Consider the following 55045-nt stretch of genomic DNA (forward strand, 5'->3'; position numbering starts at 1 on the left):
GGACCGCTCCCCGCCCCACGCCTGCGACGCCTCGCGAGCGCGCCCCCCGTCGGGCCGGGATGAGCACCGGTCTAGCCCAGGTGATACACTGTGTTAAGAACAAAGTGAGAACATAACATCTCGCCTGATCACCCCCTCCACGTCATCACCTCCTCCACGTCATCACCGGCCTCGTGCCGGTGATCCCGATAAAGAGAAGCGCCGCGCCTCACAGCATCGGGATGGCCGGGTCAAGCCCGGCCATGACGGGGGCGGGTGTGACAAGGCGGGTGTAGGACGAAGGACAGTATGACCAAGGATCGCGTCATGCCCGTGTGCACACCCAGCGCAGGGGGACGGGAATCCACCCGCACAGCACCGGGGATCCCCGTCCCGGCCTGCCGCCGGGGATGCCGCCCGCTTCCGCTCTCGCGTATGGGAGAATGGAAAGAGCCGTATCCACGCGGCCCGCAAGGAATAAGGCCCCGGGGTACCCGGGACCTTTGGAAGGCTTCGTGTAAAAACCGGCCGCAGCCGGCCTGTCAGACTTTGCCGAGACGCTTCGTGGTCTGCGGGTCGAAGAGGTGCACGTTGGCCGGATCGACCGCGAGGGTCAGCTTGCGGGTGTCCGCCGGGATCTGGCCGGTGGAGGCCTGCACGACGAATTCGGCACCTGAGACCTTGCCATGGAAAAGCTGTGTCGCGCCGAGCTCCTCGACGAAGTCCACATCCATGGAGAGCGAGCTGGACCCGGCGCCGCCCGCCTGCACGTCCTCGGGACGCAAGCCCACCTCGATGGCCGAGCCGGGAGTGAGGCCGTCGCGCATATCGGCGACGCCGATCACCTGACCGCCAACCGATACGCGGCCGGGGCCTTCGACCTTGCCGGGCAGGATGTTCATGGGCGGCGAGCCGATGAAGGTGGCGACGAACCGGGTCTCCGGACGGCGGTAGACGTCGGATGGGGTGCCGACCTGCTCAATCTGGCCGCCGGACATCACCACCAGCTTGTCGGAGAGCGTCATCGCTTCGACCTGATCGTGGGTCACGTAGATCGACGTCACGCCGAGGGCCCGCTGCAGGCGCTTGATCTCGACGCGCATCTGCACGCGCAGCTTGGCGTCCAGGTTGGAGAGCGGCTCGTCGAAGAGGAAGACCTGCGGCTTGCGCACGATGGCGCGGCCCATGGCGACGCGCTGGCGCTGACCGCCGGAGAGCTGGCGCGGCTTGCGCGTGAGGAAGGACTCGATGGCGAGGATGCGGGCCGCCTCCTTCACGCGCTTCTCGATCTCGTCCTTCGGCGTACCGCGGTTCTTCAACCCATAGGCCATGTTGTCGTAGACGCTCATGTGCGGATAGAGCGCGTAGTTCTGAAACACCATCGCGATGTCGCGGTCGGCCGGCTCGACCTGGTTCACGACCCGGTCCCCGATCTTCACCTCGCCGTCGGAAATCGTCTCGAGTCCTGCGATCATGCGAAGAAGCGTGGACTTGCCGCAGCCGGACGGTCCGACCAGCACGCAGAAGGAGCCGTCCTCGATGCCGAGAGAGACGCCCTTCACGGCTTCCACATTGCCCGTATAGATTTTCCTGACCGTATCGAGGGTGACCCCTGCCATCGTTTTATTCCTTTTGACCGCTGCCCGCGCCGCCATGGGTACCGGGCGAAAATTTCAATGATGTGAGAGCGAGCCCTCCCGTGCCTGAAGGGAGGGCCCTGCGCGATTCCTCGCGTCACTTCTCCGTTTCGACGAGACCCTTCACGAAGAGCCTCTGCATGAAGATCACCACGAGCACCGGCGGCAGCATGGCCAGCACGGCCGTGGTCATCGCGATCTGCCACTCGGTCAGTGCATCGGTCGTCGTGATCATCTTCTTGATGCCGATGACGATGGTCTGCATCGAGCTCTTGGTCGTGATCAGCAGCGGCCAGAGGTACTGGTTCCAGCCATAGATGAACTGGATCACGAACAGCGCCGCGATCGTCGTCATGGAGAGCGGCAGGAGCGTGTCCTTGAAGAAGCGGAAGGCGCCCGCGCCATCGATCTTGGAGGCCTCCAGCAGCTCGTCCGGGATCGTCATGAAGAACTGGCGGAACAGCAGCGTGCCGGTGGCCGATGCGATCAGCGGCATGATCAAGCCCGTATAGGTATCCAGAAGACCGAGATCGGCGACGATCTTGTAGGTCGGATAGATACGCACTTCGACCGGCAGCATCAGCGTGATGAAGATGATCCAGAAGGCCGTCTTGCGGAACGGAAACTTGAAGTACACCACCGCATAGGCCGACAGGATCGAGATCAGGATTTTACCGATGGCGATGCCCAGCGCCATGATCATGGAATTGAGCATCATGCCGCCGACGGGTTCGCGCGCATGCACGCCGCCGTAGAACAGGGCGCGCGAATAGTTCTCGCCGGCCTGATCGCCGGGCGTCAAGGGCATGTTGCCGTTGATGATCGTGGCGGCGTCGAAGGTCGACGCCATGATCGCGAGATAGACGGGGAAGACCACGATGACGATGCCGAGGGCGAGCGTCAGATAGGCCATGAATTGGGTGAACGGACGATTCTCGACCATCAGTACTGCACCTTGCGCTCGACATAACGGAACTGGATGGCGGTGAGCGCGATCACGATGATCATCAGGATCACCGACTGCGCGGCCGAGCCGCCGAGATCGCCGCCGAGGCGGCCGTCCGCGTAAACCTTGTAGACGAGGGTCGTGGTCGTTCCGGCAGGACCGCCGCCCGTCACCGCATCGATGATGCCGAAGGTGTCGAAGAACACGTAGACGATGTTGACCACCAGAAGGAAGAAGGTGGTCGGCGACAGAAGCGGGAAGATCACGGTCCAGAAACGCCGCAGCGGGCCGGCCCCGTCGATGGCGGCAGCCTCGATGACGCTCTTCGGAATGGCCTGGAGCCCGGCGAGGAAGAACAGGAAGTTGTAGCTGATCTGCTTCCAGGTGGCGGAGAGCACGAGCAGCGTCATGGCGTGATTGCCGTTGAGCATCGGGTTCCAGTCGAGGCCGACCGCCTTGATCGGCCTCGAGAGGGTGCCGAGCGTCGGATGGAACATGAAGATCCACAGCACGCCCGCGATGGCAGGAGCCACCGCATAGGGCCAGATCAGCAGGGTCTTGAAGGCATGCCCCCCGCGCAGGTTCTTGTCGGCCTGGGTGGCGAGCAGCAGGGCGCAAGCCAGCGAGAAGAAGGCGACGAGAGACGAGAAGATCGCCGTCGTGACCATCGCCCGGTAATATTCGGGCTGCTCGAACAACGAGACGTAGTTTTCGAAACCGACGAATTCCGAGGAGAGGCCGAAGGCGTCTTCGCGCAGGAAGGATTGCCAGATGGCCTGGGAGGCCGGCCAGTAGAAGAAAATGACGGTGATTGCCATCTGCGGAACGATCAGCAGAAGCGGCAGCGTCCAACCTGAAAAATGAGCTCGTTTTTCCATCGCGTTTACGGCTGTCCGAGGATGGGGCAGATGACGGCGGCAACCGGTCTGCGAAGGTGGCTTATAAGATCATCCCGGGCAGCGTCTTGAGCTCCCCGGGATGAAAAGTGCAGATATCAGAACAGTTTAGCGAACAGTGCGCTCGAACTGACGGAGGATCTGGTTGCTGCGGGTCACAGCCGTGTCGAGAGCGTCCTTGGCGGGCTTCTGGCCAGCCAGGGCAGCTTCTATCTCTTCCGAGATCACGTCACGGATCTGGACCATGTTGCCGAAGCGCAGACCGCGGGAATTCTCGGTCGGCTCCTTGTTGGTCAGCTCCATCAGCGGAGTCTGGAGGACCGGGTTCTTCTCATAGAAGCCCGAAGCCTTGGTCTTCTCGTAAGCCGCCTTGGTGATCGGAAGGTAGCCCGATTCCTGGTGCAGCTTGGCCTGACGGTCCGTGTCGGACAGGAAGGTGAAGAACTTGGCCACACCCTTGTACTCGTCCGCCTTCTTGCCACCCATGACCCACAGGGAAGCGCCGCCGATGATCGAGTTCTGCGGGGCGCCCTGAGCGTCCGGATAGTAGGGCATCGGCACCGAGGTGAAGTCGAACTTCGCATTGGCCTTCACGTTGCCGTAGAAGCCCGACGAGGTCAGGAAGATCGCGCATTCGCCGGAGGTGAAGCGGCCTTCGCTCTTCGAGTCGCGGCCGGAATAGTCGTAGGTCTTGTCCTTCTGCAGATCGATGAGGTTCTGCAGGTGCTTCACGTGCAGCGGAGAGTTGAACTTCATCTCCGTGTCGAAGCCGTCGAGACCGTTGGCCTTGGTGGCCATCGGCACGTTGTGCCAGGCCGAGAACTGCTCGATGTTGGCCCAGCTTGCCCAGGCGTTCGAGAAGCCGCAGGTGTCGTGGCCGGCTGCCTTGAGCTTCTTGCCGGCTTCGAACACCTCGGGCCAGGTCTTCGGAATTTCGTTGACGCCGGCCTTCTTCAGCTCGTCCTTGTTGATCCACATGACCATCGAGGAGGAGTTGAACGGGAAGGAGAGCATCTCGCCCTTGGCCGTGGAGTAGTAGCCGGTGATCGCCGGCAGGTAAGCCTTGGGATCGAACTTCTCGCCGGCCTCGGCCATCAGCTGGTAGACGGGCTTGATCGCGCCGCGGGCGCCCATCATGGTCGCCGTGCCGACTTCGAACACCTGCAGGATGTGGGGAGCGTTGCCCGCGCGGAAGGCCGCGATGCCGGCATTGAGCGTATCGGCGTACTGGCCCTTGTAGCTGACGACGACCTTGTAGTCCTTCTGCGAATTGTTGAACTCTTCGGCAAGCTTGTTGACGACCTCGTTGTTGGCACCGGTCATGGCGTGCCACCACTGGATCTCGGTCTGCGCGAAGGCGGAGGTGCTCGTCGCCAGGCCGAGGGCCAGAGCGCCGAGGAGGGACTTCTTCATCATAGTAATCTCTCCCATGTCATCCCGTCGGGGACGTTCTTGTCGTTCATCACCCCTGCATTAAGGCCGGATGACGTTTCTATGACGAAAACATGACAATCATAGCCGGCTCCAAAATGGAAGCCCTTTCATCCAAAAGGCTTAATGGCACCCCCTGGGAACAGCTCCGAACTCCTCTTCGTTGAGGGAGTATCCCAACGGAAGAGACCCATGTCCCAGATGATCACTGCCCTGTTCAGGGATCCCGCCCAGGCCCGTCAGGCTCTTCAATCCCTGCTCGAGATGGGCATCGCCCAGAACCGAATCGTCGCTGTCGGCAACGCCGATGCCCGGGAGATCTCGTCGATCTCGGGCTTCCGCAGCCTCTCGGTCCGGGATGACGCGCTTGACGCCCTGCGCGACCTGAACCTGCCGGAATCCGACAAGCGGATCTTCGAGCAGGGACTTCACAGGCATCTCACCCTGATCGCCGCCCAGGTCGATCGGGACAATGCCGAGGAAGCCGCGCGCGTACTGGAGATGTTCGAGCCGGTCGATCTCGACGGCAGCAGCCGGGAATGGCTGAACGAAAGCGGCTCCGTCCGGACCGGAGCTGATGCGGGTGCGCCCCTCGGGGCCGGGATCACCGGCGGCTCGGGCGGCGGAACGACCACCACGAGCGCCCTGCCCGGCATGGGCCTGATGGCCGAAGGGGCGGACGATCTCGGCACCACGGACCTGAGGACGGACGAGTTCTCCCAGTCGAATCAGGGCTCGGACACGACCGTCGGCACCGGCTCTCGCCGCAGCGACGAGCGGGCCGACCGGGAAGGGGTCAACGAGCTTGCCGTCGACACCCGGCCCGATCCGGACCAGCCCGGCTTGATGCAGCGCCACATGAACCGGGGCGGCCGGGTCTGGGCTTATCGAACCTCCGAGGAGATGGGCCTTTAGATCACGTTCCGCTCGAGCAGCGGACGGTTGGCGAGAACGCGCTCGTAGCCCAGCTCTGACAGATCGAGCGTCCGGTAGCCGCCGTGGACGATCAGCTCGGCCAGGCCCCGCCCCACCGCCGGGGCCTGCTGCAGGCCGTGGCCCGAGAAGCCGTTGCAGAGGTAGAAGTTCCTGAACCCGCCGGCCAAGCCGATGATGGCATTGTGATCGAGCAGGCTCATGTCGTAGGGCCCGGACCAGGCACGGCCCGGCCTGATCGCCTCGAAGGCCGGCACGCGATGGGCGAGCGACGGCCAGATGAACTCCTCGAAGAACGAGTGATCGATCTCCTGGCTGGCGGGATCCTCGTCGAACCAGTCGGGATCGAGATCCGCTTCCGGCGAAGCGCCGCAGATGAAATGCCCGTCCCCTTCAGGCCGCACATAGGCGCCCGACGTGTCGATGAGCAGCGGGCAGTTCTCGACTGGTCCCTTGCACGAGAAGGTGAAGACGTAACGGCGCTTGGCCTGGACCGGAATGTCGAGCCCGGCCATGGTCGCGATCGCCCGTCCGCCGGAGCCGGCGCAGTTGGCGAGCGTGCCGCAGGCGATCCGCGTGCCGTCCTTGAGGCGCACGGCCACGATGGTGCCGCCGTCCCGCTCGATCTCGGCCACCTCGCCCTTCACATACTCGGCCCCGAGGGAGCGAGCCTTCTTGCGGAAGGCCTGAAGCAGGCCCCAGCCGTCGAACCAGCCTTCGCCCGAGCGCCCCCAGGTGCCGGCCGCGAGATCCTCCACGTTGAGCCAGGGGAAGCGCTCCTTCAGCGCCGCCGGATCCATATAAAGTATGTCGGCGCCCTCGGCCGCCTGAAGCGCGTGGTTCTCCGCCAGGATCGGCGCGCCGGCCTCCGAGGCGCAATAGAGATAGCCGCCTTCCTTCAGTCCGATCTCCGGCCGCTCGCCTTCCACGCCAAGACGGTCGCCGATGCTGCGCAGGAAATCGATGCCGTAGAGCGAGATGCGGATGTTCACCGCGCTCGAATATTGCTGGCGGATCGAGGCCGCCGAGAGGGCGGACGCCGAGAGCTGGTAGGTCGGATCCTTCTCGATGACGATGACGCGTCCCTTGAAGCCGGAATCGGCGAGGAGGTGATAGGCCGCGGAGGAGCCCATGACGGCACCGCCGACGATCACGACGTCGGCTGAAGGAGAGGCTGAAGAGGTCATCGTTCGAATTTCGTTGAGAGAATGATGGAGGATTGCGTGCGCTCCACCCCTTCGAGAGCGCCGATCTTGTCGATGGCGGCATCGAGGGAGGGAACGTCTTCAGCCTCTACCACCGCCAGCAGATCGAAGACACCCGCGACGGAATGAAGCGCGCGCAATTCTGGCATGCGCTGGAGCGCCGAGACGACACCGCCCGAAGCCTTCGGCGCCACGACGATGGTCACATGCGCCCGCACCATGCGGCCCGCGACCTCCTCGGCGAGGCGCAGGGTATAGCCGGCGATCACGCCGCGGCGCTCCAGGCTCTCGACCCGCGCCTGCACCGTCGTGCGGGAGAGTTTCAAGCGCCGCGCGGCCTCCGCATGGCCGATCCGGGCATTCTCCCGCAGAAGCGCAATCAAGGCACGATCCGTGGCATCGAGCATCAACCTGACCAGTCATAATGGCGATATGCCGAAATCTACTCGGCTTTCCGTCAGCTTGTCTATGGCGCTTTGCACGGCTTTGCCTTTTTCTCAGAGGATCACAGGGAGAACTCCATGCACTCGATCCTCGTCATCGGCGCCGGCAAGATCGGTTCCACCATTGTCGACATGCTTCATGAGACCGGCGACTACGACGTCACCGTTGCGGACGCATCCGCCGCCGCCCTCGAAGCGGTCGCCAAGGATGGCGTCAAGACGGTCGAGCTCGATTTCAGTGACGCGGTCGCCTTGCAGAATGCTCTCAAGGGACATTACGCTGTGCTCAGCGCCGCTCCCTATCACCTGACCAGTCACGTGGCGAAGGCCGCGCGCCTTGCGGACGTCAACTATTTCGACCTGACCGAGGACGTGGCCACGACCCGGATGGTGAAGGAACTGGCGGACGGCGCCGCCACGGCCTTCGTTCCGCAATGCGGGCTGGCTCCCGGCTTCATCTCCATCGTGGCCCACGACATCGCGAGCCGCTTCGACAAGCTCGACACCGTGCGCCTGCGCGTCGGCGCCCTGCCGCAATATCCCTCGAACGCCCTGTCCTATAACCTCACCTGGAGCACGGACGGCGTCATCAACGAATATATCGAGCGCTGCGAAGCGGTGGTCGACGGCAAGCTCCGCGAGGTTCCGGCCATGGAAGAGCTCGAGGAGTTCTCCCTCGACGGAACGCGCTACGAGGCCTTCAACACCTCCGGCGGCCTCGGCACCCTATGCGAGACGCTCGAAGGCAAGGTGCGCAACCTGAACTACAAGACCATCCGCTATCCCGGCCATTGCGCCCTCATGCGCGTCCTGCTCAACGACCTTCAGCTGCGCAACCGCCGCGAGGTCCTGAAGGACATCCTGGAGAACGCGGTACCCGCCACCATGCAGGACATGGTCATCGTCTTCGTCACCGTCACCGGTGAACGCGGCGGTCGCTATGTGCAGGAAACCTATGCCCGCAGTGTCTACGGCCAGAAGGTCGCCGGCATCCAGCGCACGGCGATCCAAGTGACCACGGCGGCGGGCATCTGCGCCATGCTCGACCTGCTGGTCGCGGGCAAGCTGCCGAAACAGGGTTTCGTGCGCCAGGAAGAGATCGATCTCGACGCCTTCCTCGCCAACCGCTTCGGCCGCGTCTATGCGGGCGAGCGCCTGGACGAGGGCCATGAGCCGGCGGTGAAGAGCATCCGTCTCGACGCAGTGGCATGAGGAAATGGGTGGAGAACCCGTTTTGATCGGGTCAGGGTGGGATGACACTGTCCTTGGCACACCCTCCCACGTCATGGCCGAGCTCGTCCCGGCCATCCCGATTGGAAAAGCAAGGCGTTTCACCTGATCGGGATCACCGGCACAGGGCCGGTGATGACGAGGTGGGATCCAAGCCAGGTTTTCGGGTTCTTTACAAAATGGCATGACCCTATTCGGGAAAAGCAGTTCCCAGGCTTCCCGGTCATGCATTAAGACGGTGGCATGAAAACCGCCGTCGTTTCGTTTCAACGACAAGCGAGGGCGGTGAGGCCAAATCGGCCTCAAGCCCGCATTCAGGGAGACCCAACATGACCGCGAGCCTGAAACCCGTATCCTCCGCGCCCGCCTCCGTCGCGGACGAGGCTCGCGCCATTCTCGCGCGGCTCGGCGTGCCGGAGAGCGCCTTCGCTTCCACCGGCCGCCCGGCGGTGTCCCCGATCACCGGCGAGGTGATCGCCCATGTGCGCGAGACCACGCCGGACGAGGCCAGAGCCGCGATCGGCCGGGCCGATGCCGCCTTCAAGACCTGGCGCAGGATCCCGGCGCCCAAGCGCGGCGAGTTCATCCGCCTTCTCGGCGAGGAACTGCGCGCCACCAAGGACGACCTCGGCCGTCTCGTGACCCTGGAAGCCGGCAAGATCGTCTCCGAGGGCCTCGGCGAGGTGCAGGAGATGATCGACATCTGCGATTTCGCGGTCGGCCTCTCCCGTCAGCTCTACGGGCTGACCATCGCGACCGAGCGGGCCGATCATCGCATGATGGAAACCTGGCATCCGCTGGGCGTCTGCGGCGTGATCTCCGCCTTCAACTTCCCCGTTGCGGTCTGGTCCTGGAACGCGGCTCTCGCTCTCGTCTGCGGCGACAGCGTGGTGTGGAAGCCCTCTGAAAAGACCCTCCTGACGGCGCTTGCCACGCACGCCATCGTCGAGCGTGCCGCCAAGCGCTTCGGCGGTGTGCCGGAGGGCCTCTGCGAGGTTCTCCTCGGCGGTCGCGACGTGGGTGAGATCCTTGTGAACGATCACCGCGTGCCGATTCTCTCCGCCACCGGCTCCACGGCCATGGGCCGTCAGGTCGGGCCGAAGCTCGCCGCGCGCTTTGCCCGCGCGATCCTGGAGCTCGGCGGCAACAACGCGGCCATCGTGGCGCCGTCCGCCGACCTCAATCTCGCGCTCCGCGGCATCGCCTTCGCGGCCATGGGCACGGCCGGCCAGCGCTGCACGACGCTGCGCCGTCTCTTCGTGCACGAGAGCGTCTACGATCAGCTCGTGCCGCGCCTCGCGAAGGTCTATGGCAGCGTGAAGATCGGCGACCCGCGCACTGAGGGCACGCTCGTCGGTCCGCTGATCGACAAGGCGGCTTTCGACGGCATGGAGCGCGCGCTCGACGAGGCTCGCGCAGCCGGCGGCAAGGTGCATGGCGGCGGGCGCACCACGGATGTGGCAAATGACGGTATCTACGCGCGTCCGGCGCTCGTTGAGATGCCGAGCCAGACCGGCCCGGTGCTGCGCGAGACCTTCGCGCCGATCCTCTACGTGATGCGCTATTCGGATTTCGACGAGGTGATCGCGCTGCACAACGCGGTCGGCGCTGGCCTCTCCTCTTCGATCTTCACGCTCAACCTGCGCGAGGCCGAAGCCTTCGTCTCGGCAGCGGGCTCCGATTGCGGCATCGCCAACGTCAATATCGGCCCCTCGGGCGCCGAGATCGGCGGAGCCTTCGGCGGCGAGAAGGAAACCGGCGGCGGCCGTGAATCGGGCTCGGATGCCTGGAAGGCCTATATGCGCCGTGCCACCAACACGATCAATTACGGCTCGACGCTTCCGCTCGCCCAGGGCGTGAAGTTCGACGTCGACGCCTGATCGTTCTGAACTACACCGACGGAGGGCGTTAGAGCATCGTGCGCAAAAGTGGATCCGGTTTTGCGCGCACAACGATGCTCTCATTAAAAAGAAGGCATCGGGTTGGATCCCAAAAGTGGCGTCCACTTTTGGGTCCGATGCTTTAGCTCTCCGTTTTCATATCCAGCCTCTTAACGATGCGAGCCTTCCATGACAGCGCCCTCCCGCACCGGCGGCCAGATTCTTGTCGATCAGCTGACTCTGCACGGAGTCGATCACATCTTCTGCGTTCCGGGCGAGAGTTACCTGGCGGCACTGGATGCGCTGCATGATGCGAGCATCAACGTCACCGTCTGCCGCCAGGAAGGCGGCGCGGCCATGATGGCCGAGGCCTATGGCAAGCTCACCGGCCGTCCCGGCATCTGCTTCGTCACCCGCGGCCCCGGCGCGACCAACGCTTCGCCCGGCATTCACATCGCCAAGCAGGATTCCACGCCGATGATCCTGTTCGTCGGCCAGATCGAGCGCGGCATGCGCGAGCGCGAGGCGTTTCAGGAGCTCGATTATCGCGCCGCCTTCGGTCCGCTCGCCAAATGGGCCACGGAAGTCGACGATCCGGCGCGGTTTCCCGAGATCGTTTCCCGCGCGTTCCATGTGGCGACCTCGGGCCGTCCCGGCCCGGTCGTGATCGCGCTGCCGGAAGACGTGCTGACCGAGATGGCAGCAGTGGTCGACGCGCCGCGTTATCAGATCATCGAAACACATCCGGGCCTGACGCAGATGGCGGAGCTGCAGAAGCTCCTGCATGGCGCGAAGAACCCGATCGCGCTGCTCGGCGGCAGCCGCTGGTCGGAAACAGCCGTGCAGCGCTTCGTGCGCTTTGCCGAGCGCTTCGAGCTGCCGGTCGCCTGCACCTTCCGCCGCCAGATGCTGTTTCCGGCCGATCATGCTTCCCACATCGGCGATCTCGGGCTTGGCGTGAATCCGAAGCTTCTGGCACGCATCAAGGACGCGGATCTCGTCCTGCTCATCGGCGGCCGCCTTTCCGAAGTGCCGAGCCAGGCCTACACGCTCCTCGACATTCCGGCACCCCAGCAGACACTGGTGCATGTGCATCCCGATCCGAGCGAGCTCGCCCGGGTCTATTCTCCGCATCTCGCCATCAACGCTTCGCCGATCGCCTTCACGGCGGCGCTCGAGGGCGTGCATCCGCCGGCTTCACTGCCCTGGAGCGAAGGCACGAAGACGGCGCATGCGGATTATCTGGCCTGGAGCGACCCGAGCGCCATCCGCCACGCCGGCGGCCTGCAGATGGGCGAGGTGATGGCGCATCTTCGCAAGGTGATGCCGTCCGACACGATCTTCTGCAACGGTGCCGGCAACTTCGCCACCTGGATCCATCGCTTCTGGCCCTTCCGCGAATACGGCACGCAGCTCGCCCCAACCTCCGGCTCCATGGGATACGGCGTGCCCGCGGCCGTCGGCGCCAAGCGCATCCGGCCCGACAGCCCCGTGGTGGTGTTCGCCGGTGACGGCGACTTTCTCATGAACGGCCAGGAATTCGCCACCGCCGTGCAGTATGACCTGCCGATCCTGGTGATCCTGCTCGACAACGGCATGTACGGCACGATCCGCATGCACCAGGAGCGCGAATATCCCGGCCGCGTCTCGGCAACTATGCTGAATAACCCCGACTTCGCGGCCTATGCCAAGGCGTTCGGCGGCTATGGCGAGCGGGTGACGTCGACGGAAGAGTTCGGCCCTGCCCTGCAGCGGGCGCTCACCTCCAGCAAGCCGGCGATCCTCCACTGCATCATCGATCCGGAAGTCATCACCCCGACCATGTCGCTCACGGCGATCCGCGAGAAGGCGCTGGCGGGAAAGAAGTAATGAGGCTCTGACAATGCGTCGTCCCGGACAGAGCGTAAGCGAAGATCCGGGATCGTGTGCAGAATGAGGCGCTTGCTTTCCGTCATCACCGGCCTCGTGCCGGTGATCTCGACTACGCAAGGCGCGGCGTTTCACATTATCGAGATGGCCGGGACACGCCCGGCCATGACGTGAAAGTCCTGGTCAGCGCTTTTCGCGTCTTGCAATCCCGGATCGGCTTATGCTGTCCGGGATGACGTTTCTTTCGATCTCAGGCCGCCTTCGCCTCGTCCAGCCGCTGCGCCACGAGCGTGCGCAGGGAGCGAAGATCCTTCACGAAGGAACGGATGCCCTCGGAAAGCTTTTCCGTCGCCATCGCGTCCTCGTTCAATGCGAAGCGGAAGCTCTTCTCGTCGAGGCGCGGCAGGGGCTGGATCGTCTCGACATTGTCGGGCGACAGCTTGCGCGGCAGCTCGCCTTGCGCATTCGCCAACTCGTCGAGGAGCGCGGGCGAGATGGTGAGGCGGTCGCAGCCGGCGAGCGCTTCGATCTCGCCGACGTTGCGGAAGGAGGCGCCCATCACCACGGTCTTGATGCCCCGCGCTTTATAGGAAGCATAGATCTTGCGCACGGAGAGCACGCCCGGATCGGTCTCGCCCGTGTAGGGGCCGCCGCCGGCCTTCACGTGCCAGTCGAGGATGCGCCCGACGAAGGGCGAGATCAGGAACACGCCCGCCTCCGCACAGGCCTGGGCCTGCACCTGGCTGAACAGGAGCGTGAGATTGCAGTCGATGCCTTCCTTCTCGAGGATCTCGGCGGCGCGGATGCCCTCCCAGGTGGAGGCGATCTTGATCAGGATCTTCTCGCGTCCGATCCCGCGCTCCTCGTAAGCCTTGATGATGGCGCGCGCCTTGGCAACACTCGCCTCGGTGTCGAAGGAGAGATCCGCGTCCACCTCCGTCGAGACGCGGCCGGGCACGATGTTCGCAAGCTCGGTGCCGAAGGCCACCGCCAGCCGGTCGCAGACCGCCGCCACCACGCCTTCGGGGCTCCCGCCCTGGGTCCGGCCCCAGGCCAGGGCCTCCTCGATGATGTGGCCGTAGGCCGGGGTCTCGACCGCCTTCAGCAGCAGGGTCGGGTTGGTGGTGCAGTCCTGGGGCTTCAGGCGGCGCACCGCATCGAGGTCGCCGGTATCGGCAACGACGACCGTCATGGCGCGCAATTGGTCGAGCTTGGAGGGCATCGGGATCTCCGTGGGTTGTCCTTTGACGTCTGACTTAGTCCCATAAGGTACTCGCGTGAAGGGCAAGCGTCAGACAAAAAGCCCCCGGTTGGCCCGCACCCGGCTCAGGATGAAGGAATAGACCTCCTCCACCCGGCGCAAGGACCGCACATCGGCATGGGTGACGAGCCAGTAGGTGCGAAGATACGACACCTCGGGCAGCACGACCTGGAGCTCCGGGAACTGCCGCACCGCGTAATCGTGCAGGATGCCGATGCCGACACCGGCCCGCACCGCCTCGGCCTGAGCCATCACGCTGGCGCACTCGAATCGGCGGGCGGTGTGTTTCTCGAGCGCCGAAAAGTAATCGAGCACGGGGCTGTAGAGCAGGTCGGCCACATAGGTGACCAGGGTCTTGTCCGTCAGGTCGGACAGCTCCGTCACCGGCCCGTGCCGCTTGAGATATTCCTGGGACGCGTAGAGCCTGAGGCGGTAATCGGTGAGCTTGCGCGAGACGAGGCGACCTTCCGTCGGCTGTTCCAGGGTCACGGCGATGTCGGCCTCGCGCTTGGAGAGCGAAAAGGTGCGCGGCAGCGCCACGAGCTGCAGGGTGAGGCCCGGATGCCGTTCGGCGAGCGCGCCGAGTTCAGGCGCGAGGAAATAGGTGCCGATCCCGTCCGGCGCGCCGATGCGCACGGTGCCCGAGAGAGCAAGGTCCGCTCCACCGAGCTCACTTGCGACCGCGAGTGCCTGGGTCTCCATGCTCTCCGCATGCTTGAGCAGTCGCTCACCCTGTTCGGTCAGGGTGTAGCCCTGAGGGCTGCGCTCGAACAGCTTGGCCTTGAGCGCCGCCTCCAGGGCCGAGATGCGACGGGACACGGTGGTGTGGTCCGCCTCGAGCTGGCGAGCGGCGGCGGTAAGTCGCCCGGCGCGGGCGACGGCGAGGAAAAAGCGGAGATCGTCCCAATCGAATGCGCTCATGCCCGTGTTCCTGCCGTATTGGCATTTTCGCACAACGGTGCTTTGGTTTCACCCATAGTCGTGCGATTTCAACAATGATAGAAGGAGACCACGAAAAACACCCTTGAGGAGGAGAGACGCCATGCGCGAGGTCGGACATTTCATCGGCGGCAAGCAGGTTCCCGGCAAGTCGGGACGCAGCACCGAATTCTTCCAGCCCATGACCGGCGAGGTCCTCGGCCGGGTCGCGCTCGCCTCCAAGGACGAGCTGCATCAGGCGGTCGAGAACGCCAAGGCCGCGCAGCCGGCCTGGGCCGCCACCAATCCGCAGCGCCGCGCCCGCGTGATGATGAAATTCCTCGAACTCATCGCCAAGGAAACCGATACGCTCGCCGAGATGCTCGCCCGCGAGCACGGCAAGACCATTCCCGACGCGAAGGGCGACATCCAGCGCGGCGTCGAGGTGGCCGAATTCTGCACCGGGATTCCGCACCTCCTGAAGGGCGAGTTCACCGAGGGCGCCGGCCCCGGCATCGACATGTATTCGATCCGCCAGCCGCTCGGCGTCGTTGCCGGCATCACGCCGTTCAACTTCCCGGCCATGATCCCGCTATGGAAGCTCTCGCCCGCCATTGCCTGTGGCAATGCCTTCATCCTCAAGCCCTCCGAGCGTGACCCGGGCGTGCCGATGCGCCTCGCCGAGATCATGATCGAGGCGGGTCTCCCGGCGGGCATCCTCAACGTGGTCAACGGCGACAAGGAAGTGGTGGACGCGATCCTCGACGATCCGGACATCAAGGCGGTGGGCTTCGTCGGCTCCTCGCCGATCGCCCAGTACGTCTATTCCCGCGCCACGGCGAACGGAAAGCGCGCGCAGTGCTTCGGCGGCGCCAAGAACCACATGATCATCATGCCCGACGCCGACCTCGACCAGGCGGCCGACGCGCTGATCGGTGCCGGCTACGGCTCGGCGGGCGAGCGCTGCATGGCGGTCTCGGTCGCGGTGCCGGTCGGCAAGGCCACGGCGGACGCGCTCATGGACAAGCTGATCCCGCGCGTCGAGAGCCTGAAGGTCGGCCCCTCCACCGATCCGTCCGCCGATTTCGGCCCGATGATCACCAAGGCCCACATGGAGAAGGTGCGCTCCTACGTCGATCTCGGCGTCCAGGAAGGCGCCAAGCTCGTGGTCGACGGCCGCGACTTCAAGATGCAGGGCTACGAGAACGGCTTCTACATGGGCGGCTGCCTCTTCGACGATGTGCGCCCCGACATGCGGATCTACAAGGAAGAGATCTTCGGGCCCGTCCTCTCGGTCGTGCGCGCCAAGAACTACGACGAGGCCCTGCGCCTGCCCTCCGACCACGAATACGGCAACGGCGTCGCGATCTACACCCGCGACGGCGACGCCGCCCGCGACTTCGCCTCCAAGGTGAACGTGGGCATGGTGGGCATCAACGTGCCGATCCCAGTGCCGCTGGCCTATTACACCTTCGGCGGCTGGAAGGCCTCGGGCTTCGGCGACCTCAACCAGCATGGGCCGGACGCGGTGCGCTTCTACACCAAGACCAAGACCGTCACCTCCCGCTGGCCCTCCGGCATCAAGGAAGGCGCGGAATTCTCCATTCCGACGATGAAGTAAGCACAAGCGCGATGGCCGGGACATGGATCCCGGCCATTTGCTTTTCGGGGCCGCATCTTTTTGCAGGTGACCTGAGACCACTTCGCCGAAAGGTGCTCTAGATCGAAAGTCATGGTTGCCCAAAACCCCTCTGGCATGACGATTGAGGCTATGACCCAGTTCTCCCTCACCGACGATCAAATCGCCGTTCGCGACATGGCGCTGGCCTTCGCGGCGGACAATCTCGCCCCCCACGCCCTCGAATGGGACGAGAAGAAGCATTTTCCCGTGGATGTGATGCGCGAGGCCGCAAGCCTCGGTATGGCAGCGATCTACACCCGCGACGATGTGGGTGGGTCGGGGATGACGCGGCTCGACGCGGCGCTGATCTTCGAGGCCCTCGCCACCGGCTGCCCGGCCATCTCGGCATACCTGTCGATCCACAACATGGCGACGTGGATGATCGACCGCTACGGCTCGGAGGAACAGCGCCAGCGCTACATCCCGCGCCTCTGCACCATGGAACTGATCGCGAGCTATTGCCTGACCGAGCCGGGCTCGGGCTCGGACGCGGCCGCGCTCAAGACCAGGGCCGTGCGCGACGGTGACCATTACATCGTCAACGGCGTCAAGCAGTTCATCTCGGGCGCCGGCACCTCGGACATCTACGTGACCATGGTGCGCACGGGCGAGGACGGCCCCTCGGGCATCTCGACCCTCGTGATTGAAAAGGACATGCCCGGCGTATCCTTCGGCGCGCAGGAGAAGAAGATGGGCTGGAACGCGCAGCCCACCGCCGCCGTGATCTTCGAGGATGTGCGCGTGCCCGTCGCCAACGGGCTCTCGGACGAAGGCATGGGCTTCAAGATCGCCATGTCGGGCCTCGATGGGGGACGGATCAACATTGGCGCCTGCTCACTGGGCGGCGCTCAGGCGGCGCTGGACAAGGCGCTCGCCTATACGGGCGACCGCAAGGCCTTCGGCAAGCGCATCGCGGATTTCCAGGCGCTGCAGTTCAAGCTCGCCGACATGGCGACCGAACTCGAAGCGGCACGCACCTTCCTGTGGCGCGCGGCCTCTGCCCTCGACGCCAAGGCGCTCGATGCCACGAAGCTCTGCGCCATGGCCAAGCGCATGGCGACCGATGTGGGCTTCCAGGTGGCGAACGATGCCCTGCAGCTCCATGGCGGCTACGGCTATCTCGCCGATTACGGCGTCGAGAAGATCGTGCGGGACCTGCGCGTGCATCAGATCCTTGAGGGCACTAACGAGATCATGCGCCTGATCGTGGCGCGCGATCTGGTGGGACGCGGCAACAGATGACGGTGAAACCGCTCGGCCTTGGCTTCGTCATCGCCGCAGCGATCTTCGCGCTGTTCTGGCTTGCAGGTCCGTGGTTCTTCCAGGAGGGACGCCGACCGTTCCAGCTCAACTTCACAGCGGGAGCCGCGCTCGGTCTGGGATTAGGGCTGTCGATCGATCGCATCCTGCGCGTGCCACGAAAAGCTGCCAGCCATGTCATGGGTCTGGCGGCTGTTCCGGGCATGCTGATCATGGCCGCCGTGGGTTCGCATTTCGCAGTCTTTTTCCCGCGGCTCGATCCTGGCCTCGACAAGGTCTTCGGATCCCTGATGCTGTGGTTCTACGGCTTCGCGCTCAGCGGAGCCCTGTGGGCGGCGCGACGCGCATGACGGCCGGGAGCGAACCATCGGGATTGCCTTTGCACGAGCCGAGCACGTGGCTCGTATTCGCCCTGTCGGGCGTGTTCGTGGTCCTGGGGCTGCTGTTCATCCTCGCGCCGCGCGCCGGGGCGGCGCTCTTCGGAATCGCCGCGCCTGAAGGGCCGGGCCTGTCCTATGTCTCGGCCATCGGCCTGCGCGATCTCGCCTTCGGGGCGTATCTTGCCGCCCTGTCGCGCCTCACTATGCACCGCGCGGTGGGCACGGTGCTTGGGCTCACGGTGCTCATTCCTATCGGCGACGTCATCCTCGTTTTTCTGGAGCGGGGCTTCGAGAGTCCCAAACATCTCTTGCTGCATGCCGGCAGCGGCATCGTCATGGCAGGCAGCGCGCTTTGGCTGCTCGCTCAAGCATCAAACGACAACAAGGGAGTGATCTCATGACCACCATCGCCTTCATCGGCCTCGGCAACATGGGCGGGCCCATGGCCGCCAACCTCGTCAAGGCCGGGCACAGCGTCACCGGCTTCGACCTTTCGCCCGCCTCCTGCGATCAGGCGCGCAGCGACGGCGCGAACATTGCCGCCTCCACGGTCGATGCCGTGAGGGATGCGGAGATCGTCGTCACCATGCTGCCGGCCGGCAAGCACGTGCTTTCGGTCTGGACCGACATCCTGCCTTCGGTGAAGGAGGGTACGCTGCTCATCGACTGCTCCACTGTCGATGTGGAGAGCGCGCGCAAGGCGCATGCCCTGGCAGGCGAGCAGGGCCGCGACCTGCTGAGCCTCGATGCGCCGGTGTCCGGAGGCGTCGGCGGCGCGAAGGGTGCCACGCTCACCTTCATGGCGGGCGGCGCCAAGCCCGCGTTCGATCGGGCCGAGCCAATCCTCTCGAAGATGGGCAAGAAGGTCGTCCACTGCGGCGAGGCCGGCGCGGGCCAGGCGGCGAAGATCTGCAACAACATGATCCTCGGCATCTCGATGATCGGCGTGGCCGAGGCCTTCGTGCTCGGCGAAAAGCTCGGGCTGTCGCATCAGGCGCTGTTCGATGTCGCCTCGACATCCTCGGGCCAGTGCTGGTCGCTCACCACCTATTGCCCGGTGCCCGGCCCCGCGCCGGCCTCGCCCGCCAACAACGGCTACAAGCCCGGCTTCGCGGCGGCGCTGATGCTCAAGGACCTGAAGCTGGCGCAGGAGGCGGCCCTCGCCTCGGGAGCCTCGACACCGTTGGGCGCGGAAGCGGCCCAGCTCTATGCCCTGTTCAACAATGCCGGACACGAGGGCGACGATTTTTCCGGCATCATCAACTTCATCCGGGGACAGAAGGGGTAAGAACCTTCCCCACGTCATCACCGGCCCTGTGTCGGTGATGACGAAGGAGGGCATGCTCTCCCGAAAGCCACAAGGGCTGCGATGTGTTGCATCGCACCTACAGCTTTTGGCGCTCTCGTCCGTTACGCTTTCCGCTCCTGATCACTCAACCGCCGATTGCCCGCCTCCATGATCCGCTCCGTTTCCCAGACGGCCAATCCCTCAGCCGATGCCGCCGCCATGCTGCGGCGTCTCGGCTTTGCGATCCTGTTCTTTGCCGTGCCCCTGGCTGCCCTTTTCACGCGGCGCGCACTGGTGGTGATGGCGCCTCTCGCGGTCATTCTCCTCGTCCTCGCCTCGGTGCTCGACGGAAGCGCGAGGCATGCCTGGGATAAGCTCACCGCGCTTGCCGCCTCTGCGGGCGGAGTGGCCGGGCTGGTCCTGCTGTTCTGGGCCGGGCTGTCCCTGGTCTGGACCCCCTTTCTGCCCCAGGCCTCCGAGAGGCTTCTCAACATCATCGGCATGGCCCTCATGGGACTGGGCGGGTATCTCGCCATTCCCGAGCGCATGCGCTCGGCCAACCTGTATCTTCTTCCCGTCGGCGTCGGTCTTGCGGCCCTGATCGCCATTTCCCTGACGATCACCGGCGGCAGCCGCATCGACCCGGAAGGCCTGAGCCTGGAGCGCGGCATGCTCATGCTCGTTCTGCTGCTCTGGCCTGCCATCGCCTGGCTCCATTCCCGCGGGCGCAACCTGGAAGCCATCGGGCTGGCCCTCGCCGTCGGGGTCTGCTCCCTCCTCACGCGTGACGGCCTGCCTCTCTACGGCCTGGCCGCAGGCGCCGTCGTCTTCGTCATCACGGCGTGGAATCCGGTCTTCGGCTCCCGCCTGACCGGATTCGTCATGGCGGGCCTTCTGCTGTTCGCTCCGGTCCTTCCCTTCATCCTGAAGCCCGTGGCGGCCGGCCTGCTCGGTGCGAACTCCCCGACGGCCCTCGGTCTGGAGGTATGGCGCCGGGTCATACTCGAAGAGCCGCTGCGGCTTCTGACGGGACACGGCCTGGAGACCGCCCTGCGCGGCCGCTTCTTCGGACTGGTTCCAGCGAGCGCGCCATCCACCCTGCTGTTCGAGATCTGGTACGAACTCGGACTTGTGGGCGCGGCAGCCGGCAGCGTTCTTTTGTATCAGGCGGTCATCGGTGCGAAGAGCCACCGCGCCAGCGTGGCACCCGGCATCATGGCCGCGTTCGCGTGCGCCTACACCCTGGGCTGCCTCGGCATCGGCACCGCGCAGGTCTGGTGGTTCACGGCGCTCGTGGTTCTGGTGCTGATCTTCGTCGCCATCGAGCGCGGCCAATTCCGCACGAAGCGTCCCAAGGCGGTCCTGCGCCGCACGGTCTGACGGTTTCGCTCTTCCTCGCGGAGAAGGATTGACGGGAAGGCCCTGCCTCTGCTTGGCTGACGGCTTCCGGATTCTCAAGCCCGAGGAATATCCATGCCGATCATCAACCGCGTCGCCGATCTTGCCGATGAAATCACTGCCTGGCGCCGCGATTTCCATGAAAATCCGGAGCTCCTGTTCGACGTGCATCGCACGGCCGGCATCGTGGCGGAGAAGTTGAAGAGCTTCGGCTGCGACGAGGTCGTGACCGGCCTCGGACGGACCGGCGTCGTCGGCGTGATCAGGGGCCGCTCGAACAATTCAGGCAAGGTGATCGGTCTTCGCGCCGACATGGACGCGCTGCCCATCGAGGAGGCGACGGACGTTGCGCACAAGTCCAAGGTGCCCGGCAAGATGCATGCCTGCGGCCATGACGGCCACACGGCGATGCTGCTCGGGGCTGCGAAGTATCTGGCAGAGACGCGCAATTTCGACGGCACGGCCGTGGTGATCTTCCAGCCGGCCGAGGAAGGCGGCGGCGGCGGCAACGAAATGCTGAAGGACGGCCTGATGGAGCGTTTCGGCGTGCACGAGGTCTATGGCATGCACAACATGCCGGGCATTCCTGTCGGCCAGTTCGCCATCCGCCCCGGCCCGATGATGGCCGCGGCGGACCGTTTCACGATTCACATCGAAGGCAAGGGAGGCCACGCGGCACGTCCGCATGACTGCATCGATCCGGTGGTCGTGTCGGCTCACGTGATCACGGCACTGCAGACCATCGCCTCGCGCAGCGCCGATCCGCTCGATTCGGTGGTGGTCTCCGTCTGCACCGTTAGGGCAGGCGACGCCTTCAACGTTATTCCGCAGACCGCGATGCTTCTCGGCACCGTGCGCACCCTGTCTCCGGAAGTGCGCGACCTCGCCGAGACCCGCATCCGCGCCATCGTCGAGAATGTCTGCGCCGCCTTCGGGGCCAAGGCCGAGGTCGATTACGACCGCGGCTACCCGGTCACCATGAACGATCCGGACAAGACCGAGTTCATGGCCAATGTCGCCCGCGCTGTCGCCGGCGAGAACGCCATCGACACCACCATCCCGCCGCTCATGGGCGCAGAGGATTTCTCCTACATGCTGGAGCAGCGTCCGGGCGCCTACATCTTCCTCGGCAACGGCGACACGGCCGGCGTCCATCATCCGGCCTACGACTTCAATGACGAGGCGAGCCCCTACGGGGTCTCGCTCTGGGCGAAGATCGTCGAAACCGGCATGCCGGCCCGGTAATAAAATGGCTGGCCACGCGTGAGGCCAGCCTTCAAGCATCATAGGACTGCTGTGAGATAGCCGAAGGATCAGTCCTCGCCATGCGGGAGGGTGAAGGAGAGGGTCGCGAAATAGCTCGTTTGATCGATCTCGGCGTTGTTGGGCATGCTCTTTGCATAAGAGACGCCGATCACGTTGAGTCCGTCGTTGCGAACGAAGAGCGTCACCTTTCCGTCCGCATCAGTCTTGGTGCTCTGGGCATGGCCGTCGTTCACGTAGTCGACGTAGAGCGGGAGGCCCGCGAGCGGCTTTCCGCCCGAAAAGACCTGGACGGGAAGATCGTCGCCCATCTTCAGGCTCAGAGGGTCCACGAGAGGCACGATCTCAAGGCCTAAGCCTCTCGGCTTGAGAGGAGCCCCTGTCTTCAGGATCGTCGTGTTGATCTTAATGGAGTGGCTCGCCGACTGCGCGTCCGTCACTTGGCTTTTCGGCTTGTTGACCGACTTTCCGTCAGCTCCTTTCGTCCAGACGCCGTTGTCGAAGGCCACGGTCAGAGCCACCGCATCCGGCGCAGGGTCGATCAATGCATTTTTCGCCTGATGCAGGATCCTGCTGTCCCTTGTCTCTCCAGACGCCAAGTGTGAGACGGCGCTCTTCACCTTCCCCGGCTCGTAGGCGTCGTCCCCGGCGCCGTGGCCGTAGACGACCGCGAGGTCTCCGTGCCGTTGTGCCGTCCAGATCCCGTGGGCATGGGCGGCGTTCGTCAGAGCCCCGGCAGCAGCAATGGCAAGTGATATTCGGCGCAGCATTGGTCGATGTCTCCTCACATTCAAGAGCTACGTATAGTATACTATACGGAAGCAATCCGGGCCGCAAGGATAGGGGATGTCTAGGAAATTACCTCATTAACATCAGGCAGTTATCGCGACATCGCCCTATGTGATGCCCGCGTGAATCCACAGAAGTCTTTCGACCCTGCTGGTGATCAGACGCCATGTCGGATAGGGGAGTCCTCAGTCCTTGTTCGAGCAGGCGAGCATGCCCTCGAGGTCGATGTAATGACCGGCACGGTCGCGCTTGGCGGCCAGGTAGCTGACATTCTCCGCCGTCGGCCGCCCCAGCACGCGGTGATCGGAAATCACCTCGAGGCCGGCCTTCGCCAGCGCCGCGATCTTCTCGGGGTTGTTGGTCATCAGGCGGACCTTGCCGACACCGAGCTCCTGCAGCATCGCGGCGGCGAAATCGAAGCGGCGCTGATCGGCCTCGAAGCCCAGAACCTCGTCGGCATCGTAGGTGTCGTAGCCCTGCGACTGCAGCTTGTAGGCGCGGATCTTGTTGGCAATGCCGTTCCCGCGTCCCTCCTGGTCGAGATAGAGCAGGATGCCGCCTTCGCTCGAGGCCATGAAGCGCACGGTCTCGCGCAGCTGGTCGCCACAATCGCATTTGAGGCTGCCGAAGAGATCGCCCGTGAGGCAGGCCGAGTGCAGCCGCACGGTCACCGGCTTCGAGAGATCCGGTTTGCCGACGACGATCGCCACCTGATCGCGCAGGCCCTCGCCGCCACGGAACACCACGAACTCGCTGGTGGGAGCGCCCTCCAGCGGCACCGGCGCCCGGCTGACGATCTTCAGGTCCGCCGCCTTGGCGCGGCGGTAGCCGCGAACGGCTTCGCCCGCCACGCGCACGAGCGACGGGGCGATCTCGATGCCTTTCGCCAGCGGCACTACGATCACGGCCGGCAGGACGAGCGACAGGCGGGCCAGTTCCAGCGCTTCGCCGTCCAGTTCGTCGGTGGGGCGGACCGGAGCGTCGATGCGACCATCGACCTTGAGCGCCAGAGCTTCCACCCGTTTCCGGTCCACCACCGGCAGGGCCATTCGCCCGGGGACCTCGCGCTCGAGGCCGACGCGGCGCAGCCTTGCCGCCGGCAGGACGAGATGGGCGTGTCCGCCCGCAACGGCTTCGATCTCGAGGGCCATGGCCTCGTCCAGGTTCTCGACGCCGACCACGAGCGCGCTGCCCTCGGCCCCGTCGATCACCACGGGACGGGCGCTGCGAAACTCCATGATGGCCCGCTCGACCGAGGTCGTGGCGGGATTGTCGGACAGGCTCAAGGTCAGGCGCATCATCGAAAACTCAAGAAAAACGGCCTCAAATCCGGCAGATCAGGGGTCTTTGGGGCCAGCCGGCCCCTGAAGCCACGCTTCAGGACGGCCTTCACCCTATCACAGGGCACCCCCGATCCCTAACCCCATAGATGCGATGGCAGCCATGCCCCATCAACAGGCTCGGCTGCAAAGGTCTCTTGGCTCGACGGCATAGTCGGAGCGCGCTATCTCTGGCGCTTCCCTCCGTTTCATCTTCCGTAAAGATACTCGACGATGCCCATGCTCCTGCCCCGGCTCATCGCCCTCGGCTTCCTCGGCTTTGCCTCCACGGCAGGCGCCGCCACTCTCGACGGGCTGGCCGTGGACGTGACGAATACCAGCGAACCGGTGCTCTGCGCGGAAAAGGACAATGTGGCGATCAACTTCGCCTCGTCCGAGGTGAAGCATTTCCAGATCGAGGCGGTGCATCCGGCCTATATGGGCTCCCTGCGACAGGACCGCTGGGAGCCGGACTGGACCGCCTGCGAGGACATCTCCGAGGAGACGTCGGCCAAGCCGCATCCCACCATGAGCACCCTCTACGAGGACGGCAATATCCGAATCATGGGGCTGTCGTTCACCGAGTTCTGGCGCCCGAGCGACGTCACGGTGACCATCGGCGACAAGGTCACGCACAGGATCCATCTCCTTCAATTGCTCAAGAAGCGCGGCGACAAGGCGGTGGAAGTGCTCGTCATCTATCCGGGCGACGGCTATTGGCGCATCAAGCCGCTCCCGCCCGAGCATCTGGACTGGACCTCCTACGGCTCCTCTTTCCTCGTGGGTCCGGTCGAATTCGATCAGCGGCCGGTGGTGAATCTCAAGGACGTAACCTTCGACCCGAAGACCATGACGTTCACGCTGACCCTGGCGAAGGGCGGAAAGGCACAGGTTGCCGTCAAGGCCCTCAACGAGGAGCGCATGACCTTGGACGTCGCCTTCAATCAGGGCGTCACCGGCCTGCCCTTCGCGGGCCTTCGCTCCATGTACGTGACCGAGTTCAACGCCGACGTGGCGCGCATCGCCGTACGGGAGGCAGGGGCCCGCTCCTGGCGCGAAGAGCCGATCATGAATTTTCCGGGCGCCAAGGTGACCGATGCCTGGATGGGACGGCTCGTTCCCTCGCGGCACAACACCAGCGCGCCGGACATGATGTTCAACCGTTTCCGCGCGGCGCCGGCTCCTTGATGCTGAGCCGCGCTTTCAGGCCCGACAGGAGACGGCCATCGATCAGGACGAGTCCTGCGCCGATCAGGGCCATGCCGGCCATGTGCCGCACCGCCAAGGTCTCGCCGAGGACGAGCACGCCGAGCAGGATGGCGCTGACCGGGATCAGGAAGGTCACGAGGCCTACATTGGTGGCGCCCGCCCGCGCGAGCAGGCGGAAGAAGATCAGATAGGCGAAGGCCGTCGAGACCAGGCCGAGGGCCGCCAGGGACACGATCGCCCCGGTGCTCGGCATCGACAGCGTCCAGGGCCGATCGACGATCAGTGCGGCGGGCAAGAGGATCGCGCTCGAGACCGTGACCTGTCCGGCCGCAGTCGCAAGGGGCGGGATGCCCATAGTCTTGAAGCGCCGCCCGAACACGCCGGAAAAGGCATAGGACAGGGCCGCTCCCAGGACCGCCAGCTGCGCCAGGATGCTCGCATCCAGCGAAGCGAAAGCCGCGACCCCGATCATCACCGCAACGCCGGCGAAACCCACGATCACGCCGGCGAATCGCTGCCCCGTCAGCCGCTCGTCGTCGGTCAGGTAATGCGCCACGATGACCGTGAAGAGCGGCGTCGTCGCATTGAGAATGGACGCGAGGCCGCTGGCGATATGGCTCTGCCCCCAGACGATCAGGGTGAAGGGGATGACGTTGTTGAGGATCGACATGCCGAGAAAGGCCGCCCAGACCTGACGGGTGCGCGGCAGATCCACGCCCATGAGCCTTAAGGTGAGAAGCAGCGCCGAGGCCGCCGTCACCACCCGCAGGGCCACGATGGTCAGGGGCGGCAATTCGCGAACGGCCACGCCCACGAAGAGGAAGGACCCGCCCCAGACGATCGAGAGAAGGGCCAACAGCGCCCAGTCGGACGCGGTCATGGTCTTTTGGATGGCAGCTTGTGTCATAAGGTCGTTTCCGGATCTCGCGGACCGGAATGACACAAAGACGATCGTCGCACGACCCGTTTTCTGCGGTCAGGAGAGGTCGTACCATTCCCCGTTGCTGCGGCATGCGAGCATCTCGCCCGTCCGCGTGGCCCGGCCGCCTCGCAATTCCCGCCGGACGAGGCGGCAATCGAGCGCGCCGAACGCTTTCCTGTTCGTCGGTTTCAAGCTCACCTTGCCGGAAGCCCCGGTGGACGGATTTTGCCACGCGGCGCTGGCAGCGCCTGCACCGTCCAGGATGGAGAGAATGGCCCGGGCCTCCGCGGGGCGATCCGCATCGGGAACGAGTTGCTGTGCAGCCCGCTGAGCCTCCGCCTGTGCGATGGCGGCGCTGGCCTGACCTCTCGCGGCGGCCAACTGGCTTGTCGTCATGCCGGCTGCTGCAGCCTGCATGGCGAGAGAAGGAGCCGCCGCCACCAGGCCGACGCCGCCGGTCATGGCTCCGCCGATGGCCGCCGATGCCACCGTACTGGCCATGCCGGCTGCGTGCCTGGCCATCACCAGGCTCGACTGGCGGTCGAGTTCACCGAGATAGTTCGGCCGCGCCGTGTTGCCGGCAGCGACATCGGAGAGACGTGAGGCGAATCGGCTGAAATCCACGCTCTGCGGATCCGGATCCCGCTCAGGCTGAGCGCTCTGGACCAGACCGACGGCCGTTCCGGACAGTCCGGTCGGATCCAGTCCCGTGGCGGCTCCAAGGGCAACCGATCCGGCGCCGTTCTGATTGCAGGCGGCCAGGAGGAGCACCATCGCAAGAGCGCCCGCCCCGGTTGCGATCCTGATCATGATTCGCCCCTCCTGTTAACGTTACGACATAATATAACTACAAAACCACGAAAAATGGAACACCTGCCCGGGATGGTCCGGACCATCCACAGGGAAGATCGAGGGGCGATCAAGGTTTGGTTTACGACGATGGAAAGTGCCTCTGCGCCTTTACCACTCGTTCACGGCTTTGAGGCGAACCTCTCATCCGTAATCTTGTCCCATGTAGCGCCCGCCATGACCCCGCCGCTCTCCCGCGAACCGTCCTACAGCGTCCGTCATCAGACGGTGCGGTCGAGCTTCTGCGTTCTCCCCCACGATCCCCGGCCGGCGCGGAATACCAGCTTCATCTTCGGTCGTTCGGATTCGCGCTACCGCCCGCTGCTCAATCAGGAGGAGCGGGACAGGCTGCACATCTGGGCCATGATCGTCGCGCTCTCGTCTTCCGTGGCAGGCACCACCCTGCTCCTCATGGCGATCTTCCGCTGATCCGCCTTACTGCAGCGGCCAGACCAGCATGATGAGCGGGACGCCGATCACCACCACCAGGATCGAAAGCGGCAGCCCGAGCCGCCAGTAGTCACCGAATCGGTAACCGCCCGGCCCCATCACCAGGGTGTTGCACTGATGCCCGATGGGGGTGAGAAAATCGCAGGCGGCCCCGATGGCCACCGCCATCAGAAAGGCGTCCGGTCTGAAGCCGAGCTGGGTGGCAAAGCTCGCCGCGATGGGGGCCATCACCAGCACGGTCGCGGCATTGTTGAGGAACGGCGTCACCGCCATGGCGGCCACCATGATGAGCACGAGAGCCCCGGTGGGCGGCAGCATGTTGGCGGCCGCCGAGAGCCATCCCGCGATCAGGTCCGTGCCGCCGGTCGTCCGGATCGACTCGCTGACCGGGATCAGGGCGCCGAGCATGACGATGATCGGCCACTCGATGGTCTCGTAGGCCTCGCGCAGGGTCAGGGAGCCGAACAGGACGAGAAGGACGCCCGCCCCGAAGAACGCGATGGCCACCGGCAGAATGTTGAAGGCCACGAGCACCATGGTGCCCACGAGGACGGCCGCCGGCACGAGGCTGCGCCGCGCGCTGCCAAGCCGGATCTCGCGCTCCGCCAGAGGAAGACAGCCGAGATCGCGCAGAGTATCCGGCAGGCGTCTCAGATTGCCCTGGAGGACGATGACGTCGCCCGGACGCAGGGTAATGGTGCGCAGCCGCTCCTTGAAGCGCTCGCCGCTGCGGCTGACCGCGATGAGATTGACCCCGAAGCGCTCATAGAGACCGATCTTCTCCGCGGAAACGCCGGTCAGGGTGGAACTGGGTCCGACGATGGCCTCGATGACGCCGATCTCGTCCAGCGCCTCGTCCATCTCGGGCTGGCGATGCTCCCGACTGAGCTTCAGCCCGGCCCGGGCGACGGCGCTTTCGAGGGCATCCGATTCGCCTTCCAGCATGAGCACGTCGTTCTCGCGGAGCGTCGCATCCGGCAGGGGGCTGGAGCTGCGGGTCTCGTTGCGGATGATGGCCGCCACCTTCACCTCGCCGTTGGCGAGCTTGTGCAGATCCGCCACCGTCTGGCCGATCACATCGGATTCAGGCGTGACGCGGGCCTCGGTCACGTAATCCTTGATGTTGAGCGCCGCATCGAGGGAGGCGGCGCCCTTGCGGCCCTGCGGCAGCAGACGGTAGCCGAAGGCGAGGAAGACGACGCCCGCCAGCGCGATGCCGATCCCGACCGGCGTGAAGTCGAACATGCCGAACGGTTCGCCCAGAAGCTCTTCCCTGACCCGGGACACGATGATGTTCGGCGAGGTGCCGACCAGGGTGACGATGCCGCCGAGAAGGGAGCCGAAGGCCATCGGCATGAGAAAGCTCGAAGGCGGCGTGTTCGTCCGCCGGGCGATCTGAAACGCCACGGGGATCATCATGGCCAATGCGCCGATGTTCTTCACGAAGGCGGAGAGCACCGTCACCACGCTCACCAGCACGACGACCTGGATCTGCGTTGTGCGCAGATAGGGCCCGACCCGGTTCAATCCTGCCTCGAGGATACCGGACTTCGCCATGGCGGCGCTGACCAGAAGCGCGCTCGCCACGATGATGACGATGTCGTCGCTGAAGCCTTCGAAGGCCTTGTCGGCGGGAACGATGCCGACGAGCACGGCGACGAGAAGCGACAGGACCGCCACGAGATCGTAGCGAAGGCGTCCCCAGACGAAAAGCACCATCATCCCGGCGACGATGGCGAAAGAGAGCATTTGTTGATGGGTCATGCGAAGCGCAAAGGAGAGGAACTGAGATCCTAACGCTTCGCGCTCGCGTTAGTGCCTTCATCACTGACCGAGGACGAGCGCCCAATACCGCCCGTAGCGATTGTTCGCATCCGCACGGGCGAGCCCGATCTTCCGGGCCTGCGGCATCAGGAGGTTGCTGTTGTGGCCCGGAGAGGCCTTCCAGCGCCCGATGGCCCCATCGACCGAATCCGAACCGGCCGAGAGATTCTCGGCCGAGTAGCCGATGATGCCGTATTCATTCATGCGGCTGGCGAAGCTGCCATGGCTGAGCCGGCCTGCCGCCGCGACCGCCCGCGCCTGATGCTCCGCGGCCTTGTTGAGGGACGAATCCACCGTCACCGGGCCCAAGCCCTTCGAGACGCGGTAAGCCGAGATCAGCCGCGCGGCCTCGGCGGCATCGTTCGTGGAGCTCGCCAGGACGGCGTCCTTGGGGGTGAGAGCCCAATCGCCCGCGCAGCCGGCCAGCCCCAGGGCGACGAGGCCTGAGATGAAAAGAGCACGCATCGGAAATCCCCTTCGGGCGGCGTTCAAGCGCCGCTCCCCTTGCAAAAAGTGCCTGTGGCGTTCATGTGCAGAAGCCATGAACCCGATGACGCTCCATGCCATGTTGAAGCGCGAGGGTCCAGATTCCACGTCCTCCCGCGTCAGCTGACCGCATGTCCTCAAGCTCCTCCCCTCCCGAAGTCGCCATCGTCGGCGGCGGCCCCGCCGGCCTGATCGCCGCGGAGATGCTTGGGCGCGCAGGGCTCGCCGTCACCGTCTACGACCGGATGCCGTCCGTAGGCCGAAAGCTCCTCATGGCAGGCCGGGGCGGCCTGAACCTGACCCATTCGGAAGAGTTCGAGCGCTTCGCCACCCGTTACGCCGAGGCCCAGGCGCCATTGCGGCCCCTGATCGAGGCCTTCCGCCCGGAGGATCTGCGCGCCTGGAGCGAGGGCTTGGGACAGGAGACCTTCGTGGGCTCCAGCGGCCGCGTCTTTCCGAAGGCCTTCAAGGCCTCTCCCCTCCTGCGCGCCTGGCTGTCGCGGCTCGAGAGCCTCGGCGTCCGCTTCGCGCCGCGCCACCGTTGGCAGGGTTTCGACGAGGACGGCGCTCTGATCTTCACCGACGCGGCCGGAGAGCCGCTGCGGGTCAGGCCTGCTGCCACCATCCTGGCGCTCGGCGGCGCGAGCTGGCCCCGGCTCGGCTCCGATGGAACCTGGGTGGAGCTGCTGTCCCGGCGCGGCATCGCGATCTCTCCCCTGCGTCCCGCCAATGTGGGTTTCATCCTCCCCTGGTCCCACGTCATGCGCAGCCGCTTCGAAGGCGAGCCCCTGAAGCGAGTGGCCCTGACCTTCGAGGGCAGAACCGTGAGGGGAGAGGCCATCGTGACGGCGGACGGGATCGAAGGCGGGGCGGTCTATGCCCTCTCGGCCAGGCTCCGCGACGCCATCGAGCGGACGGGCGGCGCCACGCTGCACCTGGATCTGCGGCCCGATCTGTCCGAGGAGGTCCTGGTGACGCGCCTGGGCGCTCCGCGAAAGGGCCAGTCGGCCTCCACCTTCCTGCGCAAGGCCGGCGGCCTCAGCCCCGTCGCGATCGCATTGCTGCGGGAGGCTTCGCCATCCCTTCCGCTCGAGCCTGGGGCGCTGGCCCGCCTGATCAAGGCCGTGCCCCTGACGCTGGCGGGCACGAAGTCCCTCGACCGGGCCATCTCCACCGCCGGCGGCGTGCCGTTCGGCGAGGTGGACGAGCACCTGATGCTGCGCCGGATGCCGGGGGTCTTCGTGGCCGGCGAGATGCTGGACTGGGAGGCGCCCACCGGCGGCTACCTCCTCCAGGCGACCTTCGCCACCGGCCTTGCCGCAGCCCGCGGGGTGCTGGCGCGCTTGCAGATTCCCGATGCCGCATTGACGGGAAGCCTCTCCTCGGCCACACGGCAGACGTGATCGATCCCGCCAAGATTCTCCACGACGTTTTCGGCTTCCCCTCCTTCCGCGAAGGACAGGAGGAGATCGTGCGCGCCGTGCTGGCCGGCGAGGACGTTCTGGCCGTCATGCCCACGGGTGCGGGCAAGTCCCTGTGCTTTCAGCTGCCGACCCTCGCCCGCCAGGGGCTGACGCTCGTGGTCTCGCCTCTCATCGCCCTCATGCGTGATCAGGTGGCGGCCCTGCGCCATTTCGGCATCGAAGCGGGCAGCCTCAACTCCGCCAACGATCCGGAGGAGAATCGCCGCGTGGTCGACGCGGTGCGCGACCGCCGCATGCGCATTCTCTACGCCTCGCCCGAGCGCCTCGCCAACACTGGCACGACCGAGTGGCTGGGCCGGGCCGGTGTGAACCTGCTCGCCATCGACGAGGCCCATTGCGTCTCGCAATGGGGGCACGATTTCAGGCCCGAATACGCCATGCTCGGCGAGGTGCGCCAGCGGCTCGGCAATGTGCAGACCATCGCGCTGACCGCGACCGCCGATGTGGCGACGCGCAGCGACATCATGCACCGGCTGTTCGAGCAGGAGCCGCGCCTCTTCATCCATGGATTCGACCGGCCGAACCTGCGCCTTGCCATGCAGTCGAAGGAGAATTCCAAGCGCCAGCTCTTCTCCTTCCTCGACAAGCACCGCCACGAGAGCGGCATCGTCTATTGCTCGTCCCGCAACGCCACCGAACGGCTGGCGGATTCGTTGAGCCAGGCCGGTTACCGCGCCCTGCCCTACCATGCCGGCATGGCGCAACAGGATCGCGCCAAGAACCAGGACATCTTCCTCCAGGAGGACGGTGTCGTGATGGTGGCGACCGTCGCCTTCGGCATGGGCATCGACAAGCCGGACGTGCGCTTTGTCGCCCATGCGGCCCTGCCGAAATCCATCGAGGCCTATTACCAGGAGATCGGCCGCGCCGGCCGCGACGGCGCGCCGGCCGACACGCTCACCCTCTACGGCCTCGACGACATGCGCCTGCGTCGCCTGCAGATCGAGGAGAGCGATGCGGCGGACGAGCAGAAGCGCGTCGAACGCCAGAGGCTCAATGCGCTCGTCGCCCTGTGCGAAGCCCCACGCTGCCGGCGCCAGACCCTTCTCGCCTATTTCGGCGAGAGCACCGACCCTTGCGGGAATTGCGATCTGTGCATCGACGGCGTCATGTCCTTCGACGGCACCATCGAGGCGCAGAAGATTCTCTCGGCCATCGTGCGCACGGGCGAGCGCTTCGGCACGGAGCATCTCATCAGCATCCTCGTGGGCGAGGAGACGGATTCCATCCGCCGCTTCGGCCACGACAAGCTGAAGACGTTCGGGGTCGGCAACGACCGGGCGAAGACCGAATGGCGCTCGCTCCTGCGGCAGATCTATGCGGCGGGCCTGATCGGACTGGAACTGGCGGAATACGGACGCTGGACGCTGACGGACAAAGGCGTGGCCGTTCTCAAGGGCCAGGAACGGATCGAGCTGCGCTCCGACGTGCTCATGAAACCCGCCGAGCGCCGCCGCAGGCGTGGACGCATGGAAGCGGAATCCGTGGTGCCGTCCGACGATCCGCTGCTCCTCGACCTGAAAGGCCTGCGCACGCGGCTTGCCAAGGAAGAAGGCGTGCCGGCCTACGTGATCTTCTCCGACCGCAGCCTGATCGACATGGCGGCCAAGCGGCCGACGACAGTGCGTGCCTTCGGCGAGGTCCATGGTGTAGGACAGGCCAAGCTCGACCGCTACGCGGATGCGTTCCTCGAGGTTCTGAAGGCGCACGCGGCCTGACGACAGCTGAGCTGCACATCGCATCTCCACCTACACAAACCTCATCCTGAGGAGCAGACGGAGTCTGCGTCTCGAAGGAGGTTCCAGTGCACTCTTGATCCTCCTTCGAGACGGCGCTGCGCGCCTCCTCAGGATGAGGTGAGAGGTAGGTTGGGAGCGGAACTTTAACGTTCGAGATATGATTCCAGATCCCGCAGGTGGTGATGCCAGCCCGCTGCATGCTGCTCGATCAGCCGCTGCCTCCTGTCGGCCGGAAGAACCGACCAGCCTCGGTGCTCCAGGCGCAGGAGCGTCTTCGCTTCGGCAACCGGATCGAGAACCATGGACACCTGGGTGGGTTGCGGCCAGTCCTCGCCGGCCCATGACAGTTCGAGGAATTCCGGCGGCTCGAATCGGCTCACGGTTCCAGTGGTGACAACCGTTCGACCGGTTTCGTCCGTCGATTCCTCCCGGAAGGCGCCGCCGGCTTTCGCATCGAGGCGCACATGGTCGCCCCACCAGGATGCGATGGCGTCCGGGGCGGTCAAGGCTGCCCAGATCTGGTGCGGGGCCTTCCCGATATCGTATTCGATGACGATCCGATCCGCCGTTGTCCCGACTTTCATGGTCGAACTCCTCAAGCGGCCTGTCTGTCCCCACCCGTTGCGATGTCGACCCAAACGCCGGAATGCGCGCTTCTCGCAATCGCATCCACGGCCCGCTCGATGCGGATGCCGTCGTCGAACGTGATCAGATGGGCGGCCTCCCCATCGATGCGGCGGATCAGCTCCCGGCATTCGACGATCTTCAGATCGTTGAAACCGAGCCCGTGTCCCGGCGCGGGGATGAATTTATCATAAGGCGAGTGATGCGGGGAGGTCAGGATCGTGCGGAACCCTTGCGTCTCTCCTGCTCCGTCGGTCGTGTAGAGCTGGACCTCGTTCATGCGTTCCTGGTCAAAGACGATGGTGCCTTTGGAGCCGAAGAGCTGGACGAAGATTCGGCCCTTGCGGCCCCAGGCCGAGCGGTTGAGCGCGATCGCACCGGAGGCGCCATTGTCGAGCTCGATCAGCGTGGTGGCGATGTCATAGGTCTCGACCGAGCGGCGGCCGCCATCCTTCACGGGGCGATCCGCGTAAGGTTTCGCCATATGCCCGCAGACACGGCGCACGCCGCCGAACAGGATCCAGATCAGGCTCAACGCATGGACGCCGAAATCGTCGAGGGCGCCATGGCCGGAACTCGCCTCGCTCTTCCAGTAGAAGAGCTCCTCGGGGTTCGCCATGAAATCCTCATCCATCTCGACGCGTACATGATTAACCTCGCCGATCCGGCCCTCGTCGAGGAGGCGGCGGATCAGACGGACGATGGGGTTCTGGATGTAGTTGTAACCGAGCGCCGCCACCTTGCCGGACGCACGAGCCGCGGCGAGCATCCGCTCCGCATCGGGCAGGCGCGTTGCCATGGGCTTCTCGCACCAGACATGCTTGCCCGCCTCCAGCGCCGCGATCGCCATCTCGGGATGGAAGGCGTTGGGCGTGGTGATCGACACCACATCGACCGCAGGATCGGTGACGAGGGAACGCCAGTCGCCGGTGGCGCGCGCGAAGCCGAGCTCGCGCGCTTTCCTCTCGGCCAGATCCTGCGAGGCTTCCGCCAAAACCGCAAGGCGTGGCCGTTCCACATCGCCGAAGACGGCAGCTACGGCGTTCCAGGCCAGGGCATGGCACTTGCCCATATAACCCGTGCCGATGAGGCCGATGCCGAGACCTGTCATGTGTCATGCTCCTGACTTGATATGAATGCCTTCATCCTGAGAGGCTGGCTCGGTATTCGGCCTCCCTCGCCGTCATGGCCGGGCGTGTCCCGGCCATCCCGGTAGGAAGAGCGCTACGCGACTCATTCCATCGGGATCACCGACACAAGGCCGGTGATGACGGGAAGAGATCGCGGGCCCTTTATCAGTCAGCCTCTGCGGAAGTCGCGCAGCAGGCTCCTCGGGATGGGGGTTGGGCTAGATGTGATCTCTCAAACCATCCCACCGAGTTCCGCCGACACCGCCTGCAGTTCCTTGCCGCCGGCCATGAGGTTCTGCAGCTCGTCGATCTGGATCTGCGACTTCTCGTAGGTGCCCAGCGTCTTGCCCCGGTTGAGCACCGTGAAGCGGTCGCCCACCGCGTAAGCGTGACGGACGTTGTGCGTGATGAAGATGACGCCGAGGCCCTTGCTCCGCACCTGGTGGATGTATTTGAGCACCATGGAGGTCTGCGCCACGCCCAGCGCCGAAGTGGGCTCGTCGAGGATCAGCACCTTCGCGCCGAAATAAACCGCCCGCGCAATGGCCACGCATTGGCGCTCGCCGCCGGACAACGTGCCGACGGCCTGATGGGGATCGCGCACGTCGATGCCGATCTTGTGCATCTCCTCGCGCGTGACCTCGTCGCAATGATCGAAATCCACATTGCGGAACGGCCAGATGCCCTTGACCGGCTCGCGGCCCATGAAGAAGTTGCGCGTGACCGACATGAGCGGGATCATCGCAAGATCCTGATAGACCGTCGCAATGCCCGCATCGAGCGCATCGCGCGGGCTGGCGAAGGCCACCGGCCGCCCTTCGACCAGGAACTCGCCCGAGGTCGGCCTGTGCACGCCGGCAAGCGTCTTGATGAGCGTGGACTTGCCGGCGCCGTTGTCGCCGAGCAGGCACATGACCTCGCCGCGATGGACGGTGAGCGACACGCCCGACAGCGCGATCACCGAGCCGAAGTGCTTGACGAGGTTGCGGATGTCGATGAGGGGAGCTTCTGTGTCCATCAGCGTTCTCCCGTCACTTTGCGCCGGATGAAGTTGTTGAACAGCACCGCGAGCAGCAGCATGGCGCCGAGGAAGACCTGGAACCAGTCGGAATCGAACCTCGTATAGGTGAGGCCGATGGACACCATGCCGAAGATGATGGCGCCGAAGAATGCCCCGATGGCCGAGCCGTAGCCGCCGGTCAGGAGGCAGCCGCCGATCACCGCCGCGATGATGGCCTCGAACTCCTTCTGGAAGCCGCGCCGCGCATCGGTCGAGCCCGCATCGAGCACGGTGAGAATGGCCACGAGAGCGGCCGCACAGGCGGTGAGCATGAAGAGCGCGGTCTTGACCCGGTCCACCGGCACGCCCGAATTGCGCGCCGCATTGGCATCCCCGCCTGCCGCGAAGATCCAGTTGCCGGCGCGGGTGCGCAGAAGCAGCCAAGTCGCCACAAGCGCGAAGCCGATGAACCAGACGATGGAGACCGGCATCCCCGTCACGGTGGGCGTGCCGTTCGGGAACTTGGCGATGACGTCGTGCGCCGCGAGCCAGGAGAACACCCCCTCGAAGGCATTCCCCGAGAAGAGTTCGCGGATGATGCCCTCGCCTGCCTGATCGCCGATGCCGCGCATCTGCGTCGAGCCGCCGGTCGCCCATTTCAGGCCGACGAGCGAAAGGCCGCGCAGGATGAACAGAAAGGCGAGCGTGACGATGAAGGAAGGCAGCCTGGTGCGGATCACCATCTGGCCGTTCAGGCCGCCGAGCACGGCGGCCACGACGAGGGTGGCGGCAATCGCAAGGGGCAAGGACCAGCCGCTGAGCGTGATGAAGGCCCCGAAGATCAGGCCCGTGAAGGCCACCATCGAGCCGATGGAGAGATCGAACTCGCCGCCGATCATCAGAAGGGCGGCCGCGATGGCGAGGATGCCGAGCTGCGAGGCCGGCGACAGGATATTCATGATGCCCGCGAGCGTGAACATGGACGCATCGGCGGTGGAGAGAAAGAAGATCGCGACGAGGACGAGACCGGCAAGAGCGCCGAGTTCGGGACGCCGCATGATCTTGGTGAGGAGGGAGACCTCCCTCAGGCGCTCATCCTGGATCTTCTTTACGGCGGGAGCCGGAGACAGATCTGCGGTCGGCTGAGTGGTGTTCACCATGGGCGCCTCCCCGAATGGATGCGTGTAAACGAGAAGCCCGCGGTCATGGCGACCGCGGGCTCTGAGCAATCGTTAGCGGATGCCCTTGGCGGACAGCTCGACCACCTGATTGGCCTTTTCCTTCGTGATCAGGTTCGGGCCCGAGGCGACGTCACCGCCCGGCATCAGGCCATACTTGGCGTAGTTCGCCAGGAACACCACCGGCAGATAGCCCTGCAGGTACTGCTGCTGGTCGATGGCGAAGACCGCCTCGCCGCTCGCAACCGACTTGAGGAACCCGGCCGACATGTCGAAGGTGGCGACCCGGATGGCGCCCGTCTTGCCGGCTTCCTTCACGGCCGCGACCGAGGGCTCGCCCGCCGTGCCGGCGCCGAGCGCCAGGATCGTGTCGACCGAGGCGTCAGAGGCGACCGCCGCCTTCACCTTGGCGCGGATATCGGCCGGATCGTTGGTGACCGGCAGGACCGTCACCTTGCCGCCGAACCCTTCCATGAAGCCCTTGCAGCGCAGATCGAGCGACACGTTGCCGACCTCCTGGTTCACGCACAAGCCGACCTTGCCGCCCATCTCCTTGAGCTTGGCACCGGCGATGCGCCCGGCCTCGACTTCGTCCTGACCCACATGGAGCAGGGCGCCGAGCTTCTTCGACACGTCGGAGCCGGAATTCATGGAGATCACCGGGATGCCGGCGGCCACCGCCTTCTGGATCGACGGGCCAAGCGCCGAGGCATCGGGGATCGAGACGATCAGGCCGGCCGGCTTCTGGTTCACGGCCGCGTCGATGAGCTGGCCCATGGCGACCATGTCGAAGGTTTCGGGCGCACGGTAATCGACCTGGACCTTCATGTCCTGGCCGGCTGCCGCCACGCCGTTCTTGACCACGGACCAGAACGGATCGTTGGCCTGACCGTGGCTGACCACGATGATGCGGGAATTCTGCTGCGCCGCGACCGGGGCGGCGGTGGCGAGGGTCAGGGCTGCTGCGGCAGCCAGACCGGTAACGAACGATTTCATGTGCTTCCTCCCGATTGGTATCTTCTGTCAGCAACCTGCCAAAGTTTTGACCGTATCGACCGCTGCGGCCGACAGGCTGCTGACGCCAGTTGCCAAAGAGCTACCAATGAATCGAAGAGCGAATCATCCGTTTCAAGGCGTTCTCTCCGGCTGTTCGGTCGTCCGATAGAACGGAACGCCAGAACCTTTTTTGTTTATATATTGGAATTTTTATTCCATTTTTGTAGGATCGGTGTCAAGGCCGATCTGGAGCCCTGGGCTTGGGCATGGAGAGTGACAGGAGCATGGGCGAGGCAGCAGCGGCCACATCGGAGGCGCCTGACAATTTCGATGGCTTGCGGTCACTTCTGCTCAGCCGTCATGATGCGATGCCCAAACGGCTGAAGCAGCTTGCCGCCTTCGCCCTGCAGCATCCGGAGGACGTGGCGTTCGGAACGGTGGCGGGCATTGCCGAGCATGCCGGCGTGCAGCCCTCCACCCTCGTGCGCTTCGCCAAAAGCCTCGGCTATGACGGCTTCTCCCACCTGCAGCAGATTTTCCGCGATCGCCTGCGGGAGCGCTTTCCTGATTACCGCGAGCGCCTGAGGGGCCTGCGCGATGCCGAGGGACATCACGTTCATGCGGTGTCCCTGCTCGAAGGCTTCACCAATGCCGCAGCCGTCTCCCTGGAGCGGATGCAGGCTTCAGTGCGCCCTGAGGAACTGTCCCGCGCCATAGAGACCCTGGCCAAGGCCGATACCGTCTACCTGCTTGGCGCCCGCCGGGTGTTTCCGGTCATCGCCTATTGCGCCTATGCCTTCGGCAAGCTCGGCATGCGTGCCATCCTCATCGATCATGTGGGCCAGCTCGGGCCCGAGCAGCTCGCCATCGCCACCAAGCGCGACGCGGTGCTCGCCATCAGCTTCACGCCCTATGCGCCCGTCACGGCCGATCTCGCCGCGGCGGCCGCGCAGCGCAATGTGCCGGTGGTGGCGATCACGGATTCGGCCTTCAGCCCGCTGGTGACCAATGCCGACGTCTGGCTCGAAGTGGCGGAGGCCGATTTCGGCGCCTTCCGATCGCTCTCCGCTTCGTTCGCCCTGGCCATGGCGCTGGCGGTGGGCACGGCGGAGAAGCGGGCGGAGGGGTAACGCTCCTCATCCAGACGGAGATGGCTTCCACTCATCTTCGTCATGGCCGAGTTTATCCCGGCCATGACGATCCTGTGAAGCGCTGTGCCAGCGTCACCGGCACAAGTCCAGTGGCGACGGAGGGAGGTTAAAGCCGTACCGGCTTCCCGCTCCGTGCCGATTCCGTTGCGGCATCTGCAAGCCGCTGGGCCATGAGACCGTCGCGACCGGTGGGGTTGCACGGCTTGCCGTCGCGGACGGCGTTCAGGAACGAGGTGAGCTCGTCGCGATAGGCGTCCGCATAGCGCTCCAGAAAGAAGTCCTGCACCGGGTCGGCGGTGATGCCCGTCGCATTCGCCACTTCCACCGTCGTGCGGTGGATGTTGCCGGCGCGGATCATGCCCTTGGAGCCATGGACTTCGACGCGCTGGTCATACCCGTAAGTGGCGCGGCGGGAGTTGGAGATCTGCACGATCCGGCCTTTGGCCGTCTTCAGCATCACGGCGGCCGTGTCCACGTCGCCGGCCTGGCCGATGGCCGGATCCACGAGGGAGGACCCGACTGCGTGCACTTCCACCGGCTCATCGTCCAGCAGCAGGAAGCGGGCCATGTCGAGATCGTGGATCATCATGTCCCGGAAGAGACCGCCGGAGGTCGCGATGTAGCTCACCGGGGGCGGGCCGGGATCGCGGGAGAGGATCGTGACGAGCTCCACCTCGCCCACTTCGCCGTCGGCGAGGCGGCGGCGCAAGGACGCGAAATTCGGATCGAAGCGGCGGTTGAACCCGATCATCAGCGGCGTGCCTGCCTTCTCGACCGTGGCGAGGCAGGTCTCGATGCGCTCGCTCGAGAGATCGACCGGCTTCTCGCAGAACACGGCCTTGCCGGCGCGCGCGCCACGCTCGATCAGATCGGCATGTGTCGTGGTCGGCGTGCAGATGAGGATGGCGTCCACGTCCGGGCGCTCGACGATCGCGTCGAGCGCCGCGACCTCCGCACCCGTCGCGGCCGCCAGCTCCTGCGCGGAAGGCGCGTGCGGATCGGCCACCGCCACGAGGCGGGCATCCGGATGATTGGCGGCGTTGCGCCCGTGAATGCGGCCGATGCGGCCGGCGCCCAGTACGGCGATCCTGATCATGTTTCCCCCTGATCCTTTGCCGGCTCACGGCAAATTTGGAATTGATATTCCAGCATAAGCTGGTAATAGAATAAACGTTCTATAACGGCAAGAGCCAAGCGCGGCTCTCACACGGTTTATAAGACCGGGAGCGGGAGGACTAGCATGAAGCCAGCCCTGGATGTGATCACCATTGGCCGCGCCTCGGTCGATCTCTACGGTCAGCAGGTGGGCGGGCGGCTGGAGGATATGGCCTCCTTCTCCAAGGCGGTCGGCGGATGCCCCGCGAACATCGCCATCGGCACGGCGCGGCTCGGCCTGAAATCAGGGCTCGTGACGCGTGTGGGCGATGAGGCCATGGGCCGCTTCATCCGCGAGCAGATGGAGCGCGAAGGCGTCGCGACGGACGGCATCGTCACCGATGAGCAGCGCCTCACAGCGCTCGTGATTCTCGGCGTCCGCGATGAGGATTCCTTCCCGCTGATCTTCTATCGCGACAACTGCGCCGATATGGCGCTCCATGAGAACGACATCGACGAGAGCTTCATCGCGTCCGCCGCGGCCGTCGTCGTCACGGGCACGCACTTTTCACGGGAAACGACCGCCGCCGCACAGAAGAAGGCGATCCGCATTGCCAAGGCCAACGGCCGCAAGGTGGTGTTCGACGTGGACTACCGTCCCAACCTCTGGGGCCTTCTCGGCCACGGCGCGGGCGAATCACGCTATGTACGCTCGAATGCGGTGACGGAACACTTGAAGCCGATCCTCGCCGATTGCGATCTCGTCGTCGGCACGGAGGAGGAGTTGCACATCGCCGGCGGGTCCGAGGATACGCTCGCGGCGATGCGGGCCATCCGTGCCATCTCGAAGGCCACCATCGTGTGCAAGCGCGGCCCCATGGGCTGCGTGGTGTTTCCGGGCGAGATCCCTGAATCGCTGGACGACGGCGTGAGGGGACCGGGCTTCCCCGTCGAAGTCTATAACGTGCTCGGTGCCGGGGATGCCTTCCTCTCCGGCTTCCTCCGCGGATGGCTCCGGGACGAGAAGCTCGAGACCTGCTGTGCCTATGCCAATGCCAGCGGCGCCTTCGCGGTCTCGCGCCTGCTCTGCTCGCCCGAGATCCCGACCTTCCCCGAACTGCAGCACTTCCTGAAACAGGGCAGCCGCCACAAGGCGCTGCGCTTCGACGAGGACATCAACCACATCCACTGGGCCACGACGAGAAGACCGCAACCCGATACACTCATGGCGCTTGCCATCGATCACCGCATGCAGCTGGAAGCGATGGCGAAGGAGATCGGCGCGCCCGTGGAGCGGATTCCTGACTTCAAGGTTCTCGCCGTGCAGGCTGCGGCACGGGTGGCTGGTGGCCGCCCCGGCTTCGGCATGCTGATCGACGGCACCTATGGTCGCGAGGCCCTGTTCCGTGCCGCCGATCATCCGTTCTGGATCGGCCGCCCGGTGGAGCTGCCGGGCTCGCGCCCGCTCGATTTCGAAGGCGGTGGCTCGCTCGGCGCCAAGCTCGTGGAATGGCCGGTTGGGCACACGATCAAATGCCTCTGCTTCTACCATCCGGACGATCCGCCGGAACTGATGGAGCGCCAGGAACGCGACCTGCTTCGCCTGCACGACGCCGCGCGGCGCATTGGTCGCGAACTGCTGGTGGAGATCATCGCAGGCAAGCATGGGACCCTCAAGACCGACACGGTGGCCGGCATCCTGCAGCGCCTCTACGATCTCGGCATCAAGCCCGATTGGTGGAAGCTTGAGCCGCAGCGGGACGAAGCCGCCTGGCATGCCATCGGCCACGTGATCACCCGGAACGACGCTTACTGCCGCGGCATCGTGCTGCTCGGTCTCGAAGCGCCTGAGGACGAGTTGGAAGCCGCCTTCGCCGCGGCCGCCAAGGAGCCGCAGGTGAAGGGCTTTGCCGTGGGCCGCACGATCTTCAACGAGGCCGCGCGGCGCTGGCTCAAGGGCGAGATGTCGGACGAAGCCGCCGTCAACGATATGGCCTCACGCTTTCAACGCCTGGTCGATTCATGGCAAAAGGTATCGGCCCGCGCGAAGGCTGCCTAATACCAAGGGCGGAGCCTCTGCCTGGCTCTGCCCTCTTTTCGTGAACGAGAAAACCTGAGAACGCTGCCGCCTCTGTTGCCAGCACCATTCGAGAGGAAACCGTATGAGCACGATCCGCCTGACCATGGCGCAAGCCGTTGCCCGCTTCCTGACGGCACAGAAGACGGAAATCGACGGAACAATCCTGCCGCTCTTCGGCGGCGTCTGGGCCATCTTCGGCCACGGCAACGTGGCGGGCATGGGCGAAGCGCTGCACGGCGTGCGCGATCAGCTTCCCACCTACCGCGCCCATAACGAGCAGGGCATGGCGCATGCGGCCATTGCATTTGCCAAGGCCTCGCGCCGCCGTCGCATGATGGCCTGCACCACCTCCATCGGGCCCGGCGCCACCAATATGGTGACGGCTGCCGCCGTGGCGCATGTGAACCGCCTGCCCGTGCTGCTTCTTCCCGGCGACGTCTTCGCCAACCGCAGGCCCGACCCGGTGCTGCAGCAGATCGAAAGCCTTTCCGACGGCACGATCTCGGCGAACGATTGCTTCCGGCCAGTTTCCCGCTATTTCGACCGCATCGCGCGGCCCGAGCAGATCATCCCGGCGCTCCAGCGCGCCATGACCGTGCTCACGGACCCGGCCGAGTGCGGTCCGGTGACGCTGGCGCTCTGTCAGGACACGCAGGCCGAGGCCTACGATTATCCGGAGAGCTTCTTTGCGGAAAAGATCTGGACGCCGCGCCGCATCCGTCCGGACGAAGCGGAGCTCGCGCAGGCCGCCGAGTTCATCCGCACGGCGAAGAAGCCCTTCATCGTCGCAGGCGGCGGCGTGCTCTACTCGGACGCTGAGAAGGCGCTGGCGAATTTCGCCGAGAAGCACGGCCTCTTCGTCGGCGAGACGCAGGCCGGAAAATCGAGCCTGCCTCACGATCACGCGGCCTGCCTCGGCGCCGTCGGCGTCACCGGCACGGGTGCCGCCAATGCGCTCGCCGAAGAGGCCGACGTGGTGATCGCGGTGGGGACGCGCCTGCAGGATTTCACCACCGGCTCCTGGGCCCTGTTCAAGAACCCGAACCGGCGCATCATCGGGCTGAACGCGCAGCCCTTCGATGCCTCCAAGCACAATGCGGCGCCGCTCATAGCGGACGCCCGGGTGGGGCTTGCAGAACTGAGCCGCGCCCTCGGCCCCTGGAAAGCTCCGGAGGCTTGGACCACGAAGGCGCGGGATGAGAAATCGCGCTGGTTCGACACCGCCGCGCGCTACACGGATCCGACCAATGCGGAACTGCCCTCCGATGCGCAGGTGATCGGCGCGGTGCAGCGCACCTCCTCGCCCACCGACGTGGTGGTCTGCGCGGCCGGCGGCCTGCCGGGCGAGCTGCACAAGCATTGGAAGGCGAGCACGGCGCTGGGCTACCACATGGAATACGGCTATTCCTGTATGGGCTACGAGATCGCGGGCGGCCTCGGCGTGAAGATGGCGGATCCCTCCCGCGAAGTCATCGTGATGGTGGGCGACGGCTCCTATCTCATGATGAATTCCGAACTCGCCACCTCCGTGATGCTAGGCCAGAAGCTCACCGTCGTTCTGCTCGACAATCGCGGCTACGGCTGCATCAACCGCCTGCAACGTGCCACCGGCGGCGAGAGCTTCAACAATCTGCTGCAGCATACGAACCATGTGACCCTGCCCGACATCGACTTCGCCGCCCACGCCGCGAGCCTCGGCGCGCAATCCATGAAGGTGAAGAGCATCGCGGAACTCGAGGATGCCCTGAGGAAGGCTCGGCAAGCCGAGCGCAGCACCGTCATCGTCATCGATACCGATCCCCTCGCCTCGACCGATGCGGGCGGTCATTGGTGGGATGTAGCGGTGCCGGAGGTTTCCGTGCGCGATCAGGTGAAGGCTGCTCGCAAGGATTATGAAACCTCCCTCGTTGCGCAGCGGGTGGGCGATTAAGAATGCAGCCACGAACACTGCCCCCATCCTGAGGGGTAGACGCTGCTTTCAGCGACTCCTCAGGATGAGGCTCTGAGATTATGTTTTCGGAAGGAACAAGAACATGACGATCCGCATCGGGGCCAATCCTATCGGCTGGTCCAATGACGACATGCCGGAACTCGGCGGCGAGACGCCGCTGGAGGTGTGCCTGGCCGAGGCCAAGGAAGCGGGCTTCGAGGGCATGGAGCTCGGCAACAAGTTTCCGCGCCAGCCGGAAGCTCTGAAGAAGGCGCTTGCGCCCTTCAACATGGCCTGCGTATCGGGCTGGTATTCCGCCGAGCTCCTGAAGCGCGATTCAGAGGCTGAGATGGCGGCCCTGCGCCCGCATCTCGACCTTCTTAAAAGCATGGGCTCGAACGTGCTCGTCTTCGCCGAGACCTCGAACGCGATCCATGGCGACCGCTCGAAGCCCCTGTCGCAGCGTCCTGTCATGCAAGCCGGCGACTGGGCCGAGTTCGGCCGCCGCATCACTGAAGTGGCCGAGCGCACCCTGCAGGAAGGCGTGCGTGTGGTCTATCACCACCACATGGGCACCATCGTGGAATCGGAGGCCGATATCGATGCCTTCATGCGCTCGACGGGGGAAGCCGTGCATCTTCTCCTCGATACGGGACACGCCACCTGGGGCGGCGCGGATCCGGCGGCACTCGCACGCCGCTATCGCAGCCGCATCAGCCACGTGCACACGAAGGATGTCCGCAAGGACGTGATGGAGACGGCGCGGGCGCAAGGGTGGAGCTTTCTCGATTCCGTCATCGCAGGCGTCTATACGGTGCCCGGTGACGGCATGGTGGATTTCGTGTCCGTGTTCAAGGAACTGCCGGGCTATAGCGGCTGGGTGGTGATCGAGGCGGAGCAGGACCCGAAGAAGGCCGACCCGCTGACCTATGCCAAGATGGGCTATGCCAATCTCACCCGGTACCTCAAGGAAGCCGGCCTGAGATAAGGGAGAAATGCGATGTCGAAGCTTCTCGTCAAACCGTCGAGGCCCGATGCCCAAGGGCGCATCCACGCCATCACACCCGAATCAGCCGGATGGACCTATGTCGGGTTCGAGGTCTACCGGCTCAAAAGCGGTCAGAGCTTGCGGCAGGCGACGGGAGACCGGGAAGCCTGCGTCGTCCTCCTTTCAGGCAAGGCGCGCGTGGCGGCCTCGGGACAGGATTTCGGCGTGATCGGCGGGCGCAACTCGCCGTTCGAGGCGGATCCATGGTCGCTCTATGCACCCGCCCGCTCCGAATGGTCGCTCGAGGCGCAGACCGATTGCGAGATCGCCGTCTGCACGGCGCCTGCGGAAGGCAAGCTCCCAGCCCGCGTGATCGGCCCTGACCGGGTCGGTCAGGAAACCCGCGGCCAGGGCACCAACACGCGCCATGTTCGCAACATCCTGCCGGAGACGGAGCCGGCAGAGAGCCTGCTCGTCGTCGAGGTGATCACGCCGTCCGGCCATTGGTCGAGCTATCCGCCGCACAAGCACGACCGCGACATGCTTCCGAACGAGTCGCTGCTCGAAGAAACCTATTACCACCGCCTCAATCCACCATCAGGCTTTGCGCTCCAGCGGGTCTACACGGATGACCGCTCCCTGGACGAGACGCTGGCCGCGAGCAACGGCGACGTGGTGCTGGTGCCCAAGGGCTATCATCCTGTCGGCGCGCCGCACGGCTATGAGCTCTATTATCTGAACGTGATGGCGGGCCCGAAGCGGATCTGGAAGTTCCACAATGATCCGGATCACGAGTGGATGCTCGCGAAAGCTTGATCCTGCAGAGCCTTTCAGGCATGAGGCGAACGGAGTTTCCCTGAGAGGATTCATGGTCTGGCCAGATTTCGCCTCACGCGCTTTCAAGACCCTGCTCGCATTGGTGAGCGCCGTCGTGATGGATTACGCGTTCCTGAACGGGCGCATGACGCGCCAAGCCGTGACAGGGATTGAGCGCATGGCCGCGGATGCGCCTGTTCTCGTCGACCGGCTCGTCACGAGCGCTCTCAATATCAAGTGGGATCGCTGACGCTGCAGCGCGAACCGGCGACATCCGGTGCCATCTCGGCCAAGATGGATTTTGTGCGCTCGGGCAAGTTTCGCAGGCGCTGGAGCATAGCAACAGCCAAACTCAACAGCGCGGATCGGAACGCCTGATGAGAGCGACCCTGTCGCCGCCCTCCCGTCCTCTCAAGTAGCTAGCTTGATGCCAGGGCAGACGATCATCGGAGTTGGCGGGTCACGATTGCATGTCGATGACCGGCTCCTGGAACGGAACGGTCACGGTGCCGTTCCTTCCATGGTCTCACCTCTCAGCGCGATCCTATGGCAAACCTTCTGCGTATCCTGCTCGCAATCCTGCTTCCTCCCGTGGGCGTGTTCTTCACTGTCGGCCTGGGTGGACAATTCTGGCTCAACATTCTGCTGACGCTCCTGGGCTACATCCCAGGCATCGTTCACGCGGTCTGGATCATCGCGCGTCGAACACGTTGAGAGAGGTGCATGGCGAGCAAGTCGGATTTCCGCGCTGCCCAGAAAATGCGTTGCTACCACTCTTCAAGGGTGTGACGACGCTGTTTCGCCTGAGTTTTCCGGACAAGGAGGCGCGATCTACCGGCGCCCCTGTTCGATAGCCCGATCGACCCGGCCAGGCCTTGGCCGCTCCACAGGCCAGCCATATCCGCGGCGTGGGTAGTAGGAGTTTCCATAGTAGCGGTTTGGAGCATAACGATACGAGCGATAGGTCGGACGATAGCGATAGCGCTCGCGTACATACGGTCTGCGCCGCACGGTCCGGGCATTCTCATAATAGGCACCTCTCGGCCCGTACCAACCGGGGCCGTAAGGGCCGTCTACCATGCCATTGCGCCAGGTTCCGGTACTCTCGCCCGCCTGGGCCGGGACCGATGCAAGTGTGACGGCTCCGGAAAGGGTCAAAGCTAAAAGACCAATCTTCAAGATGCGCGAAGAAAACATTGCACTCTCCGGTGATTTATGACTTTGAACAACGCCACCATGTCTGGCCTCGTTCCCGGCGAAGCCATCACGAGAGTGATATGAAACGGATGAAACATGGATGAATACTTCCATTCAGGATCATTCATCGCCCACATCGGTGCTGCAGCGCACATGACCGCCAAGGGCCTCGTGAACGGAGCGGGGATTGGGCGGTTTCCTCTCGTGTAGAGGCCTTACTGTGCGCAGGACAGAAAGACGACGTCCGATGACCATTCTTGACCCCATCTCTGGCAAGCAGGTGACGATCGACCTGTCCGGAAAGCCCCGCAACCCACTCGGGGATGTTTGCTCTGCCGAGGAATCGTCACGTCGCCGCTGGGACGGATCCGTTGACTGCGAGTCGGGGCCGCATGCCGGAAGAGGCATTCGGTCCCACGAGAGACTTGGCGGCTGATCTTTGGAGTGGAATGGCGCACCCGACACGATTCGAACGTGTGACCTTTGCCTTCGGAGGGCAACGCTCTATCCAGCTGAGCTACGGGTGCTTGAGGCGATGGGCCTGTTCTTTCCCTACCCGATTACGGCCGTGAGGGCAACCTCCGCTGGCGATGGAGGCTGCAGCCGGTCACTTTCAATCATACCCAGAGGACAGGGCTCTGAGATCCAGGACGAACGGGTCGGAAAGGTTCTACGCCTCGTCGGTCGCAGTCCTCCGCGAGAGGTAGCCGACGGCGAGTACCAGGGCGGCTCCGAAGAGGGCGGTTGGAATTTCCGCCTTGTGGCCCAGTTTCTCGCCAAGCTGCCCGATCAGCCACGGATCGGAGATCAGCATCTCCCCGGCAACCCAGCCCAGAAGAGCCGCTCCGGCCCAGACGAGAACGGGCAAGCGGTCCAGAAGCGCCATGATGAGGGCAGCACCGGCCACGATGAGCGGGATGGAGATGGCGAGGCCGATGGCGAGCAGGGCGGTGGAATCCTGTGCCACCGCGGCAATCGCCAGAACATTGTCCAGGCTCATGACCGCATCGGCGACCACGACGGTCCAGACCGCATGCCAGAGGCGGTCTGTTTCCTTGACGCCTCCCTCTTCATCGCCGCCCTTCAGGAGCTTCACGGCAATCCAGAGCAGGAGGAGACCGCCGGCGATTTTCAGGAACGGCGTTGCAAGGAGCGCCGCCACGACGATCGTAAAGACGATCCGCAGCCCGACCGCCACGCCGGCGCCGAGGATCATGCCGATACGGCGCTTGTCTTCCGGCAGGCCGCGGCAGGCAAGGGCTATGGCCACGGCATTGTCTCCCGACAGAATGACGTTGATCCAGATGATGCCGAGGAGTTTGAGAATCTGGGGGAACAGTGCTTCCATGATGGGGAACTTGATTGGCATTCGAGACGAGCAGCGACCATGACTTGCCTGCTAACCGGCAGCGGCCGGATGCAATGGCGAGCGCCGCGGTTCAAAGCCGTTCTCGAGAAACAGGAGAGGCGCCGCTTCCGGCGCGCGACACAATCGACCGGAAGCATCGAAACCTTGCCTCCAGCCCAATCAGACTGAGTTAGAGGCGAGGAGGCCCCGTCGCGCGCAGAGATCCAAGGACGTTGAAACGGACCGGCGGCCGGGGGCTGAAGCGGTTTCCCTGCCCCGGCGTGCGCCCTGTCGCAGGAGAGACGCCCGCAGGAACGAGAGCATCAGAACTGCCCTTCCCGTCGCTCCGCTCGTCCGGAAAGGCCTCCCGGTCCGCTTCCCCAGTATCGGACAGGTCCGAGAGCAGAAGGGTTTCTTCGAGCTGGATGAGAAAGGAAGTCCCGGCATTCGCATGATCAATGGCCGGGAGCCAAGCCAGGAAGATCAGCCCGAGCAATGTCTGCACGATGGAGAAAGAAATGCGGGATCGGGCCGATGCTCTGTCCATCCGGGCCAAAGGTGCTCCAAGGCGGCGAACCTCACCCTCCCTAACCCGACCGGAGGCTTCCGAGCAACCGGAGCAGGCGCATACGAGGCCCGCACCGGGCTTTAGCCTAGATCTTAATAGACATTGTTCAAGCGGCAGGTCGTGTCCCACCATTCCGTCCGGGCGACTCGCTCAAGCTTGCTTTCCATAGGAGAGCTCAATGGCAGCCCATGACGATCATGTTACCATTCTCCGCGAAGCCTATGCCCAATGGGTTCATACCAAGGGCAGCGATTGCGAATGCTGGATGAACATCATTGCGGACGATGTCAGTCTCGGCTCCCTGGCGGACGGTTCGCCGGAAGTACCCTTTACGGCACGCCGGAGCAGCAAGTCCGGCGTTCGCGCCTATCTCGAAGACCTGATGCGAGATTGGGAGATGGTCTCCCACACCATGGACGAGTTCATCGCCCAGGACGACCGTGTGGCTGTCGTCGGACGGGCCGTCTGGCGCCATAAGGGGACGGGTAAGGTGGCAGATACCAGGAAGGTTGATATCTGGCGCTTCCGGGACGGCAAGGCCGTCGATTTCGACGAGTATTACGACACCGCCGGGCTCATCGCTGCCGCAACGCCGTAAGACTCGCGAACAGACCCTGGCCGCACCAGCCGATTCCTGCCCGTGTGCTCAGGCACCCTGAGCGGGCGGCAGGAGAAGGGCGAGATCGGCCTCACTGAGCAGGCGATATTGTCCCGGCTCCAGATCTTCCGGCAGCCCTAGGCCGCCGATCCGGTCGCGATGAAGGGCCGTGACGTGATTGCCGACCGCCGCGAACATGCGCCGGACCTGATGGTAGCGGCCTTCCGTCAGGGTCAGGTAGGCGCTGGTGCCGGAGATCGCCTCCAGTTGCGCTGGCAGGAGGGGCCTGTCCTCGCTCTCGAGCATCAGCGTCCCGGCTGCAAAAATCTCTGCCTCGTCGCCGCGCAAGGGGCGATCGAGACTCACATGGTAGCGCTTGGAGATGTTCGCCCGGGGAGAGATGATCCGGTGCAGCAGGTTGCCGTCGTCGGTCATGAGCAGCAGCCCGGACGTATCCTTGTCGAGCCGACCGATCGTCGAGAGGGCCGGATCGCGCCGGCGCCAGCGGTCCGGGAGCAGGCCATAGACCAGAGGACCGGCTTCCTTGTGCGAGCAGGTGACGCCCAAGGGCTTGTGCAGCATCAGGGCCAGGCCGGGCGGCGGATCGAGCGGCTTGCCCTGGATGCGCATGCGCTCCGGGAGGTCGCGGGTCACGGCGATGCGCGCGTCCGCCTCTTCGATCTCGGTTCCGTCCAACGTGACAAGGCCGGCATGGACCAGTTGCTGCACCTCCCGGCGCGAGCCATAGCCCATATTGGCGAGCAGCCGATCAAGGCGGAGCGTCGGGACCTTGCTCATTTGACGGCCTCGTAGATCTTGTAGCCATTCGCTTCGATCTTCGGCGTCACACGCTTGAACAGGCTCTTCAGCACCGCCTCATAGGGCAGATGGCGGTTCGCGACGAGCCAGAGGACGCCGCCCGGCCGGAGAGCTTCCGCGGCGCGACGGATGAAGGTCTGGCCCAGGCTCTGATCCTCGGCGCCGCCATCGTGGAACGGCGGGTTCATCACCACGAAATCGAGCCCCTTCAGTTCAGTGCCGGTGCGAATATCCGCCCAGCGGAGTTCCACACGCGGATCGTCGACATTGCGCGCCGCCATCTCGACGGCGCGACGGTCGATATCGAGCATGGCCAGATGCTCGACCTTGGGAGAGGCCAGGATCGCACGGGCGAGGATCCCGATGCCGCAGCCGAAATCGGCGCCTCGGCCGCCGAGCGGCGGCAAGTTCTGCTCCAGCAGGGCGCTGCCGGGATCGTGGCGGTTCCAGCTGAACACGCCGGGCCATGTCCAGAGGCCCAAGGTTTCGTCCCTGCGGGGATTGCCTTCGGTAAGCGCCTCCTCAAGCCCCACCGGAAGCGCGGGCCGCCCGCCAGTGCAGATGCGATGATGACGGCGTGAGGTTTCAGTGGAATTGCAGCCGAAGCTCTTGAGTTCCTTGGCGATCCGGGAGCCCCCCTTGTCCTTGGGTGCGAGGACCGTCAGGGATCCGCCGGGCGCGAGCGCTCTCAAGGCCAGGGCGATGGTGTAGCGCCGTTCCACCGTTCCGGGCGGGGCTAGCACGACCAGTTCGCTGAGGGTCCCCTCCTCCTGCTGCTCCAACGGGCCAGAGCCTGGGATCAGGGGTGAGAATTGGATGGCCCCTGCCGGGACCTCGGCCAGTTCGGCCGGTGGCGTCCCATAGACGCCGCTTGGTTTCATGTCTTGCAAAGTGACTGAGTCCACGCTGAACGCAGGCGTTCTTAATATGCTACGGTCGGGAAGGTAAGTCTCAATGCCCCTGGGCGCTCGGCTTCGTAGCGACAGCACGGATTTCCGATTCCCCGACCGCGCGCTGGGCGCCGCTCGCGGTATCGCGGATCCTATAGCCCAGCTCGCCGCTGCTGCTCTCCGGCATCAGGCGGATGACCTCGTAGATACCGCTCGTGCGATCGGCAAAATGGGCGGCGGCGGCATGGACCAGTTGGCCCATGGAATACTTGTGGTTCAAAAGAACCTCCCTTGGCAAAAAGCAAAAAGCCGCCCTGGAGGGGCGGCTTTGCGAGGCGGCATGCAATGCCAGGCCGTCTGCTTCAACGAAAATTACGCCGCCTGGATGTTGTTGACGGCGACTTTTCCGGAGCGGCGGTCTTCGGCGGTGTCGAAGGAGACCTTCTGGCCTTCGCGCAGGCCGCGGATGCCGGCGCGCTCGAGCGCGGTGGCGTGGACGAACACGTCCTTGCTGCCATCGTCCGGCTGGATGAAGCCGAAGCCCTTTTGGTCGTTGTAGAATTTCACGGTGCCCGTAATCATGGGAAGATCCTTGGTTAGGCTAGAAGTGCACGTGAGCCGAGAGCGTGCAGCCGCACGACCTCGCACTCGGGTTCGTCGATGTTTGGAAGAGTGTCTGAACGTGCGCCTGGAAGGCCAAGGCGTAACGGCCCGATTGTCCGGCCAAATGTCGATAGAGGGTTATCTAGCGCCCACTTGCGGCGAATACAAGGCATTGTCGCGGAAAAGCAAATGCCTCCTTCAGAGCCTCGCACGGGAACGGAGCAGATGATGTGCGAGCAGGGTCGCCTCAATATTTCAATCGCAGCGCCTGAACGCTCTGGCCGCCATCTGCACACACGATCCGAGCCCTGGGACAATAGGATGCATAGGCCGGCGTCGGGCAATAGGTCTGGATGAAGCTCTCATCGATCGCGCAGGTCACGTGCACACGATAGAGGCCCTGCCGACCGCTCGGCGCATCGTGCAGCACGGAATAGCCGAGCCCTTGGTCGGCGAGCCGGGCGATGGCGCGGCCGGGTTGGAGCCGGCCGGTTTCGAACCGAGCGACAGTCGTCATATCCGCCGCCTGGGCGGCCGACCCCATCAGGCCGGTTGCCAGCGCGATCCCCATCAGTAGCCGCCTCATGCTGCGCCTCACTTAAGATATGCGAAAGGTAGGCCGCTCCGAACCCGATCTGCCGGGAAAGCAGCGACCTTTCGAGGATTAATGCAAAGCTGCCTTCCGGGATCCATCGCGAGCAACTGCACGAAGGATTAACCACACTCCCGTCCGGCATCCGCCGGCCTCCCGGACTTTAAGCAACCGGTAGGATCTTCTGCCCGATAAACACGGCCTGTTGTAGGCGTGAACGGACCAGGATTCCATGCACCACATCCATCTCGCTGAGGGTATGCGGCTTCGTTTCCCGGCGCGGAGCGCCGATTTCGACCAGGGGGTCGAGATTGGCATCGTTGCAGCGCTGATGAGCCAGGATCTGACGGAATTCACCCGCAGGATTTCGAACGACAACCTGGGCCAGGTGCGCGCCCTCGTGGAGCAGTTCGGCTATCGCCTCGTCGAAGGCCAGGCGGACGGGGAGTTCGTGGAGATCAACTTCTACAGCCGCACGGCACGTCCGCGCCTGCGTGTCGTCCATTCGGGAACCTGAACGGGCGCGTCAGCGCATCGTGCGGACCCGCGTTTCGCATCGAATAATCCCGAAAGTGGTGTCCACCTTTCGATCCGATGCTTAGGCCGAAAACCGCTTCTGCATGGCCCGGATGCGCTCACGATAGGCCGTATAGAAGCCGCTCACGGCGATGAGGCAGGCCCCCGCGATCGTCCAGGAATCCGGCAGAGACCCGAAGACCAGGTATCCGAGCGTGCCGGCCCAGAGCAGCTGGACATAGGAAAACGGTGCGATCAGTGACGCATTGCCGTGGCGATAGGCCAGAACCACAAACCAATGGCCGATCGCGAACAGGATCCCCATGCACAGGCCGAGGACGATTTCGGTTCCGTTCGGCGTCACCCAGTTGAAAGGCATGAGCGTGCTCAGCACGATGCTGCCGACCGAGGCGGAATAAACGAGCGTCGTGAGCGCATGATCGCCGGTGATTTTGCGGGTCACCACGGCGCCGACGGCCCAGCTCGACGCGCTGAGGATCGGCAGGAAGGCCGCAGGCTCAAAGGCGCCTGTGCCGGGACGCACAATGATCATCACTCCGGCCAGCCCGACCGCGGCGGCCGTCCAGCGTCGCCAGCCGACCGACTCTCCCAGAAAGATGACGGACAGCGCCATGATCAGGATCGGCGAGACGAAGAAGATCGCGGTCGCATCGGCCACGGGCAGATGAGGCAGGCTCTGGATGAACATGATGGACGAGCCGACCATGCCCAATCCTCTGACCACCTGAAGACCGGGCCGCTGGGAGCGGAACAGCGCAGGCCCGCCCTTGACCAGCACGACGGGGATGATGAACGCCGCGAAGGTGACATAACGCATCCAGGCCACCTCCGGAGGCGGCAGGGTGGAGGCGAGCTGCTTGGTGATGACGTCCGCCAGGGAAAACACGACGGTGGAGGCGATCAGGAACAGGATGCCCCGCAGCGGAGACGCCGGCATGCTGGGCAGGCCCCCTGGGGCCGCATTCTTCCGGGCAACAGGGGCGGAGGTCATGAAGAACTCAAAAAAGAGGCTCGCGCGGCGATGCAACGAGCCTGAGGGTCTCAAGTTTGGAGGATATGGGTTCAGAATAAAGCCCGTTTCTGCCTGAAGCAGAAGTGCAATCTCGGCACATATTCCATGCTTTAGGCGAATGGATCCGGGCTTTCGCTGATTTACGCTTGCACTATGAGCATAGGGCAGCCGGGATCGACCATTTCCCTGAATCGGCTCAGCACTGTCTGCGCCGAGCACAGGCACGCGGAAAGAATACATGTCGGATCAACTGCCGGAAGCACCCAGCCGCCTGGTGAGCGGGACGCCAGCGTTTCGTCGATTGAATCTCGCCTTGTTCGCCGCCGGCTTCTCGACCTTCGCCATCCTCTACTGCGTCCAGCCTCTGCTGCCGGAATTCTCGCAGGAATTCCAAGTCAGTGCTGCGGTCAGCAGCCTGTCCCTGTCGCTCTCGACCGGCCTTCTCGCGATAGCGATGCTGGTGGCGGGCTCCTTGTCGGAAGTCTGGGGGCGCAAGCCCGTCATGGTGGCCTCGCTGTTCGCATCGGCGCTCCTGACCCTTTTGTCCGCCGCAGCCCCGAACTGGGCCAGCCTGCTCCTCGCCCGCATGCTGATCGGCATTACCCTGAGCGGCCTCCCTGCCGTCGCCATGGCCTATGTGAGCGAGGAAGTGGACCCGAAGTCCATCGGCCTCGCCATGGGGCTCTTCATCGGCGGCAATGCGGTCGGCGGGATGGCGGGGCGGATCATCAGCGGCGTGCTGACCGATCTCGGGTCGTGGCGGCTCGCCATCGGGCTGATCGGGGTCGTGGGGCTGGCCTCCGCCATCGCGGCGTGGCGGAGCCTGCCGGCCTCGGCCCATTTTCACCCCCGCCGGGCCCGTCCGGCAGAGCTTCTGCGCTCCTTCGGCGAGCATCTGCGGGACCCAGGTCTGCGGGCCCTGTT

At 64.7% G+C, this 55045-nt stretch carries 54 protein-coding genes and 1 tRNA gene (1 of these 55 only partly in view); 25 read left to right on the plus strand and 30 right to left on the minus strand.

Translation table 11 applies throughout. From position 1 onward, the window contains the following. Window positions 1-521: 521 nt before the first annotated feature. The 4 genes from KHP60_RS05335 to ugpB form a co-directional block, all read right to left on the minus strand. Window positions 522-1598: a sn-glycerol-3-phosphate import ATP-binding protein UgpC gene (locus tag KHP60_RS05335; RefSeq protein WP_213562529.1), complete on the minus strand. Its 1077-nt coding sequence runs from the start codon at window positions 1596-1598 to the stop codon at window positions 522-524. Window positions 1599-1713: 115 nt separating this feature from the next. Continuing rightward, window positions 1714-2559: a sn-glycerol-3-phosphate ABC transporter permease UgpE gene (gene ugpE / locus KHP60_RS05340; protein ID WP_213562530.1), complete on the minus strand. Its 846-nt coding sequence runs from the start codon at window positions 2557-2559 to the stop codon at window positions 1714-1716. Continuing rightward, the gene (gene ugpA, locus KHP60_RS05345) at window positions 2559-3440 is read right to left on the minus strand and encodes a sn-glycerol-3-phosphate ABC transporter permease UgpA (RefSeq protein ID WP_213562531.1); all 882 of its coding nucleotides are present in this window, start codon (window positions 3438-3440) and stop codon (window positions 2559-2561) included. Before ugpA ends, ugpE begins: the two co-directional genes overlap by 1 nt. A gap of 126 nt (window positions 3441-3566) precedes the next feature. Then, a complete protein-coding gene (ugpB, locus tag KHP60_RS05350) occupies window positions 3567-4874 on the minus strand; it encodes a sn-glycerol-3-phosphate ABC transporter substrate-binding protein UgpB (RefSeq protein ID WP_409366256.1) in 1308 nt (435 codons plus the stop codon). Window positions 4875-5081: 207 nt separating this feature from the next. Between ugpB and KHP60_RS05355 the strand changes: the two genes are divergently transcribed. Then, window positions 5082-5804, plus strand: coding sequence for a hypothetical protein (locus KHP60_RS05355; protein ID WP_213562533.1), 723 nt, complete (start codon window positions 5082-5084; stop codon window positions 5802-5804). Here KHP60_RS05355 and KHP60_RS05360 read toward each other — a convergent pair. Continuing rightward, window positions 5801-7009: an FAD-binding oxidoreductase gene (locus KHP60_RS05360; RefSeq protein ID WP_213562534.1), complete on the minus strand. Its 1209-nt coding sequence runs from the start codon at window positions 7007-7009 to the stop codon at window positions 5801-5803. The two genes, KHP60_RS05355 and KHP60_RS05360, sit on opposite strands and share 4 nt — an antisense overlap. Continuing rightward, window positions 7006-7434 (minus strand): Lrp/AsnC family transcriptional regulator, encoded by a 429-nt coding sequence (locus tag KHP60_RS05365; RefSeq protein WP_213562535.1) that lies wholly within the window; start codon window positions 7432-7434, stop codon window positions 7006-7008. The genes KHP60_RS05360 and KHP60_RS05365 overlap by 4 nt, the downstream gene beginning before the upstream one ends. A 114-nt stretch (window positions 7435-7548) precedes the next feature. On the opposite strand from KHP60_RS05365, the gene KHP60_RS05370 reads away from it, so the two are divergent. From KHP60_RS05370 to KHP60_RS05380, 3 genes are all read left to right on the plus strand, one after another. Then, a complete protein-coding gene (locus KHP60_RS05370; protein ID WP_213562536.1) occupies window positions 7549-8682 on the plus strand; it encodes a saccharopine dehydrogenase family protein in 1134 nt (377 codons plus the stop codon). 347 nt (window positions 8683-9029) lie between these two features. After that, window positions 9030-10580: an aldehyde dehydrogenase family protein gene (locus KHP60_RS05375; RefSeq protein ID WP_213562537.1), complete on the plus strand. Its 1551-nt coding sequence runs from the start codon at window positions 9030-9032 to the stop codon at window positions 10578-10580. A 189-nt stretch (window positions 10581-10769) separates the two neighbouring features. Next, a complete protein-coding gene (locus KHP60_RS05380; RefSeq protein WP_213562538.1) occupies window positions 10770-12449 on the plus strand; it encodes a thiamine pyrophosphate-binding protein in 1680 nt (559 codons plus the stop codon). Between the two features lie 250 nt (window positions 12450-12699). Here KHP60_RS05380 and tal read toward each other — a convergent pair whose 3' ends face one another. Continuing rightward, window positions 12700-13671 (minus strand): transaldolase, encoded by a 972-nt coding sequence (tal, locus tag KHP60_RS05385; RefSeq protein WP_213562539.1) that lies wholly within the window; start codon window positions 13669-13671, stop codon window positions 12700-12702. Window positions 13672-13740: 69 nt separating this feature from the next. Then, window positions 13741-14631: a LysR family transcriptional regulator gene (locus tag KHP60_RS05390; protein WP_213562540.1), complete on the minus strand. Its 891-nt coding sequence runs from the start codon at window positions 14629-14631 to the stop codon at window positions 13741-13743. A 121-nt stretch (window positions 14632-14752) separates the two neighbouring features. Between KHP60_RS05390 and KHP60_RS05395 the strand changes: the two genes are divergently transcribed. From KHP60_RS05395 to KHP60_RS05425, 7 genes are all read left to right on the plus strand, one after another. After that, window positions 14753-16249 carry a CoA-acylating methylmalonate-semialdehyde dehydrogenase gene (locus KHP60_RS05395; protein ID WP_213562541.1) on the plus strand — a complete coding sequence of 499 codons (1497 nt, stop codon included), beginning with the start codon at window positions 14753-14755 and terminating at the stop codon, window positions 16247-16249. A gap of 150 nt (window positions 16250-16399) precedes the next feature. After that, complete coding sequence (locus KHP60_RS05400; protein ID WP_213562542.1) at window positions 16400-17551, plus strand: isobutyryl-CoA dehydrogenase; 1152 nt, start codon at window positions 16400-16402, stop codon at window positions 17549-17551. Further along, a complete protein-coding gene (locus KHP60_RS05405) occupies window positions 17548-17919 on the plus strand; it encodes a DUF5367 family protein (protein WP_213562543.1) in 372 nt (123 codons plus the stop codon). Before KHP60_RS05400 ends, KHP60_RS05405 begins: the two co-directional genes overlap by 4 nt. 29 nt (window positions 17920-17948) lie before the next feature. Continuing rightward, entirely contained in the window at window positions 17949-18350 is a 402-nt protein-coding gene (locus tag KHP60_RS05410; RefSeq protein ID WP_213562544.1) for a DUF4267 domain-containing protein, read from the plus strand. Continuing rightward, window positions 18347-19237 (plus strand): 3-hydroxyisobutyrate dehydrogenase, encoded by an 891-nt coding sequence (gene mmsB, locus KHP60_RS05415; protein WP_213562545.1) that lies wholly within the window; start codon window positions 18347-18349, stop codon window positions 19235-19237. Before KHP60_RS05410 ends, mmsB begins: the two co-directional genes overlap by 4 nt. A gap of 168 nt (window positions 19238-19405) precedes the next feature. Next, a complete protein-coding gene (locus KHP60_RS05420) occupies window positions 19406-20617 on the plus strand; it encodes a peptide ABC transporter permease (RefSeq protein ID WP_213562546.1) in 1212 nt (403 codons plus the stop codon). 93 nt (window positions 20618-20710) lie between these two features. Then, window positions 20711-21880, plus strand: a complete 1170-nt coding sequence (locus tag KHP60_RS05425) for a M20 aminoacylase family protein (RefSeq protein WP_213562547.1) — start codon at window positions 20711-20713, stop codon at window positions 21878-21880. Window positions 21881-21948: 68 nt separating this feature from the next. Here KHP60_RS05425 and KHP60_RS05430 read toward each other — a convergent pair whose 3' ends face one another. Together KHP60_RS05430 and ribA are read right to left on the minus strand one after the other, a co-directional pair. Continuing rightward, complete coding sequence (locus KHP60_RS05430) at window positions 21949-22668, minus strand: DUF4198 domain-containing protein (RefSeq protein ID WP_213562548.1); 720 nt, start codon at window positions 22666-22668, stop codon at window positions 21949-21951. A gap of 204 nt (window positions 22669-22872) precedes the next feature. Continuing rightward, window positions 22873-23985 carry a GTP cyclohydrolase II RibA gene (ribA, locus tag KHP60_RS05435; protein ID WP_213562613.1) on the minus strand — a complete coding sequence of 371 codons (1113 nt, stop codon included), beginning with the start codon at window positions 23983-23985 and terminating at the stop codon, window positions 22873-22875. Window positions 23986-24240: 255 nt separating this feature from the next. Here ribA and KHP60_RS05440 point away from each other — a divergent pair, with 255 nt between their 5' ends. Next, window positions 24241-25194 carry a hypothetical protein gene (locus KHP60_RS05440; RefSeq protein ID WP_213562549.1) on the plus strand — a complete coding sequence of 318 codons (954 nt, stop codon included), beginning with the start codon at window positions 24241-24243 and terminating at the stop codon, window positions 25192-25194. On the opposite strand, the gene KHP60_RS05445 is transcribed toward KHP60_RS05440, so the two are convergent. After that, window positions 25163-26122: a DMT family transporter gene (locus tag KHP60_RS05445; RefSeq protein ID WP_213562550.1), complete on the minus strand. Its 960-nt coding sequence runs from the start codon at window positions 26120-26122 to the stop codon at window positions 25163-25165. The two genes, KHP60_RS05440 and KHP60_RS05445, sit on opposite strands and share 32 nt — an antisense overlap. A gap of 69 nt (window positions 26123-26191) precedes the next feature. Beyond that, the gene (locus tag KHP60_RS05450) at window positions 26192-26947 is read right to left on the minus strand and encodes a hypothetical protein (protein WP_213562551.1); all 756 of its coding nucleotides are present in this window, start codon (window positions 26945-26947) and stop codon (window positions 26192-26194) included. Window positions 26948-27163: 216 nt separating this feature from the next. On the opposite strand from KHP60_RS05450, the gene KHP60_RS05455 reads away from it, so the two are divergent. Then, on the plus strand, window positions 27164-27415 hold the full coding sequence (locus tag KHP60_RS05455; protein WP_213562552.1) for a hypothetical protein: 252 nt from the start codon (window positions 27164-27166) through the stop codon (window positions 27413-27415). 6 nt (window positions 27416-27421) lie between these two features. Here KHP60_RS05455 and KHP60_RS05460 read toward each other — a convergent pair whose 3' ends face one another. Both KHP60_RS05460 and KHP60_RS05465 read right to left on the minus strand, forming a co-directional pair. After that, window positions 27422-29200 (minus strand): SLC13 family permease, encoded by a 1779-nt coding sequence (locus KHP60_RS05460; RefSeq protein WP_213562553.1) that lies wholly within the window; start codon window positions 29198-29200, stop codon window positions 27422-27424. 60 nt (window positions 29201-29260) lie between these two features. Beyond that, the gene (locus KHP60_RS05465) at window positions 29261-29725 is read right to left on the minus strand and encodes a CAP domain-containing protein (RefSeq protein WP_213562554.1); all 465 of its coding nucleotides are present in this window, start codon (window positions 29723-29725) and stop codon (window positions 29261-29263) included. A gap of 152 nt (window positions 29726-29877) precedes the next feature. Between KHP60_RS05465 and KHP60_RS05470 the strand changes: the two genes are divergently transcribed. Both KHP60_RS05470 and recQ read left to right on the plus strand, forming a co-directional pair. After that, on the plus strand, window positions 29878-31149 hold the full coding sequence (locus KHP60_RS05470) for a TIGR03862 family flavoprotein (protein ID WP_213562555.1): 1272 nt from the start codon (window positions 29878-29880) through the stop codon (window positions 31147-31149). Continuing rightward, window positions 31146-32948, plus strand: a complete 1803-nt coding sequence (gene recQ, locus KHP60_RS05475; protein ID WP_213562556.1) for a DNA helicase RecQ — start codon at window positions 31146-31148, stop codon at window positions 32946-32948. Before KHP60_RS05470 ends, recQ begins: the two co-directional genes overlap by 4 nt. 164 nt (window positions 32949-33112) lie before the next feature. Here recQ and KHP60_RS05480 read toward each other — a convergent pair whose 3' ends face one another. The 5 genes from KHP60_RS05480 to KHP60_RS05500 all read right to left on the minus strand — a co-directional run bounded on the left by KHP60_RS05480 (window position 33113) and on the right by KHP60_RS05500 (window position 37897). Continuing rightward, window positions 33113-33553: an SRPBCC domain-containing protein gene (locus KHP60_RS05480; protein ID WP_213562557.1), complete on the minus strand. Its 441-nt coding sequence runs from the start codon at window positions 33551-33553 to the stop codon at window positions 33113-33115. A gap of 11 nt (window positions 33554-33564) precedes the next feature. After that, complete coding sequence (locus KHP60_RS05485; protein ID WP_213562558.1) at window positions 33565-34704, minus strand: Gfo/Idh/MocA family protein; 1140 nt, start codon at window positions 34702-34704, stop codon at window positions 33565-33567. 251 nt (window positions 34705-34955) lie between these two features. Then, window positions 34956-35741 carry an ATP-binding cassette domain-containing protein gene (locus tag KHP60_RS05490; protein WP_213562559.1) on the minus strand — a complete coding sequence of 262 codons (786 nt, stop codon included), beginning with the start codon at window positions 35739-35741 and terminating at the stop codon, window positions 34956-34958. Further along, a complete protein-coding gene (locus KHP60_RS05495; protein ID WP_249688524.1) occupies window positions 35741-36883 on the minus strand; it encodes an ABC transporter permease in 1143 nt (380 codons plus the stop codon). Before KHP60_RS05495 ends, KHP60_RS05490 begins: the two co-directional genes overlap by 1 nt. A gap of 72 nt (window positions 36884-36955) precedes the next feature. Continuing rightward, on the minus strand, window positions 36956-37897 hold the full coding sequence (locus KHP60_RS05500; protein ID WP_213562560.1) for a sugar ABC transporter substrate-binding protein: 942 nt from the start codon (window positions 37895-37897) through the stop codon (window positions 36956-36958). A gap of 266 nt (window positions 37898-38163) precedes the next feature. Between KHP60_RS05500 and KHP60_RS05505 the strand changes: the two genes are divergently transcribed. Next, the gene (locus tag KHP60_RS05505; protein ID WP_213562615.1) at window positions 38164-39027 is read left to right on the plus strand and encodes a MurR/RpiR family transcriptional regulator; all 864 of its coding nucleotides are present in this window, start codon (window positions 38164-38166) and stop codon (window positions 39025-39027) included. A 127-nt stretch (window positions 39028-39154) separates the two neighbouring features. Here the strand turns inward: KHP60_RS05505 and iolG are convergent, their stop codons facing one another. After that, complete coding sequence (iolG, locus tag KHP60_RS05510) at window positions 39155-40144, minus strand: inositol 2-dehydrogenase (protein WP_213562561.1); 990 nt, start codon at window positions 40142-40144, stop codon at window positions 39155-39157. A 144-nt stretch (window positions 40145-40288) separates the two neighbouring features. Between iolG and iolC the strand changes: the two genes are divergently transcribed. The 6 genes from iolC to KHP60_RS05540 all read left to right on the plus strand — a co-directional run bounded on the left by iolC (window position 40289) and on the right by KHP60_RS05540 (window position 46671). Beyond that, window positions 40289-42202 carry a bifunctional 5-dehydro-2-deoxygluconokinase/5-dehydro-2-deoxyphosphogluconate aldolase gene (gene iolC, locus KHP60_RS05515; RefSeq protein ID WP_213562562.1) on the plus strand — a complete coding sequence of 638 codons (1914 nt, stop codon included), beginning with the start codon at window positions 40289-40291 and terminating at the stop codon, window positions 42200-42202. Between the two features lie 103 nt (window positions 42203-42305). Further along, window positions 42306-44153, plus strand: coding sequence for a 3D-(3,5/4)-trihydroxycyclohexane-1,2-dione acylhydrolase (decyclizing) (gene iolD, locus KHP60_RS05520; protein WP_213562563.1), 1848 nt, complete (start codon window positions 42306-42308; stop codon window positions 44151-44153). 103 nt (window positions 44154-44256) lie between these two features. Continuing rightward, a complete protein-coding gene (gene iolE, locus KHP60_RS05525) occupies window positions 44257-45141 on the plus strand; it encodes a myo-inosose-2 dehydratase (protein ID WP_213562564.1) in 885 nt (294 codons plus the stop codon). Between the two features lie 12 nt (window positions 45142-45153). Next, window positions 45154-45957, plus strand: coding sequence for a 5-deoxy-glucuronate isomerase (iolB, locus tag KHP60_RS05530; RefSeq protein ID WP_213562565.1), 804 nt, complete (start codon window positions 45154-45156; stop codon window positions 45955-45957). A gap of 52 nt (window positions 45958-46009) precedes the next feature. Continuing rightward, window positions 46010-46207: a hypothetical protein gene (locus tag KHP60_RS05535; RefSeq protein ID WP_213562566.1), complete on the plus strand. Its 198-nt coding sequence runs from the start codon at window positions 46010-46012 to the stop codon at window positions 46205-46207. Window positions 46208-46503: 296 nt separating this feature from the next. Then, a complete protein-coding gene (locus KHP60_RS05540; protein WP_213562567.1) occupies window positions 46504-46671 on the plus strand; it encodes a YqaE/Pmp3 family membrane protein in 168 nt (55 codons plus the stop codon). A gap of 117 nt (window positions 46672-46788) precedes the next feature. Here the strand turns inward: KHP60_RS05540 and KHP60_RS05545 are convergent, their stop codons facing one another. From KHP60_RS05545 to KHP60_RS05560, 4 genes are all read right to left on the minus strand, one after another. After that, on the minus strand, window positions 46789-47154 hold the full coding sequence (locus KHP60_RS05545; protein ID WP_213562568.1) for a hypothetical protein: 366 nt from the start codon (window positions 47152-47154) through the stop codon (window positions 46789-46791). Between the two features lie 450 nt (window positions 47155-47604). After that, window positions 47605-47681, minus strand: a tRNA-Arg gene (locus tag KHP60_RS05550). A 143-nt stretch (window positions 47682-47824) separates the two neighbouring features. Further along, entirely contained in the window at window positions 47825-48502 is a 678-nt protein-coding gene (locus tag KHP60_RS05555; protein WP_213562569.1) for a TerC family protein, read from the minus strand. Between the two features lie 190 nt (window positions 48503-48692). Further along, window positions 48693-49049: a hypothetical protein gene (locus KHP60_RS05560; protein WP_213562570.1), complete on the minus strand. Its 357-nt coding sequence runs from the start codon at window positions 49047-49049 to the stop codon at window positions 48693-48695. Window positions 49050-49248: 199 nt separating this feature from the next. Here KHP60_RS05560 and KHP60_RS05565 point away from each other — a divergent pair, with 199 nt between their 5' ends. Further along, window positions 49249-49668, plus strand: a complete 420-nt coding sequence (locus KHP60_RS05565) for a nuclear transport factor 2 family protein (RefSeq protein WP_213562571.1) — start codon at window positions 49249-49251, stop codon at window positions 49666-49668. A gap of 48 nt (window positions 49669-49716) precedes the next feature. Here KHP60_RS05565 and KHP60_RS05570 read toward each other — a convergent pair whose 3' ends face one another. From KHP60_RS05570 to KHP60_RS05590, 5 genes are all read right to left on the minus strand, one after another. Beyond that, on the minus strand, window positions 49717-50466 hold the full coding sequence (locus KHP60_RS05570) for a pseudouridine synthase (protein ID WP_213562572.1): 750 nt from the start codon (window positions 50464-50466) through the stop codon (window positions 49717-49719). Beyond that, complete coding sequence (locus KHP60_RS05575; RefSeq protein ID WP_213562573.1) at window positions 50463-51368, minus strand: class I SAM-dependent methyltransferase; 906 nt, start codon at window positions 51366-51368, stop codon at window positions 50463-50465. The genes KHP60_RS05570 and KHP60_RS05575 overlap by 4 nt, the downstream gene beginning before the upstream one ends. Before the next feature lie 70 nt (window positions 51369-51438). After that, window positions 51439-51657, minus strand: a complete 219-nt coding sequence (locus tag KHP60_RS05580) for a hypothetical protein (RefSeq protein ID WP_213562574.1) — start codon at window positions 51655-51657, stop codon at window positions 51439-51441. A gap of 92 nt (window positions 51658-51749) precedes the next feature. Continuing rightward, the gene (locus KHP60_RS05585; RefSeq protein WP_152714289.1) at window positions 51750-51959 is read right to left on the minus strand and encodes a cold-shock protein; all 210 of its coding nucleotides are present in this window, start codon (window positions 51957-51959) and stop codon (window positions 51750-51752) included. Between the two features lie 268 nt (window positions 51960-52227). Further along, window positions 52228-52566, minus strand: a complete 339-nt coding sequence (locus KHP60_RS05590; RefSeq protein ID WP_213562575.1) for a hypothetical protein — start codon at window positions 52564-52566, stop codon at window positions 52228-52230. A gap of 238 nt (window positions 52567-52804) precedes the next feature. On the opposite strand from KHP60_RS05590, the gene KHP60_RS05595 reads away from it, so the two are divergent. Beyond that, complete coding sequence (locus tag KHP60_RS05595; protein ID WP_213562576.1) at window positions 52805-53089, plus strand: hypothetical protein; 285 nt, start codon at window positions 52805-52807, stop codon at window positions 53087-53089. Window positions 53090-53170: 81 nt separating this feature from the next. On the opposite strand, the gene KHP60_RS05600 is transcribed toward KHP60_RS05595, so the two are convergent. Continuing rightward, window positions 53171-54100 carry a DMT family transporter gene (locus KHP60_RS05600; RefSeq protein ID WP_213562577.1) on the minus strand — a complete coding sequence of 310 codons (930 nt, stop codon included), beginning with the start codon at window positions 54098-54100 and terminating at the stop codon, window positions 53171-53173. 259 nt (window positions 54101-54359) lie between these two features. Here KHP60_RS05600 and KHP60_RS05605 point away from each other — a divergent pair, with 259 nt between their 5' ends. Beyond that, window positions 54360-55045: the 5' portion of an MFS transporter gene (locus tag KHP60_RS05605; RefSeq protein ID WP_213562578.1), read on the plus strand. Its footprint extends 547 nt past the window's final position; the window shows 686 of its 1233 coding nt (coding positions 1-686); the start codon lies at window positions 54360-54362; its stop codon lies off the right edge, out of view.

It is taken from the genome of Microvirga sp. 3-52 (genome assembly GCF_018383585.1).
Lineage (GTDB): Bacteria > Pseudomonadota > Alphaproteobacteria > Rhizobiales > Beijerinckiaceae > Microvirga.

Excerpts from the sequence above, each read along its gene's own strand:
- KHP60_RS05450 (WP_213562551.1), bottom strand. The coding sequence starts at position 26,947 with ATGATCAGGATCGCAACCGGGGCGGGCGCTCTTGCGATGGTGCTCCTC.
- KHP60_RS05465 (WP_213562554.1), bottom strand. The coding sequence starts at position 29,725 with ATGCGTGCTCTTTTCATCTCAGGCCTCGTCGCCCTGGGGCTGGCCGGC.
- KHP60_RS05570 (WP_213562572.1), bottom strand. The coding sequence starts at position 50,466 with ATGAGCAAGGTCCCGACGCTCCGCCTTGATCGGCTGCTCGCCAATATG.
- KHP60_RS05360 (WP_213562534.1), bottom strand. The coding sequence starts at position 7,009 with ATGACCTCTTCAGCCTCTCCTTCAGCCGACGTCGTGATCGTCGGCGGT.
- KHP60_RS05370 (WP_213562536.1), top strand. The coding sequence starts at position 7,549 with ATGCACTCGATCCTCGTCATCGGCGCCGGCAAGATCGGTTCCACCATT.
- KHP60_RS05390 (WP_213562540.1), bottom strand. The coding sequence starts at position 14,631 with ATGAGCGCATTCGATTGGGACGATCTCCGCTTTTTCCTCGCCGTCGCC.
- KHP60_RS05505 (WP_213562615.1), top strand. The coding sequence starts at position 38,164 with ATGGAGAGTGACAGGAGCATGGGCGAGGCAGCAGCGGCCACATCGGAG.
- KHP60_RS05595 (WP_213562576.1), top strand. The coding sequence starts at position 52,805 with ATGCACCACATCCATCTCGCTGAGGGTATGCGGCTTCGTTTCCCGGCG.
- KHP60_RS05590 (WP_213562575.1), bottom strand. The coding sequence starts at position 52,566 with ATGAGGCGGCTACTGATGGGGATCGCGCTGGCAACCGGCCTGATGGGG.
- KHP60_RS05375 (WP_213562537.1), top strand. The coding sequence starts at position 9,030 with ATGACCGCGAGCCTGAAACCCGTATCCTCCGCGCCCGCCTCCGTCGCG.
- KHP60_RS05540 (WP_213562567.1), top strand. The coding sequence starts at position 46,504 with ATGGCAAACCTTCTGCGTATCCTGCTCGCAATCCTGCTTCCTCCCGTG.
- KHP60_RS05365 (WP_213562535.1), bottom strand. The coding sequence starts at position 7,434 with ATGCTCGATGCCACGGATCGTGCCTTGATTGCGCTTCTGCGGGAGAAT.
- tal (WP_213562539.1), bottom strand. The coding sequence starts at position 13,671 with ATGCCCTCCAAGCTCGACCAATTGCGCGCCATGACGGTCGTCGTTGCC.
- KHP60_RS05500 (WP_213562560.1), bottom strand. The coding sequence starts at position 37,897 with ATGAAATCGTTCGTTACCGGTCTGGCTGCCGCAGCAGCCCTGACCCTC.
- KHP60_RS05480 (WP_213562557.1), bottom strand. The coding sequence starts at position 33,553 with ATGAAAGTCGGGACAACGGCGGATCGGATCGTCATCGAATACGATATC.
- ribA (WP_213562613.1), bottom strand. The coding sequence starts at position 23,985 with ATGCGCCTGACCTTGAGCCTGTCCGACAATCCCGCCACGACCTCGGTC.
- KHP60_RS05490 (WP_213562559.1), bottom strand. The coding sequence starts at position 35,741 with ATGGACACAGAAGCTCCCCTCATCGACATCCGCAACCTCGTCAAGCAC.
- iolD (WP_213562563.1), top strand. The coding sequence starts at position 42,306 with ATGAGCACGATCCGCCTGACCATGGCGCAAGCCGTTGCCCGCTTCCTG.
- iolE (WP_213562564.1), top strand. The coding sequence starts at position 44,257 with ATGACGATCCGCATCGGGGCCAATCCTATCGGCTGGTCCAATGACGAC.
- KHP60_RS05455 (WP_213562552.1), top strand. The coding sequence starts at position 27,164 with ATGACCCCGCCGCTCTCCCGCGAACCGTCCTACAGCGTCCGTCATCAG.
- ugpE (WP_213562530.1), bottom strand. The coding sequence starts at position 2,559 with ATGGTCGAGAATCGTCCGTTCACCCAATTCATGGCCTATCTGACGCTC.
- KHP60_RS05395 (WP_213562541.1), top strand. The coding sequence starts at position 14,753 with ATGCGCGAGGTCGGACATTTCATCGGCGGCAAGCAGGTTCCCGGCAAG.
- iolB (WP_213562565.1), top strand. The coding sequence starts at position 45,154 with ATGTCGAAGCTTCTCGTCAAACCGTCGAGGCCCGATGCCCAAGGGCGC.
- KHP60_RS05545 (WP_213562568.1), bottom strand. The coding sequence starts at position 47,154 with ATGTTTTCTTCGCGCATCTTGAAGATTGGTCTTTTAGCTTTGACCCTT.
- KHP60_RS05555 (WP_213562569.1), bottom strand. The coding sequence starts at position 48,502 with ATGGAAGCACTGTTCCCCCAGATTCTCAAACTCCTCGGCATCATCTGG.
- KHP60_RS05430 (WP_213562548.1), bottom strand. The coding sequence starts at position 22,668 with ATGCTGCGCCGAATATCACTTGCCATTGCTGCTGCCGGGGCTCTGACG.
- ugpA (WP_213562531.1), bottom strand. The coding sequence starts at position 3,440 with ATGGAAAAACGAGCTCATTTTTCAGGTTGGACGCTGCCGCTTCTGCTG.
- KHP60_RS05335 (WP_213562529.1), bottom strand. The coding sequence starts at position 1,598 with ATGGCAGGGGTCACCCTCGATACGGTCAGGAAAATCTATACGGGCAAT.
- KHP60_RS05425 (WP_213562547.1), top strand. The coding sequence starts at position 20,711 with ATGCCGATCATCAACCGCGTCGCCGATCTTGCCGATGAAATCACTGCC.
- KHP60_RS05380 (WP_213562538.1), top strand. The coding sequence starts at position 10,770 with ATGACAGCGCCCTCCCGCACCGGCGGCCAGATTCTTGTCGATCAGCTG.
- KHP60_RS05445 (WP_213562550.1), bottom strand. The coding sequence starts at position 26,122 with ATGACACAAGCTGCCATCCAAAAGACCATGACCGCGTCCGACTGGGCG.
- iolC (WP_213562562.1), top strand. The coding sequence starts at position 40,289 with ATGAAGCCAGCCCTGGATGTGATCACCATTGGCCGCGCCTCGGTCGAT.
- KHP60_RS05355 (WP_213562533.1), top strand. The coding sequence starts at position 5,082 with ATGTCCCAGATGATCACTGCCCTGTTCAGGGATCCCGCCCAGGCCCGT.
- KHP60_RS05600 (WP_213562577.1), bottom strand. The coding sequence starts at position 54,100 with ATGACCTCCGCCCCTGTTGCCCGGAAGAATGCGGCCCCAGGGGGCCTG.
- ugpB (WP_409366256.1), bottom strand. The coding sequence starts at position 4,874 with ATGATGAAGAAGTCCCTCCTCGGCGCTCTGGCCCTCGGCCTGGCGACG.
- KHP60_RS05470 (WP_213562555.1), top strand. The coding sequence starts at position 29,878 with ATGTCCTCAAGCTCCTCCCCTCCCGAAGTCGCCATCGTCGGCGGCGGC.
- KHP60_RS05400 (WP_213562542.1), top strand. The coding sequence starts at position 16,400 with ATGACCCAGTTCTCCCTCACCGACGATCAAATCGCCGTTCGCGACATG.
- KHP60_RS05440 (WP_213562549.1), top strand. The coding sequence starts at position 24,241 with ATGCCCATGCTCCTGCCCCGGCTCATCGCCCTCGGCTTCCTCGGCTTT.
- mmsB (WP_213562545.1), top strand. The coding sequence starts at position 18,347 with ATGACCACCATCGCCTTCATCGGCCTCGGCAACATGGGCGGGCCCATG.
- KHP60_RS05405 (WP_213562543.1), top strand. The coding sequence starts at position 17,548 with ATGACGGTGAAACCGCTCGGCCTTGGCTTCGTCATCGCCGCAGCGATC.
- KHP60_RS05535 (WP_213562566.1), top strand. The coding sequence starts at position 46,010 with ATGGTCTGGCCAGATTTCGCCTCACGCGCTTTCAAGACCCTGCTCGCA.
- KHP60_RS05560 (WP_213562570.1), bottom strand. The coding sequence starts at position 49,049 with ATGGACAGAGCATCGGCCCGATCCCGCATTTCTTTCTCCATCGTGCAG.
- KHP60_RS05485 (WP_213562558.1), bottom strand. The coding sequence starts at position 34,704 with ATGACAGGTCTCGGCATCGGCCTCATCGGCACGGGTTATATGGGCAAG.
- KHP60_RS05575 (WP_213562573.1), bottom strand. The coding sequence starts at position 51,368 with ATGAAACCAAGCGGCGTCTATGGGACGCCACCGGCCGAACTGGCCGAG.
- iolG (WP_213562561.1), bottom strand. The coding sequence starts at position 40,144 with ATGATCAGGATCGCCGTACTGGGCGCCGGCCGCATCGGCCGCATTCAC.
- KHP60_RS05420 (WP_213562546.1), top strand. The coding sequence starts at position 19,406 with ATGATCCGCTCCGTTTCCCAGACGGCCAATCCCTCAGCCGATGCCGCC.
- KHP60_RS05495 (WP_249688524.1), bottom strand. The coding sequence starts at position 36,883 with ATGGTGAACACCACTCAGCCGACCGCAGATCTGTCTCCGGCTCCCGCC.
- KHP60_RS05460 (WP_213562553.1), bottom strand. The coding sequence starts at position 29,200 with ATGACCCATCAACAAATGCTCTCTTTCGCCATCGTCGCCGGGATGATG.
- KHP60_RS05565 (WP_213562571.1), top strand. The coding sequence starts at position 49,249 with ATGGCAGCCCATGACGATCATGTTACCATTCTCCGCGAAGCCTATGCC.
- KHP60_RS05585 (WP_152714289.1), bottom strand. The coding sequence starts at position 51,959 with ATGATTACGGGCACCGTGAAATTCTACAACGACCAAAAGGGCTTCGGC.